A 55,510-nucleotide genomic window follows, 5' to 3' on the forward strand; every position below is an offset into this window, starting at 1 on the left:
CTTCGCGGCAAGTGCGGCTCCGTGATCGGACTCGAGGATCGACAGCACCTGGCACCACCGCCGACCAGTCTCCATCGCCGCCGCAGCTCGCGACAGCGGCTTCCAAGACCAACTCCTCAGCATTTGACCGAGGTAACGGGGATTGATCCGAAGGGTAGTTGGATGCAAGACGCCGAGCCGTTTAGAGGTCGGCCCATGGACAACTAGTGAGCGACACTTGTGGCGCACGAACTACTGCACTCTCAAGAGGCCAAACGTCAGAACTGCGCCGCTGACAGCAATGGAATACCTCATTAGATTTCGGCGTCGTTCTGACAGAGGATCCACGGCTGGGCAGGGGGCCGGAGTGCAACTTGGGGAACCGGAAACAATCCAAAAGTTTGCGAGGAAATAAGCGACGTAGGAGCGCCGAGCGAAGTTTTGGATTGAGGCCGGCGCGAAGCGCCCTGGTTGCGCGGAGGACCCGCCCAGCGATGATCGAGCATCAGAATGACAAGCAGCGAAGATTCCTGTGCTTATTCGCGACCATGATGGCGGCCACGTATTTCCGCGCGGATTTTGACACGAATCCTAAGAGGATACCGCCGTCCCGGCGCTGTCTATGCTTCCAACCGGGAGGACATCCATGAGTTGAAGTCGCTCCGGCTGATCCTCAGATGGCGCCCGATTCGGTTAGGCGCGGGGCCCGATATGCTTCACCGGCCACTGGTAGAACGTTCTGCTCAGGAATCTGCAACTGCGTGCAGACTTCTTTCGGTGTCAACCATTGTTCCTCGGCAGTCTCCGCCGTGCTGCGTGCTGGCGTCGTAGTCAACAGAATCTCTGTCGCGTCCGCGGTTTGATCGGCTGACGTAGATGCCAGCTGTGTTCCTGATTCATGGGAACGGAAGAGCCAAGCGGCATGACGAGGCGGTGGAGCTTACCGTGGCAGGACGACATGGAAGCGGCGATTCTCACACCGTTTACCGCCAGAAACAGCAACGAGTAACGGAAAATGATGTGCACGGGCTCACGAACGGCAACACGGCGCAGGAGGCGGGGTGGCGGTCGCGGACGGGGCGCCGTTCTCCCTTAGCGGGTGTCTCCCGTTCTTGTTGGATGACTGTCAGAGCTTGGAGGAGTTTGTCGTCGGAGACGATCGCTGGTTCTTTGACGTCCAAGCCAAGCTATCTGGGCAGGTTCACCGTGAACTCGAGGAAGGTTTCGTTCCGTGTGACGCCATTTCTCGGGCACGCGGAAGACAAGATACGTCGCGCGACTCTTGGGCTCCCCAGCTCTCGTGACCTCCACTTGACATTTCCGCGGTTCACCCGGGCTCCCTCGTCTCGGATCTAAGGGATCGCAGTCTGAGGGTCCGGCTCTCGCAGAGTCCGTCAAGAATCCCGGCTTCTAGACGCTAGGGATTACCTGGCCCGTCTGAGAGCGTGTCTGTGCGTCGAGCCATGCCTCTACATCGCTGGCGCGATAGCGGACGCCGCTGCCTAATTTCACGAACTTTGGGCCCATCCCTCTATAGCGCCATTGCGCCAATGCGGGCGCCGTCTTGTGAAGCTTGGCTGCCAGCTCCGCCGGGGTCAGCAGTTCCGATTCCATGAAGCCTCATTCCCTCCTGTGAACGCCACGTCATATTAGAAGCAAAGTTGCTAATCGCGCCTGTTGCCTATATAGCGTGTATCGTTTCTTATATGGTACATGGCGGAACGCGGCTGCGAGGACATGACATTGGCCCAACCGGCAAGACCGTCGCCCGGAACCTGAAGCGTTTGCGGGGGAATGTCACCCTGCGGGAGCTTCAGGAAAGGCTTAGGAGCGTCGGGCACGAAATTTCCGCCAGCGGAATACAGAAGATCGAGGCCGGCGTTAGGCGGGTTGATGTTGATGATCTCGTGGCCCTTGCGGTAGTCCTGGGCGTGAACCCAAACGCACTGTTGTTTCCCAAGTCGCTCGACGAGCCGGTGGCCGTGACCGGAGCTGATCCGGCTGACCTGACAAGGGTTTGGGAATGGGCGGATGGCATAACGCCGATCGACGGCGACGTGGGCAGTGATGACTACGTACGGGGGCTGCGCCCCGACTTCATCCCGGCAGGGAATTCGAAAATTGGTCCCGTGACATTCGAGGACCTCAATTTACGAGTGGACGAGCTCAGCGCGATTATCAAGACTCTGGTTGACCAGAACGCAGCGAAAGAACAATCCGGCGATGGCAACGATTGAACCCTATGAGACACGGGCCGGGCGCCGATATCAGGTTCGCTACCGGAAACCTGACCGGGTACAGACCAAGAAACGTGGATTCAGGACAAAGAGGGATGCCGAGCTATTCCTCGCCAGCGTTGAGGTTTCCAAGGCCCGCGGGGAGTTCATAGATGCAGCAGCCGCAAAGGCCCTGATCGGTCCGCTCGGGGAAGCGTGGTTGTCACGGCAGACCCATTTGAAGCCATCTTCATTGCGCCCGGTGGAGTCGGCTTGGCGTAATCATGTGCTGCCAGTGTGGGGCGGTATAGCAGTCTCTGACATCCGAAAGACAGATGTGCAGCAGTGGGTCTCAGCTTTGACGACAGGGGATCAGAGCGCTGTCCCGCCCCGGAAACCGAAGGGGGCAACGCTTGTAATCCGCGCTTACGGAGTCTTGGCGGCCATTCTGGATGACGCTGTGAGCGACCGTCGAACATTGAGTAATCCAGCGCGGGGTGTAACCTTGCCGCGCAAGATCAAGAAGCCGCACGTCTACCTGAGTCACGAGCAAGTGCATGCACTCGCGGCAGCCAGCAAGTATCCGGCACTGGTTCTCGTGCTTGCCTACTGCGGGTTGCGGTGGGGAGAGGCGACTGGACTGCGAGTCAAGCATCTGGACATGTTGCGGCGGCGATTCGTGATTGAGGAAAACGCGGTTCAGGTCGGTTCGGTGATCGAAGTAGGTACGCCAAAGAACCACAAGAAACGAACCGTGCCGTTCCCGCGATTCCTCGCTGAGCCCCTGGCACAGCAGTGTGAGAACAAGGACAGAAATGATCTCGTGTTTCCCGGCGAGAATGGCCATCACCTCCGCCTCGCACGCGTGCACGACGACAACATGAGCTGGTTCGCGGGGGCCGTGAAGAGAGCAGGGGTGCCGCGAATCACGCCTCACGACCTCCGGCATTCAGCCGCGAGCTTTGCTGTATCAGCCGGCGCGAACGTCAAAGCGGTGCAAAGAATGCTCGGTCACAGCTCGGCAGCCATGACCCTTGACATCTATGCGGACCTGTTTGACGGGGACTTGGACAGCGTTTCGGACGCCCTGGACCTTGCAGTGTCTCAGGCGAATGTGCCCAAAATGTGCCCAAAACCCTGATTCCGCCAAAGCGAAAGGCCCCCGATCCCTTGTAAACAAAGGGAAGCAGGGGCCTTTCAATTGGCGGTGACGGTGGGATTTGAACCCACGTTGGCTTTTACACCAAACAACATTTCGAGTGTTGCACCTTCGGCCGCTCGGACACGTCACCAACTGAAATAGGGTACCGGAGTGGAGGCCTGTTCCCCAAAACGGCCCCGCCAGCCTCGCCCGTAAACGGCACCGCCGCCCCCATGCCGTGGCCCTTCCTCGGCAGTATCCCTTCCGCATTCGCAGCTGCGGGGCTAGATTCACAGGCAGGATGACTCTCGCACATGGCGGACCTCAGCGCACGCAGACGGCACTGGCCTACTGGACCGTGGGCCCCTGCCAAGGTGAACTTCGGCGTGAGGACCTTCCGGCGCCGGCAGAGGGACAGGCTCTGGTTCGAGCGTTGTATTCAGGTATCAGCAGGGGCACCGAACTGGTGGTCCACGAAGCGCACGTGCCGGCACGGATTGCGAAGGCAATGCGCGCACCCCATCAAACCGGAGACTTTCCGGGGCCGGTCAAGTTCGGCTATCTGTCGGTTGGCGTCGTGGAAGAAGGCCCGGAAGACTGGATCGGCCGGAACGTCTTTTGCTTGCATCCCCATCAGGACCGCTACATTGTGCCCGTCACTTCGCTCACCCGGATACCCGACGGCGTGCCGCCGCGCCGCGCTGTGCTGACCGGCGTCGCCGAGATTGCCCTCAACGCACTCTGGGACGCCGGGCCCCGCCTTGGTGACCGGATCGCCGTCGTCGGGGCCGGACTGGTGGGTGGCATGACCGCAGCGCTGCTGCGCGGCTTCCCTCTGGGGCGCTTGCAACTGGTGGAGACAGATCCGGGCAAACGCGGGTTCGCGGAATCCCTTGGCGTGGAGTTCGCGCTTCCGGACGAGGCACGGCAGGACTGCGACATCGTGTTCCATTGCTCGGCCACGGATGAAGGATTGGCCCGCAGCCTGCAGCTAGTGGGTGACGAGGGCGAGGTCATCGAACTCTCCTGGTACGGCAACCGGGCTGTTTCCTTGCCGCTGGGGGAGGACTTCCACGCCCGGCGCCTCTCCATCCGCGCCAGCCAAGTTGGCGTGGTGGCGCGTTCACGCCGGCATCGGCGGACGTCGAGCGAGCGGCTGCAGTTGGCGGTCTCCCTGCTGCAAGACCCGGTGTTCGACGCGTTCCTCACCGGAGAGTCGCCGTTCGAGGAACTCCCAGGGGTCTTCGATGGCTTGGAAAACGGCGAACTGGACGATCTCTGCCACGTCATTGCCTACCCCAAAACTGGGAGGAAAGCGTAGCCATGTTCAGCCTCACCGTCCGCCGGCATTTCATGATCGCGCACAGCCTTCCACGGGAATCGTTCGGGCCGGCCCAGGGACTCCATGGAGCCACTTTCGTGGCCGAGGTGACGTTCCGCCGCGCCCAGCTGAACGACGACGCGATCGTGCTGGACATCGGTGCTGCCGGAACCATCCTGGACGAGGTACTGGACGGCCTGAACTACAGGAACCTTGACGAGCACCCCGGCTTCGCCGGGCAGCTCACGACGACGGAGGTACTGGCCCGCTTCATCGCTGAGGCGGTTGCCGCTAAGGTCCGCGAGAGCGACGACGGCGGTGCGCTCGCCGGCGTCGACGTGCTGTTGCGCGAACATCCGGACGCCTGGGCGGGCTTCTCGCTGGATTTCGAGCGGTAGCTCGCGCGGGACTGCCACGGAGGGCAGCCAACGGTGCAGAATGGGGCCATGACGTCCGCCGTGCTTTCCACCCAAACACTCACTCCGGAACTGCTCCGCGCCTGGGCCTGGCATCGGCAGGGGCTCGACGGCTCACTCGCCGGCAGGACCTCCGAGGAGGTCCTGGACCACGCCGGCTGGGCCCGTTCCGTGGGTGGTGCCAACCCCTACCTGACGCTCTTCGCCCGGGCCGGGATCAGGCGCGAACAAGTGGATCGGGACGTCGCGGAACTGAAAATCCACGAGCTTCCCACAGCCCGCGGTTGCACCTATGTCCTGGGCCGGAACGACTTTGCCTGGGGCCTCCAGGTGGGCCGGGACGCCGCTGTGGCGCCGTTCAAGGTCCTGGCCCGGCTCGGCGTCGAACGCGGTGAGATCACCCTGCTCGAAGAGCAGGTGCTGCACGCCCTCACTGAGTCCAGCGACCCCATGGACCCCAAACAACTCAAGGACGAGCTCGGCGAATCCGTCCGCAGCCTCGGCGAAGAAGGCAAGAAGAAGGGCGCGGCCACCACCCTCCCCACGGCACTTGGCCTCCTGCAAGCTGACGGCCGCATCCGCCGCGTCCCCGTCAACGGCCGCCTCGACCAGCAGCGCTACGCCTACACGTCGTGGGTGCTGCCGCCTAGCCCCATCCACGACGACGCCGCCCGCGCGCGCTTGATGGAACGGTACCTGCGCTGGACCGGTGGCGCGACGTTCAAGCAGAGCCAATGGTTCACGGGTTTCACCGTCGCGCAGAGTAAGGCGGTACTCGCCGCCGTCGCCGCCACCGAAGTGACCACCGCGGCGGGCGAGCCGCTGTGGATGCTGCCCGACGACGTCGAACGCCTTTCCGCGTTCAAGGCACCCCAGGAGGAGCAGATCCAGCTTCTGGCCGGGACGGACTCTTTGGTGCTGTTGCGCCGGAATTCAGCGGACATGCTCGCCGACGAGGACCGGGGCCGGAAGGTTCTGGACACCACGCTGGCGTTGCAAGCGGACCTGTCAGATCACCCGATCCTGGACCGGGAAGGATCATCGGGCTGTGGCAGTACGATCCTGGCATGGAACGGATCGCGGCCTGGACGTTCGCCAAGCCAACCCCGGCCGTCACCCAGCGCATCAGTGAGGTGGAGAGCTGGATCCGCGAGGACCTCGGCGATTTCCGTTCGTTCAGCCTGGACTCTCCGGCCTCACGGCAGAGACGCATCGACGCCCTGAACAGTGCCAATTCATAGGGCGAACGCCGCGAACGGATAAGCGGTTCGGTCCGGGGCAGGCTCAGTCCAAGGGTGGGTTCAGTCCACCCAGAATCCAGAGAACTCACCGGTGGCTTGCGTGAAGGTGGCATCCACGTGCTTTACGCGCCCTGGGGCGTCCCGGGATTGCAGCCATTCCACGAGGGAGTCGACGGCGTCGCGATCGCCCTCCGCGATCACCTGCACCGAGCCGTCCATCTGGTTGGCTGCCTCTCCGGTCAGTCCCAGCAATCGGGCTTGATGCATGGTGGAGTAGCGGAAACCGACGCCTTGGACGCGGCCCGTCACCATGGCAATGACGCGTACTTGGGAACTCATGCCGCACCAGATCCATACGGCCGCGTGATCGCTTCGAGGAAATGCCCGTCCGGATCCGCGAAGTAGACGCCGCGGCCGCCGTCGTTATGGTTGATCTGCTGCGCGCGCGACCGCGAAGGGTCTGCCCAGTAGGGGATCCCCTCCGCCTGAATCCGGGCGAGAATTCCGTCGAAATCGTCCTCGCTGACCAGGAAGGCGTAGTGCTGCGGGGAGATTGGCCTGTCCGCCGTGGCGAAATCGAGGGCCACACCATGGTCCAGGGACACGGTCATGAAGGACCACATGGGCTGCGGTTTCGACAGTCCAAACACGTTGGCCAGGAACTCCGCGGAACGGCGCTTGTCCGTTGCGTAGACGATGGTGTGGTTGAAAGAAACCGTCATGGTGATCTCCTCAGGGGTGCAGTCTGAGACCATCTGACGTCCAACACCGGCAGAATTCAAGAGCCTTGGCTACGTCCCTGGACCCTTCACGGCCGTTGGCCCCGGGCGTCCGCTCCAGTTCGGGGTCCGGTCATTGCATGTCGAAACGGGCCGGCGTTCCGAAGAGCGCGCTTACATCGCCGGTGGTTTCCAGGGGTAGCGTGCCTCTGCGGAAAGTGATGGCAGGGCCGAGGCCCGGGGTGACGGCGGTGCCGCCGACCACGGCTGTGAAGTTGGGTTCTCCTGCCGTTCCGGTGACTCGCAGGTGTGTGCCTTCTCTCAGGCCAAGGACGGGAACGTCGTTTTCTTCGAGGAATTCGCTGAGCCTGGTTTCGCGGGTTTCCCCGGCGTGGGTGCTGCCGGGGTCCGCGTCCAGGTAGTGCGGGTTGATTTGGAACGGTACGAGGCCCAGGGTCGAGAAGCTTGGGGGTTCGACGATGGGCATGTCGTTGGTGGTGCGCAGGGTTGGGCCGGCGATGTTCGTTCCGGCGCTTGCCCCCATGTACCTGGTCCCGGACCGGGCCGCGTCTCGCAGGGGATCCATGAGTCCCTGCCGGTGCAGCTGTGAGACGAGCCTGAAGGTGTTTCCGCCTCCCACAAAAACAGCACGAGCATTGGCCAACGCATCCTGGGGTGAGCCAAAGGTGTGCAGCCCGCGGGTACCCATGCCATGCGTAGCCAGCGCTTCAGCTACTTTCGCGGTGTACGCGTCGTGGTCCTGCAGGGCGTATGGCACAAAGATGACTTCGTCGATGCCGTCCAGGAATTGTGCCACCTCGTCGCGGGCGTGGTCGAGGTAGCCGCTGTTGGCGTTGGTCGAGTTGGAAAACAGCAGAAGATCGAGCATGTGTTCAGGCTTTCGTTCGTGGTCGGGTCTGGCTGGCCAGGCCTTTGCCGTGGCGCCAGTTTCGTTGGGGTGCGGTTGTCTTGTTGGATAGCAGATCGGAGAGCTCCTGGGTTGCTGCCAGGAGCTGGGGCAGGAAATCCATCAGGTCTGTGCCGTCCTGTTGGACCTTGCTCTCGGAGATGGACAAGGAACCCACCGGTCGATGCCCCAGAAGCACGGGAACGGCCAGTGCCCTGGTGGAGGGGTCATATTCGCCCTCGGAGAAGGCGTAGCCGTCGGTGACTGTTTGATCAAACAAGGCTTCGAGGCGCTGCTCGTCGACTTCGGTGTGCTCCGAGTACCTTGGGTGCGGCCTGCCGTGGAGTAGGTTCCGTCGCTCGGCGGGACTGAGGAACGCGAAATATGACCTCGAGGTGGCCCCGGCATGGGCCGGGTACAGGTCACCGATCAGGGGGTGCGCCCGCAGGGGTCCGTGGAGGCCGTCGATGGCCGCGATGCACCTGACGTAGGCCCCGTCGGGGATGGCGAACAACGCGGTCTTGGTGGTTTCCTGCGAAAGCCGGGTGAGGACGGTGTCGGCAAGCCGTGCCAGGCCGCCAGTGCGCTCCCATAGGGAAGCCATCCTCCACATCGCAGGTCCCAGGCTGTAACGGCGGGTCCAGGGGTCCGCCCGGAGAAACCCCTGGGCAGCGAGGGAGGCCAGGAGCCGCTGGGCTGAGGACTTGGTCAGCCCGAAGGTCTCGGCAAGTTCAAGAACTCCCCAGTCCGTGCGGAACTCGTTGAAGGACAGGAGTATCCCCAAAGCGCGGTCAACAGTCTGGAGCGGGGACTGCGCATCGGCGCCTGGAAGGGGCTGCGGGGACAAAGTCATGGGAAAAGCATAGGGGCCGCCGGCGCCGCAAACGTCAATTCCGTGAACTTTAGTCCCAAAAAAAGATTTCACCTCCCAGATAGTGGGAATTGATTGTCTGCGGTGAGCTTCCCGTGGGCTAATTGAAGCACCCCAAAAATGTCGGGCACGTCACATCCGGCAGCAAGCTACACGGCGGGATGCCGGGAGAGGATTTAAGATGAGCGACTTGCCACGACCGTCGGCCATGGCCCGCACCCCACGGACCTTGGGCGTCATCACTATCGGACAGACGCCGCGTACGGATCTCACCCCGGAACTCGCGGACCTTCTTCCTGGCGTGGGAATCGTCGAACGAGGCGCCTTGGACGGGCTCTCGGCGTCGGAAATCGCTGAACTTGCTACGGTGCCCGGAGACCATGTCATGACGACGCGGCTGCGGGACGGGACGGCCGCCGTCGTCGGCCAGGAACCTCTGGTGAGGCGCGTCCAGTCGGCCATCCTGGACCTGCAGGGCGAAGCCGACGTGCTCCTGCTGGCTTGCACAGGGACATTCCCGGAGTTCATCCACCACAAACCACTGATTGAACCGGACCATGTCCTGGCCCATGTGCTGGCCGCCGTCGCAGCGCGGAGCCGCCGTGTCGGCATCATCTGTCCCCTGGCCGAACAGGAGGAGGACGCGAAGGCCAAGTACCGGGCCTTGCTGCCCGGGACCGTGGCCCTCTCAACGGCGGCAGCCACCCCTTATTCCACGGACCTGGCCCCCATAAGCGCAGCTGCGAAACAACTGAAAAACGACGGCGCGGAGATCATCGTCCTGGACTGCATCGGCTACTCAGCGCAGATGCGCTCCGAGGTCATCGAGGCCACCGGCCTGCCCGTGTTGCTGGCACGATCCGTCGCTGCCCGCATCGCCGCCGAGCTGCTCGGCTGACCCGACTCGAAGAACAAAATCCGGTGCCGGGGACCCCGGCGCCGCAATGAAACCTGCATTGACCATCTAACAAGGAGCAAAAACAATGTCCTGGAAGCACGTGCTGGAATCCTTTGACCTGCTGGACAGCCCGGCAGCGAACGGCGAGGCAGTCAGGAAGCTATGGCAGGACCACGGAGCCGACGATGTCTTCGTGGAAACCGTCACCGGACACGCCGGAGCCACGGACTTCGTCCGTGTCCTTATTCCGGGGACCAGAGGCAAGAGCGCCGGCGGCACAGCGCCGACCCTCGGAATCATCGGCAGGCTCGGGGGACTCGGAGCCAGGCCGGAAAAGATCGGCTTTGTCTCCGATGGCGACGGCGCCCTGACAGTTGTGGCCGCCGCGGCCAAGCTCCTGGAAATGGCCTGCCGCGGAGACCGGCTCGAGGGCGACGTCATCGTCAGCACCCACATCGACCCCGACGCTCCCACGCAACCCCACGACCCCGTCCCGTTCATGGGTTCCTCGATCGATATGTCGATCAACAACAAATACGAAGTCACCGCTGACATGGACGCGATCGTCTCCGTGGACACCACGAAGGGCAACCGCATCTGCAACCACCGCGGATTCGCCATCACCCCCACCATCAAAGAAGGGTGGATCCTGCGCGTGGCTGAGCCTCTGCTCGACATCGCCGAACACACTTCCGGCATGGCGCCTGTGGTCATGCCGATCACCATGCAGGACATCACCCCTTACGGCAACGACGTCTACCACATGAACTCCATCGTCCAGCCCTGCACCGCGACCACTGCGCCCGTCGTCGGGCTGGCCATTACCACTGTCTCCGCTGTTCCCGGATCAGCCACCGGAGCGACCGATCTGTGCAGCGTCGAATCAGCCGTCAGATTCGTCATCGAAACGGCCAAAGACTTCGGACGCGACAAGCTGGCGTTCTTCGACGACGAAGACTTCGCACAGCTGACTAACCGCTACGGGTCCATGTCGAGGCTCCAGCACCTCGACGGATCACTGGCGACATCCGCCGGCGCGGCCACCATGGCCTAGGCAGCAACCGCCCCACCCCCAACTACCCCTCCCACAGAAATCAGTCCCTCCATGGCACAGCCTCTCAATGTCAAAGACGACACAAAAGCACGCCACCCCAGAGCCTTTGAGCCCGTGACCCTGGTGGTCACCGTTCTCCTGAGCATCCTGGGCGCCATCATCGGCCTGCACATGATCACCACCATCGGCATCTCCGCCAACACCTCCGTCATCGGCGCGCTCATCGCCATGATCATCGGCCGGGTCTCCTTCTTCGGACTTTCCAAGATGCGCGACATCAACCGGCAAAACCTCGCGCAAAGCGCCATCTCCGGCGCAACCTTTGCCGCCGCAAATTCACTGCTCACTCCCATCGCTGTCCCCTTCGCGTTCGGCCGTACCGACCTGGTCGGTCCCATGTTGGTCGGTGCGTCAATGGGCCTGCTCATAGACGCCTGGATCCTGTACAAAAGCTTCGGGTCAAAATTCCTCCCCGCCGACGCAGCATGGCCCCCGGGCGTGGCCGCCGCCGAAACCATCCTCGCCGGCGACAAGGGAGGTAAACGGGCGCTCCTCATGGCCGCCGGAGGTGCCATCGGCGTCGGGGCTTCCTTCTTCGGACTGCCGATGTCCGCGGCCGGAGTGGCGCTCATCGGCAACGTCTGGGCCCTGGGAATGTTCGCCGCTGGACTCCTGGTAAGCCAATACGCTCCCGCGATCCTGCACTTCACCCTCTCCTCGATGTACGTCCCGCACGGAGTCATGATCGGCGCCGGAATCGTCGCCCTGGTCCAGGCAGTCCGCATCCTCCTGGACAAGAAATCCGCCAAAGACCGGCAGAAAGACCAGATCCTGGCCCAGGTCCGCGCCACGGCACCGGAAGACCCCTCCCTCGCCACCACCGTCAGCGCCAGTAAGCTGCGCCGCACCTTCACCTCCGGCTACGTCCTCTACGTCGCCGGCGCGCTGATCCTGGCCACCCTCGGCGGCATCTGGACCCAGATGTCCGTACCCGCCGTGATCGCCTGGATCCTCTTCGCCGCCGTCGCCGCGATCGTCCACGAGCTCATCGTCGGCCTCGCCGCCATGCACGCCGGCTGGTTCCCCGCCTTCGCGGTGACGCTGATCTTCCTCGTCGCCGGCCTGCTGCTCCAGATCCCCGCCGTGCCGCTGGCCCTCCTTGTCGGATACTGCGCCGCCACCGGCCCGGCATTCGCCGACATGGGCTACGACCTCAAAGCAGGCTGGATCCTCCGCCGGGAAAACCGGCCCTACACGGCCTTCGAAATCGAGGGCCGCCGGCAACAACTGCTCTCCGCCATGATCGGCTTCACCGTCGCCATCGGCCTCGTCGCCCTGCTCTGGAACACGTACTTCACCGCCGGACACCTCCCGCCCGCCGCCATGGTCTACGCGGACACCATCAAAGCCGGACTGACAAACCCCGACGTCATCCGCAACCTCATCCTCTGGGCCATCCCCGGAGCCATCATCCAGATCATCGGCGGCGCCAAACGCCAAATGGGTGTCCTGCTCGCAACCGGGCTGCTCATCGGAACCCCCAACGCCGGCTGGCTCGTCCTCGCTGCCCTGCTCTTCCGCTTCATCTGGACGAAATACCGGCCGCACAACGGAGAAACCGAAGTCTCCCTCATCGGCGCAGGCTTGATCGCCGGCGACTCCGTCTACTCCGTAGGCCAGATCTTCAAGGGCTAACCCGCCCACGATCTGTCCCCGCAGTCACTGCGGGGACACTGCCTGCAAGGTCAACGAGGCGGCTGCGGACATGGTTCGCAGCCGTCCTTGCGTGGAGGAGCCGTCGTACCGCGAATGATCAGCTTCGGTGTAACGACCTCAGGTAATTGCGCCGTGCCAGGGTCCGTCATTTGACGCAGCAGATGCTGGAAGGCGCGACTGCCCGTGGCTTCAAAGGACTGGCTTACGGTGGTCAGAGGAGGCGTGGCGTAAGCGGCCAGCTCTATGTCATCGATTCCGACAACGGAGATGTCTTCAGGCACCCGGCGACCAAGCTCGGCGAGCGCACGCATGACGCCGAAGGCCATTTCGTCGCTCGCAACCAATATGGCTGTAACTTCTGCCATGCTGCCAAGCTTGAGACCGCATTGGTAGCCGGATTCAGGGGACCAGTCGCCGTGAAGCTCGGGGGGATCTCACGGCCAGCTTCCTGAAGTGTGGCCCGCCATCCGGCGACACGGGTTGCCGCGTCATTCCATTCCATGGGGCCTGCGACATGCCAGACGGTGCGGTGGCCAAGATCCAGAAGATGCTTCGTTGCCAACCGAACTGCCATGGTTTGATTGACTGCCACGACGTCGGCCGACGACGTACGCGCCCCGTCTAGCGTCAGCGTCGGAACCACCCTTGTCAGTGCTTCGAGAGAGTCATCTGCGTCTAGTAGGGGCACGGCGATGATGATTCCATCGACGCCTTGCTGGATGAGCTGCTGGAGGGACTCGCTGACGGCCGAGGCGTCAAGGGACTCTGTTGTGGTCGCGTTGACGGTGTAGCCCGACTGCCGGGCTGCTCGTTCGATCCCCAGTACAAGCGCGGCTCGTGAGTAGAAGCCTGAGGCAAGTGTCAGGACGCCCACAGTCATGGAGCGGCCAGTCACGAGTGCGCGCGCAGTATTGGTTCTGTGGTAGCCCAACTGCTTTACGGCGTCGAGCACCTTCGCGCGGGTCGATTCCTGAACGTTGGGACGGCCCCCGAGTACACGCGATACCGTCTGTGCCGAGACGCCGGCAGCGATTGCCACGTCACGCATCGCCGTGGTGCGCCTATCTGCAGATAATGCCACCGATCCCCTTAGCTCCTCTAAGTAGACAGTCTACTTAGCCGAGCCTACTCCAGCCGCGAATCGGGACTGCCCCGGAGATGGTGGTCGGTTGACCCTCTTCTTCACCCCCAGGGACGCGGCTTGAACAGCGGTTATTTCCGGTGGGCTGCAAAGAAATCGCGGAGCAAAGCCGAGCATTCGTCCTCGCGCACGCCGGCGTAGACCTCCACCCAGTGGTTAAGGCGGCGCTCCCGCAGGATGTCGAACACGGATCCGGCGGCACCGGCCTTCTCGTCCCACGCGCCGAAGACCACCCGCGGAATCCGGGCCAACACGATGGCTCCAGCACACATTGCGCACGGCTCCAGCGTCACCACAAGGGTGCAGTCCTCGAGTCGCCAACCATCGCCACCTTCGCCGAGTTCAAGGGCGTGGCGCTGCAGGGCGGCGGCCGCCTCGCGGATCGCGACGATTTCGGCGTGCGCCGTTGGATCGCCGTGCGCTTCCCGTTCGTTTCGTCCGGCACCCAGCACACCGCCGTCGGGCCCAAGAACCACCGCGCCGATCGGCACATCGTCCGTATCCAGTGCCAGCCGGGCCTCGTCCAATGCAAGGCCCATCCAGGCCACGTGCTCTGCGTGATAAGGCTCGTTGGTGCTCATGCCTCAATGATAGTTTTGGACTCATGCGCACACTCGTCGTGGACCACCCGCTGGTCGCTCACAAGCTCACCGTTCTGCGGGATAAGAACACTCCTTCACCGGTCTTCCGGCAACTCACCGAAGAACTCGTGACCCTCCTGGCCTACGAAGCCACGCGCGAGGTCCGCACCGAGACCGTGGAGATCGAAACCCCGGTCACCAAGACCACCGGCACGGCCTTCACCAAGCCGACGCCGCTGGTGGTCCCCATCCTGCGCGCAGGCCTCGGCATGCTCGAGGGCATGACCAAGCTGGTCCCCACTGCCGAAGTGGGCTTCCTGGGCATGGCCCGCGACGAAGAAACCCTCGACATCATCACCTACGCCGAGCGCCTCCCCGAGGACCTCACGGGCCGCCAGATCTTCGTGCTGGACCCGATGCTTGCCACCGGCGGCACCCTGCGCGAGGCCATCAAGTTCCTCTTCAAGCGTGGTGCTTCGGACGTCACGTGCATCTGCCTGCTGGCCGCCCCGGAAGGCCTGGCCAAGCTGGAGGAAGAACTTGCCGACGCCAACGTGAAGATCGTTCTCGCCTCGATCGACGAGAAGCTTAATGAGAAGGCCTACATCGTTCCGGGCCTGGGCGACGCCGGAGACCGCCTGTACGGCGTGGCTGGCTAAGTCGGGGTCCGCGAATTCGTGGGTGCGGGCCGCGGGCTGCGTTCCGGAACGTAGCCCGCGGCCCGCACCTGCGGTCTCGGCATATGTACCCTCAGCCCGCCCGGCGCTGCGCCTTGCTTGCCTTGAGCACCATGGGCAGCTTGGACCGCAGGGTGCACTCAAGCAACTCCTCGGCCGTCGAGTCCTGTTCATAGATCTCCGGCAGGCGGATGCCGATCAGGGTGTTCATCAGCATGCCCTGTGCAAGGAAATCGCGCGCGGTCTCAGGAAGCAGGCCGGCTTCATCCCGGATAAGGCGGTAGATATCCAGGAATCCTTCCCTGGCCCGTGCCCCGATGGCGGGCTCGTGACCTGCTACGAAAGCCTGCATCAGCATCATGAGGATCCCGCGGTCCTCCACCAGATCCGCGTAGGCGATGGCCATGAGCTGCTTGAGTTGCTCCGGCCGACCGCTCCCCGCGGCGGGATCCAGGTGCTGCAGTTCTTCGGTGAGTTCTCCGGCGTCGTAGGCCGTGATGACTTCGCGGAACGCCCGCAGCAACTTGCCTTGCGCGCGATCTAGCGCCTCCAGGAAGAGGGTTTCCTTGGTGCCGAACATCCGCACCACGTATGGCTGGCTGATCCCTGCGGCCTTGGCCACTTGGTCCGTAGTGGACCCGGCGTATCCGCGCTCGGCAAAGACACCGGTGGCAGCTTCCAGGATCAGTTCGCGCCGCTGCGCCGCTGGTATGCGTTCGGCAGTTGCCTGGCTGCTTGAGCCTGTTTCGGGGGCGCCTGTGCCCACTGTTTTCTTCGCCACACTTGACATGTTATCAGTCGATAACTAACTTTGCCTTTTTAGTAATCATTCGATTACAACAATCCGAAAACGGCACTCTCAGCCACCCCGTGGAGTCATCATGAAACGCACCATTCCCGTTTGGCTGGCCATTGTGGCGGCCTCCCTTCCCGTCTTCATGGCCACGCTGGACAACCTTGTGGTCACCAACGCACTGCCCGTGATGCACAAGGCCCTCGGCGCGAGCGTTGAGGAACTGCAGTGGATCGTCAACGCCTACTCCCTGAGCTTCGCGGCATTCATGTTGCTGGCCGTCGGCCTGGGGGACCGCTTCGGCCGCCGACACGTGTTCATCGCCGGCCTTGCCATCTTCACCCTGGCTTCCGCCGCAGCCGCCCTTAGCACGGACCCGGCGCAGCTCATCGCTGCGCGCGCAGTCCAAGGCGTGGGCTCCGCGGCGCTCATGCCGCTATCGCTCACCCTGCTGGTGGGCTCGGTCAGCGACAAGCTGCGCCCGCTCGCCATTGGCATCTGGGGCGGAGTGTCCGGCTTGGGTGTGGCCCTGGGACCGCTGATCGGCGGCGCGGTCGTGGAAGGCTGGAGCTGGGAAGCGATCTTCTGGCTCAACGTGCCCATCGGCATCCTGTCGATTCCGCTGGCGCTCTTCGCGCTTCCGAACAGCTTCGGCGCACGCGTCCGCGCCGACGTCGTGGGCTTGCTTCTCTCCGGGCTGGGTCTCCTGGCGCTCGTGTTTGGCATTGTCCGCGGTAACGACGCCGGCTGGTCCAGTGCCGAGGTGCTCGGCGCCTTGATCGGTGGTGGGATCCTGTTGCTTGCCTTTGTACTGTGGGAATCCCGTGTTGCCGCGCCGTTGCTTCCGCTCAGGCTCTTCCGTGACCGCAGCTTCACCGTGGCCAACCTGATCGGCCTGACCTTCAGCTTCGGAATCTTCGGGTCTGTCTTCATCCTCATCCAGTTCCTGCAGGTGGTGCAGGGCCACGGACCCCTCGCGGCCGGTGTCATGACTACGCCCTGGACCTTGGCGCCCATGTTTGTGGCACCGCTCGCAGGCCTATTGGCACCGCGCCTCGGCACCAGGACCTTGATGATCACGGGCCTGGTCTTGCTCACGGCGGGGATGTTCTGGCTGGCTGGAGTCCTTTCCGCGAGCGTCGCGTACGAAACTTTGGTGCCCGGCTTCATTGCGGCGGGAATCGGTATGGGCCTGGTCTTCGCCCCGATGTCGACGTCGGTACTCGCCAACATGCGCGGCGAGGACCACGCGAAAGCGAGCGGCACCAACTCCACGCTCCGGGAGATCGGTGTAGCCCTCGGTGTCGCCGTTCTGACGGCAGTCTTCACCGGAGCTGGCGGCAAACTCACCCCCACGGGCTACGTGGATGCAGCAATTCCCGCCATCTATGTTGGCGCGTCCGTGCTGGTCCTTGCCACCTTGGTGGCGTGGCTCCTTCCGTCCCGCGCCCGCGCCCGCAGCCTGGCGGCTCAAACAGAAGCCGGCGTGGGCACCTGGGGAGGCGCCGCCGTCGAACTCGTCAACGCGGGGTCACTTACGGCCCAATTCGAGCAGCAACATGGGCCGTAAGTGACCCCGCGTTGTGCTCCGCCCCTACCGGTTTTCCAGCTCCGCCGATAGCCTTTGGCGCATGGACTGGAAACTTGAACTTGTGTTTGTCCCTGTGTCCGATGTGGACCGCGCCAAGGATTTCTACGTCAACAAAGTGGGCTTCAACGCCGACTACGACGAGCGGCCCATGGACGGCATCCGCTTCGTCCAACTGACCCCGCCGGGCTCGGCCTGCTCCATCTGCATTGGCGAGGGCCTCAACGACGCCCCTCCCGGCACCGCCCCCAGCTTGCAGATGGTGGTGGGCGACATCCAGGAGGCGCACAGCCAACTGAAGGCCAACGGGGTGGAGGTCAGCGACATCGACATCCAGGATTGGGGCCACTTTGTGTACTTCGCCGATCCGGACGGCAACAAATGGGCCGTTCAGTACATCCCCAGCAGGCCCAACGGCTAGGACTCACGCCGTAAAAGTTAGTCTTCGGCCGGGTCGCGCAGGCAGGATGGATGCATGAACCTGCCTGTTGAATCCGTGAAAACCCTGACCGTTCGGGCTGTCCTCTTCGATATGGACGGTACCTTGGTGGATTCCACCGCGATCGTGGAACAGGTGTGGAGCGAATTCGCCGGCCGCTATGGGCTGGACATCGAGGAGATCCTGAGGACGTCGCACGGGGTGCAAGCCAAGGACACGGTGCGCCGCTTCGCCCCGGCCGGAGCTGACATCGACGCGCTCGCTGAGGAACTCGGTGAGATGGAGCGGACGCGGACTGACGGGATCGTGGCATTGCCCGGAGCCGCGGAACTCCTGCAGTCCTTGCCTTCCGACGCCGTCGCCATGGTCACGTCGGCTGATCGGATCCTCGCCGGGGTGCGCATGCAGGCAGCCGGACTCGGTATGCCGGCGACCACCGTGACTTCCGAGGCCGTGACGCGCGGCAAGCCGGACCCGGAAGGTTACCTGACGGCGGCTGCGCTGCTCGGTGCCGAGCCGGCCGACGTCGTCGTTTTCGAAGACGCTCCGGCTGGCATCGCTGCCGCACTCGCCGCCGGAATGAGGACCGTCGTAGTGGGCGACGCCGGCGGCCAAGTGGCAGATGGGCTGTGGCAGATCGCGGATTACTCCGCCGTCACTGCCACAGCCACTCTGGACGATTCGGGTCGCCGGGTTATCGAACTGCGCTTCTAGCCACCTCGAAGCCAGGCCACTCAGCCGGCCAGCGCGTACACCGTGGTTCCGCCGATGCTTTGCGCCTGGAAGTTCGCAGCCACCCATTGCCCGATCTGGGCCGGAGCGGCCGATCCACTATCCGCCTGCATGGTGCCGCCGGCGATGAAGTAGTGGATCTTGCGCTGTGCCACGAGTTGCTCGAACTGCTCGAGTGTGGGGGACGGGTCCGTTCCGTTGAATCCGCCCACCGCCATGACGGGCAAGCCGGTAGCCAGCTGGTAGCCGGCCGCGTTGTTGGAACCCACGACGGCGGCCGCCCAGGTGTAGCTCGACGCGCCCGTTTTGAGCGCGGCCACCAACTCCGACGACGGCGTGGTGGCGCCAAGCAGGCCGCCCATGCCGCCCTGCCGGTTCCCGCCAAAGCCGCCCTGCGTGCCCTGCTGGATAGTTTGCGGCGGAGTGTTTTGGGCGGTATTTTGACCAGCGCCGGCCTGGCCAGCGCCGGTTTGCCCGAAACCGCCCCGGCCGCCGAAGCCACCTGCGCCGAAGCCGCCGCCCCCGAATCCAGTCGAAGGACCCGCACTGACGATCGCACCGCTGTGCGTCACGGCCGCGGTTGAGATTGAGTAGGCTAACGGCCCGGTGAGCGACGCCAAGAGGGCGAGCGCCGCCGTCGTGCGCTGGACGATGCGGGAGGTGAGGCGTCCCGCGAGCAGCAGTCCGGCCGCGGCTGCCAAGGCGCCCAACAGCACCAGCCAGCGCAGGAATGGGCCGTACGCCGTGGTGGTTCCGAGGAGATCGAAGGCCATGAATCCTGCCGCGGAGACGGCTGCGGCAAGCAGTACCGCGGCGACGAGCTGACCGCGACGCTGCCACAAAAGCACCCCGCCCAGGCCGGCTAGCCCGGCGATGCCCGGAGCCAGCGCTACTGCGTAGTAAGGATGGATGATGCCGGCCATGAAGCTGAAGACCAGACCGGTGACGAGCACCCATCCGCCCCACGCGATCACCGAAGCGCGGACGGCATCCGTGCGCGGGGCGCGTCGACCCAGCCACAACAGCCCCACCCCGAGGATCAGCACGGAGGGCAGCAACCACGCGATCTGGCCGCCGAACTCGGTGTTGAACATCCGGAACAGGCCGGGAACGCCCCAACCGTTGCCGCCGCCAACGCTGCCGGTCTCCTGGCCACTGAGCCTGCCCAGGCCGTTGTAGCCGAGCGTCAGTTCCAGGATGGAGTTGTTCTGGGAGCCGCCGATGTAAGGCCGCATGTTCGCCGGAATGAGTTCGACGACGGCGAGCCACCAACCAGCGGAGACCACCATGGCTGCGCCCGCCGCAAGAAGATGAAGGAGACGGCGCAATCGAAGCAGGCGACGGCCCACTCCGCCTTGCGCCGCGACCACATACGCCATGGCAAATCCAGGAACCACCAGCAGCACCTGGAGTTGTTTGGTGAGGAAGCCGAAGCCCAGGAACACCCCGGCCAGCAGGAGCCAGCGCAGCTTGTTGTCCTGTATGGACCGCAGCGTGGCGTAGCCGGCAGCCGTCATGAGGAGCACCAACAGGGCGTCCGGATTGTTGAAGCGGAACATGAGGGTGGCCACAGGCGTGATGGCCATGACGACGGCGGCCAACAGCCCCGCCCGGTGGGCGAGCCGAGGATCGCCCGTGGCCGGAACGGCGGTTCGCCGTACTGCCAAGTAGAGCAGCCACGCCGTGGCGACGCCCATGAGTGCCTCGGGAACCAGGATGCTCCAGGAGTTCAGCCCGAAGATCCGCACCGAGAGGCCCATGATCCAGAGCGATGCCGGCGGTTTGTCCACGGTGATGGAGTTGGCGGCATCGGAAGATCCGAAGAACCAGGCAGCCCAATCCTGCGAACCGGCTTGGGCTGCCGCGGAATAGAAGGGGTTGGCCCAACCGGAGGCGCCAAGGCCCCAGAGGTACAGGACCGCCGTTGCGACGAGCACTATGGCGAGCTCCACGCGGTGGCGCCGGGCTTGGCGGCTTGGGCCAGTTTGGGCCCGGCCATCCCGGACCTGCGGCGCCGGTGGCCGCGGCAGAAGTACCAAGCGGGGTCGCGAGACCAGCGGCACTGGCGGTGCAGCTTGCCCTGACGTGGGACCGGCGTCCGGCTTCGAACCAGTATCTGTCGAGTATGAAATGGTCATCGGAGGCTACTTCGTCAGCTTGTAGACGGTGGAGTTGCCCACAATCTGGGCTTGGAAGTTCGCCTGGACCCAAGCGGCAACCTCGGAGTTTCCGCCCCGGCCGCCGAATCCGCCGCCGCCCATGCCTCCACCTGCGATGAAGTAGCCGATCTGTCCCTTAGCCACCATGTCCTGGAACTCTGCCAGTGTGGGGTAGGGGTCGCCGCCGTTCCAGCCGCCGAGTGCGATCACGTTGGTGTTCGTGGCGAGCTCAAGGCTGGCGGCCTGGGTAGCGCCAGAGACGATCGCCGACCATTTGGTAGTGGTGGACGTCAGCAGCGCGGTCAGTCCGGCGTCGGCCGTGGCCTCGCCACCCGGACCACCTGCTGCCTGGGTCGGAGCGCCTGTCGCATCTCCTGTGCCCACATCCCGGCCCCCGAACCCGGCCCGGTTTCCGAAACCGCCCATAGCGGAGCTGCTGGGGCCCGACGTCGGGATGGAACCGGAGTGCGCGGTAGCCGCCGTCGCGAGCGTCCACGCCGCCGTGCCGAGGCCGCCGGCCAGGAGGGAAACGGCGACGACGGCCGCCGCCGCCGTGCTGCGGAACCGGCCCGCCGTATTTTGACCGGCAAAGCGCACTGAGTCGAGGCGAAGCAGGATTGCCGCGGCGGCCATGACACCCAGGACGACGATCGCAATCCGCAGCCAGGGGAGCCATGAGGCATCGCGGCCTAGAAGAACCGCGGACCAGACGGAACTACCGAGGACCACCGCGGCCAGGATGGTCCTGGCGGGCCAGTACCCGCGGCCTCGCCACAGTTCCACGCTGCCGATGCCCACTAATGCGGCGATTGCCGGTGCGAGCGCTACCGCGTAGTACGGGTGCACAATGCCGCTCATGAAACTGAAGACTCCCGCGGTAACCAGGAGCCAGCCACCCCACAGGATCAGCGAGGCCCGGGTACGCGAGGCACGCGCTTCCCGGCGGGTGAACCACAGGCCGGCACCCAGCAAGATCAAGGCCGCGGGCAGAAGCCAGGAGACTTCAGCGCCGAAGCTCGAGCCGAACATACGGGTGATGCCCGCGGCTCCACCGAAGCCGGCGTTCCCGCCACCGCCACCGAAGCCGCCGAGACCACCCGCTGGAGCACCGGCCGCGCCACCTCCGCCGCCGGGCATTCCTTCGCCCGAGCCCGTAATGCGGGACAGCCCGTTGTAGCCGAACGTCAGCTCGAGGAAGCTGTTGGTTGTCGACCCTGCCATGTATGGCCGTGCCGACGCAGGAGTCAGTTGGAAGAGAGCGATGTAGCTGCCCGCCACCACCCCGATACCGGCCAAGGCGCCGAGCAGGTGCAGCAGCCTCCGCCGCAACGTGGTGGGCGCGGCCCAGAGGTACGCGAGTCCCAGGCCCGGAACAATCAGAAAGCCCTGCAACATTTTGCTCAGGAACGCGAGGCCCACCACTGCTCCGGCCGCGGCGAGCCACTTCCAGCCTGCCCGTTCGATAGCGCGGGTGGTGAAGTACGCCGCCAGCACCAGGCACAGGGTCAGCATGGCGTCGGGGTTGTTGAAGCGGAACATGAGCGCCGCCACCGGGGTCAATGCCAAAGCACCACCCGCCAACAAGCCAGCGCCTGGTCCGGAGACCCGCTTGACCGTCAAATAGAGGAAGCCGACGGCGGCCACACCCATCAGTGCCTCGGGAACCAGCATGCTCAAGGGCGAGAAGCCGAAGATCCGGCCCACCAAGGCCGGGATCCACGACGCGGCGGGCGGCTTGTCCACGGTGATGGCATTGCCGGCGTCGAGCGAACCGAACAGCAATGCCGTCCAGTCCTTAGTGCCGGCCTGGATGGCTGCAGCGTAGAAGGAGTTTCCGTAGCCGGTGGCCGCGAGGTTCCAGAGGTACAGGAACGCGGTGGCTACGAGGAGCCCGGCGGCGGACGGCCGTACCCAGCGGGCCTGCAGGCCAAAGACGAAACGGCTCCAGCGGGGAATTGCGCCAGGAGTTGATGGCTCGGTCGAGCGACGGCCGTGGGCTGCGTCGTCAGAGCCAGAACTGTCGGTTCCGGCGGCAGACTCAGTGCCTGCGTGAGAGATCGTGGAGGTCATGATGCTGCCGTTTCTGTGAGCGGGCTGTCTGGTGAGGTTGATTCGATCACTGGCTCCGGCTGGGCCGGTTGGGTCGACGGAACCGGCGCCGATGGGACCGGCAGTGCCGACCGCGCTCCGGGCTGCCGGAAGACCCACAGGCGGAACAACAGGAAGCGGACCGCGGTGGCGGCGAGGTTTGCCCCGACCACGGTGAGGAGCTCGCCCCAGCGGTCCGGCGTCGTCGTACTGTGTACCAAGGCGAGCGCCCCGGAAGTGAGCGCGAGGCCAATGCCGAAGACGATCAATCCCTCGAAGTGGTGCCTGACGGGGTTGCCGCCCTGGATGCCGAAGGTGAAGCGCCGGTTGGCGCCGGTGTTGGCGATGGCCGTGATGAGCAGGGCCAGGAAGTTGGCTAGCTGCGGGTCCATGAATCCGCGGCAGAACAAGAAGATGAGCACATAGGCGAGGGTCGACGCAGCGCCGATCGCGGCGAACCGGACCAGCTGCCCGAAGAGGCTGCTGCGCGGGCTCTGTTCTGCGGTACGGGACGACGCCGGGAGCGGGCCGCGGGCAAGGGCTGCGCGCAGTTCCGGGATGGGGATGCGCCCCGAGACGAGGTCCCGCGTGAGCCGGGCCATGCCGCGGATGTCGGCCAGGGCGGTGCGCACCACGTCGACGCTGGAATTCGGATCGTCGATCCAGTCCACGGGCACTTCGTGGACCCTGAGGCCGCAGCGTTCCGCGAGGACCAAAAGTTCCGTGTCGAAGAACCAGGAGTTGTCCGTGGTGTGCGGGAGGATCTGCTGGGCAACGTCGGCCCGGATCGCTTTGAAGCCGCACTGGGCATCACTGAAGCGGGCGCCCATCAACGAGTGCAGCATCAGGTTGTAGCTGCGCGAGATGAATTCCCGCTTGGGGCCGCGGACAACCCGGGAGTTGCGCGTCAACCGTGTGCCGATGGCGAGGTCCGAATGGCCGGAGATCAGGGGTGCCAAAAGGGGCGCCAATGCGGCGAGATCCGTGGACAGATCCACGTCCATGTAGGCCAGAACCGGCGACGGCGATGCAAGCCACACCTTTCGCAGGGCGTTGCCGCGTCCCTTCTCGTCAAGATGGACCACCACAAGCTCCGGCAGTTCCCTGGCCACGCGTTCGGCGATTTTCAAGGTGCTGTCCGTGCTGGCGTTGTCGGCAACGGTGATGCGGAAGCCGTGGGGGAAAGAGTCGCGCAAATGGCCATGAAGCCTGCGCAGGCACTCCTCGAGGTCGCGTTCCTCGTTGAAGACGGGGATCGTGACATCGAGGACGGGGACGGTGGTGTGGATGTCCACGGGGGCGCGCCGCACTGAGCTGTATTGAACGGCGGGGCTGCGTTGAACGGGGGTTTTGGGTTGAATCGGGGGGCCCGGCGGCACCACCGCGGGGTCCTTCAGGGTTCCTGTGGTGGATTCGATGAGCGTCATGTATTCAGAGTGCCGCCGCCGATTATGAGTGCTTTAGGCGCAACCTGTGACGTGGCTGTGCATGTGGGAGAGGCCTGGTTAACGCCGTAGAGGTCCGCCCCCGAAGGGACGGACCTCTACGAACTTTGTGGGTTCAGTACCAGTTGTGCGCCAAGTGGAAGGCCCAAGCCGCAGACGGTGAGCCGTAGCGTTCCTTGATGTAGTTCAGGCCCCAGCGGATCTGGGTCTGGTAGTTGGTCTGCCAATCGGCGCCTTCGGAGGCCATTTTTTCGCCCGGCAGCGACTGCACAATGCCGTAAGCGCCGCTCGAGGCGTTCGTGGCAGTGGTCCGCCAATCGGATTCCTTGTTCCACAAGGTGATCAAGGAGGACATTTCGCCCTGGCCCCACCCGTAGGAGGAAAGCATGCTTGCAGCGTAGGCCTGGGCGCCGGCGGGGTCATCGACGGCGACTGGCGCAGCCGGGGCTGCGGGAGCGGGGGGTGCCACGGGAGCGGCAGGTGCGGCAGCCTGGGGCGCGACGGCGGCCGGAGCGGGAGCGGGTGCCTGCGTCGGAGCGGCGCTCGGCTTGGCGCTTGCGCTCGCTGACGGCGTGGCGGTGGCGGACGGGGCGGCGCTATGCTCTGCAACCGTGCGCGATTCGGACGTGCGGCTCAACTCTTGGGCACTGATGGCTTGTCCGGCGGCCTGGGTGGCTGCGCCTGCCCCGAGGAACACAGCAACAACGCCGGCAAAAACGGCCATGCGCTGGCTGGGGCCGAGGTTTGCGGCGGCTCGCCTCAGGGTGGAACGTGACTTGTTTTTCCGGGCAGGTTCGCCGCGGTGGCGCGCAACAGGGCGCGACTGATTCTTGGAATCAGACATGGTGATTGCCTCTCAACGCCTGCGGAGTTAGCTGTCGGATTCGGATGAGGTCATCCGGCCGTGGCCACTGAGAATCGTGGCGGTACGGCTTCACCCCTAGGGCTGGCTCAACATGAGCGCTTGCCCGGAGACCTGGGTCCCCCGTCTCTGCCTGGAGTGTTGGGCACCGGGGAGTGGCAGAGCTCGGCGCCTACCCGGCGGTGGCCGGAACAATCCTGCGCACCCATTCGACGGTACAGGAGGATGCCGCTTAAGTCACATTTAGGTAACGGAGATCACGACGCCGGTGCGCCGACTTGCGCTCGCCGCGCTCCGGCGTCGTGATCTTCTGGGCGGGCCCTCAGGCCGTGGCAGTCCAGAGCGCCGGAAGCCGCACCGCAAACTCCGTCCGGCCGGGACGCGAGGCCACTTCAACAGTGCCTCCATGGGCCTGGACAATGGACTCAACAATCGACAAGCCGAGCCCGGACGTGCCCTCGGAACCGGAACGGGCTGCGTCGGCACGGGCAAAGCGGGAGAAGATCCTGCCTTGGAATTCAGGCGGAATGCCGGGCCCGTTGTCGGTCACGGTGACCACGGCGCTGCCATCGGCCGAGCGCATGACTCCCGTGACCACGGTGGTTCCCGCCTCCGTGTGCTTGCGGGCATTGGAGAGCAGATTGGCCAAGACCTGGTGGAGCTGCGTGGTGTCGCCGCGGACCGTCAGGGGTTCATCCGGGAGCCTGAGCTGCCAGATGTGCTCCGGGGCCATGACTTTCTCGTCGCTGACGGTCTCGATCACCAACTGCGTGAGGTCCACGTCGGTGAACTCGGGTGCCTTGCCTTCGTCCAGCCGCGCCAAGAGAAGGAGGTCCTCCACGAGGGTGGTCATACGTTCGGACTGGCTCTGAACCCGGCCCAGCGACTTGCGGCCGTCCTCGGTGAACGACTCCGTCATGCGCAACAGCTCGGTGTAGCCGCGGATGGCCGTCAGTGGCGTCCGCAGCTCGTGCGAGGCATCGGCCACGAACTGGCGCACCTTGGTTTCGCTCTGCTGCCTTGCCTCCAACGCGCTGGAGACATTGTCCAGCATGAGGTTCAAAGCATGACCGACGCTGCCCACCTCCGTGCCGGGATGGGCAGCCGACGCCGGGACGCGCACCGCGAGGGCCACCTCGCCGGCGTCGAGCGGAAGTTTCGATACTTTCGTGGCGACGTCGGAGAGTTGCTCCAGGGGACGCATGGTGCGGCGGATCAGCACGGTCCCGGCGAGTCCAATCAGCACCAGGCCGCCCAAGGACACGAACACCATGGTCCACACGAGCGAGGCTTCGGTGTCCTGTTTCGAGGCGAGCGGCAGGCCCGTGATGACAACATCGCCGTAGGGGGTTTCGGTGGCTACCAGCCGGTAGCCACCATTGGACAGGGTTCGATCAACAGGGCGGCCATCGTGGGGGAGCGCCAAGAGGATTCCCGCGTCGCTGGGCGACAAGTTTGTGCGGGTCGCGTCCGAGGACAGGAACCCAGCGCTGCTCACTTGCCCGCCAAGAATGCGTGCATTCAGGGTGCCGATGCTCTGGCCGCGGGCATCCAAAGGATCTGGCCGTCCATTCGGATCACCTATGGGCGGGCGGCCATGGGAGGCCTGCATCAATTGCTGGTCGAGCTGTTTCGTGAGGAACACGTCCATGGAGGCGTAGCTGACCACGCCCACTGCTCCGCAGATGGCCACGAGAAGTGCCATGGAGACAAGGATCAGGCGTGTGCGCAGGTGCCAGGTTGAAGGATTGAACCACTGATGGTCGGTCTGGCGGGGGATACCCGAGAGTGCGGACATTCGGCGCGCCCCGGGCTATTCGGCAGGCTTGATGACGTACCCGGCCCCGCGCACAGTGTGGATCATGGGCGGGTGGTTGGCCTCGATCTTTTTGCGCAGGTACGAGATGTAGAGCTCCACGATGTTGGCTTGCCCGCCAAAGTCGTAGTCCCACACGCGGTCCAGGATCTGGGCCTTGCTGACCACGCGCTTGGGATTCTCCATGAGGTAGCGCAGGAGCTCGAATTGGGTTGCCGTGAGCTGGATGTCTTCGCCCCCGCGGGTGACCTCGCGGGTGTCCACGTTCAAGGTCAAGTCACCCACTACCAGCTCGGCCGTGTCCATCGCGGCCACCCCCGAGCGCTGGACCAGGCGGTGCAGGCGCAGCAGGACTTCCTCCATGCTGAACGGCTTGGTGACGTAGTCGTCCCCGCCGGCGGCCAACCCGACAATGCGGTCTTGAACGTCGTCCTTCGCGGTGAGGAAGAGCGCGGGCACCTCAGGCGCAAAGGCGCGGATCCTGCCCAGAAGCTCAACGCCGTCGAACCCTGGCAGCATCACATCCAGCACCAGGACATCGGGCCGGAAGTCCTTGGCGAGCTTTACCGCAGTGGGTCCGTCGCCGGCAACGGCTACGGACCAACCCGCCATACGGAGGCCCATGCTCATGAGCTCGGCGAGGCTGGGTTCGTCGTCCACCACAAGGGCGCGGATGGGGGAACCGTCCGGGTGGCTGAGCTGGGGAAGGTTGTTTGTCATGGAGTGCGAGGATGCCATGAGACAACTCTCCAATCTGCCGGTTTGCCGGTGCTTTGCCGATGCTGTGAGCACCCTGTGAGTCTCAGCCTAGCCACCTGTCCAAAGGCACGGTACGCCCAGCGCGCTGCGGCGGGTCTGTTGGCACTGTCCGACGCAACTGCCGCAGGTCACAGGAAGGCCTGCAGTTCGGCACAGCCCGCACACAGCAAAGAGGCTGACGCTGTTTGGGACAAGGACAACGACCGACCCAAACAGTCTCGACTTCGATGGAGAACACCATGGATCAGCAAAACAACCCCTCCGTACCTGGGTCCGTGCCGGGGGCCGTACCGGGGAATGAGCAGCCGCAGCCGGTGATCCGGCCCCTTGAAGATTCCGAGCAGCCGGTGGCCGGGGAGCCCGCCGCTGGGTGGGGTGCGCCGGGGTCGGCGTACCAGCAGCCCGGACAGCCTGCCGTCGGTCAGCCCGCCGCTGGTTGGGGTGCGCCGCAGCAATACACCGCAGGGCAGCCCCGACCGTCGTTCTTCAAGAACTGGACGCTGAAGAAGGGGCTCATTGTCGGAGGCGTCGCCGTCGTCGTCGCTGCGGCGGCCGGCGCAGGTGCATATGCCGCTGGAAATGGAACTGCTGCCGATACAAGTAATGCGCTTGGGCCTGGTGCCGGGGGACAGGCTGGACAGAACGGCCAAGGCGGATTCGGTGGCCCAGGTGGTACGAACGCCGGCCCGGGCGGCCTCGGTGTAGGCATGGGCGGCCTGAACGCCGCCATCCATTCTGAGTACGTGGTTCTCCAAAACGGTAGCTACGTCACCATGGCCGGCCAGCTGGGCACGGTCACTGACATCTCGGCGAGCTCCATGACCGTCAAGAGCGAGGATGGATTCACCCGCACCTATGTCCTCGGAACGGACGTTGTAGTGGAGCAGGGTATGCGGCAACGGGGAAGCACAACCGGCGGCACCACGCTGACCCTTGCCGATGTGAAATCCGGATCCAGCGTGAGGGTTACCGCGCTCAAGGAATCTGACAAATACACGGCGCAGTCCATCCAGATCGTGACTGCCACGACCTCGACCACTACCCAGGGGACCGGCACCACCAACTAGCGGTGGGTGCTTCAGGTGTCCGTCGTGACCCTCTTTGCCGCGCTTTGGCCTCAGAACGGCGCAACTCGCCGTGTCTCAAGCGCTTTCCGAAGGCAAAGAGGGTCACGACGGCGTCCCAACCGGCCTTCAAACCGTGCCGGCCCGGCCATCAAACTGCCGCCGCCCGGCCATCCACAAGGGTCCTAGCAGACGATTTGCCGAAAGATTTTCATGAGACGCAGATTCGGGATTGGACAAGAGTTGTTTCATATCTCGAGATTCAAAGGCAAGCGCATGACGTGACTTAAGATTCAAAAATTGGCACTTTCATCAAATTATCTTCGAATATTGCGCCCCAGATGGCCATTGTGACGAACGAGAATGGGTCACATTTGGACATGCTTGAATTGTGACATGCGGCACAATAGTGTGATTCGTCTCAAAATGTGGACGGTTTGGCTCTTTGTTACTTGCAAGTTCCCTTTGTTACGTTGCACACTTCAAATGTGAACAAGAACTCAACAGCATCTGCAGCCGCAGCGATCGAACCCAGTGCACCCGCTGGTTTTTCGATGAGCTGTTGTCGAATGCATGCCTAACTTAAGACCCCTAAAAGTTTCAGGCATTCGCCCCCTGCCCAGCGTCGGGCGCCCCTCCCCATCTCATTGCGGGGACCAGACCAGCATTCGAAGCCGCGATGACGGCTATTCACTTTGAGGTAAGCAATCCATGTCAGTTGCATCCGGATACGTCCACATCTCCGTCCGTAACGCCAACAAGGCCGCGTCGAACGCCGGCCTGCGGCCCGGCTTTGGAAACCGCCCGGCCTACGCCCAGCCTGCGCCGCAGGGCGGCAGCCAGGCGCCCGGTTACGTGCCCCAGGGCTACAACCCCAACTCGTACGGTCAGCTCCGCGCTGTTCCCGCCAACGAGGCCTCGCCGATGACTGCACCCACGCCTGTCCTGGCCCCAGCCGACCGCTCCATCCGCCCCGTTGCCAACGACAATGTGGCCCGCGGGTTCGTGCTCTACATGGGCATCGACGAAGATACCGCTGCGGCCGCCGGAACGTCCATCGCCAAGCTTGCCCAGGAAATCCGGGCCTACGCACAGTCCCTCGTGTCCGGCGCTGAGAGCTATGCCGCCGTCGCGGTGGCCCCGGCCACCGCGCCCGGTTCCGCGCTCGACGTCGTCCGCTCGACTTTCGGTGACCCGACCGTTGGCAGCCGCCAGCGTTCCGATGCGCTCCGCCCGCAGCCGCCACAGGAAGCCCGCCCGTCCGGCGTCTTGATCGACCTCGCCCGCCGCGAAGTGCACCTCGATGGCGAATCCCTGAACCTCACGTTCAAGGAATTCGAGCTCCTCAACTACCTCGTCGAAAACGGCACCCGCACCGTGGGCCGCGATGAACTTCTTGAGGGCCTGTGGCGCAATGCCGAAGAGGTCCCCAACGAGCGCACCATCGACGTCCACATCCGGCGCCTCCGCTCCAAGCTCGGCCGCCTCGCGAATACCGTCCGCACCGTGCGCGGCCAGGGCTACCGCTTCTACGAGCACCCCGAGGTCATCGTCTGGGCCGCTCCGGAATACTCGATCTAGTCTCGACGCGCTCAAAGCGCCCGCTCCTGTCTAGGGAGCGGGCGCTTTCGCTTCCGCGGGACGATCCCTCGGCGCCTGCGCTCGTACCTCACGCAACAACGGCGCTTTCGGGATGTCCCGCTCACGCTACAGCGCCCGCGCCAAAGGGCCGGTCGCATTCCTGCGCCCAGGACCAGTGAGCATGTGCCTCCGCGGCGATAGGGTGGGGGGATGAGCGAGCATCACATCAAGCGGCTGGTGATCATGCGGCATGCGAAGTCGGACTGGCCTGTCGGGGTGCCGGATCATGAGCGGCCCCTTGCAGAGCGTGGCCACCGCGAAGCGCCCCTTGCCGGGAAGTGGCTCCTGAAGCACCATGTGGTTCCGGACTTTATCCTGTGTTCGTCCGCACTGCGGACTCGCCAGACATGCACTTGGGTGTGCAGCGAACTGGGGGACAAGGCACCGACGCCGAAACTCGAGGACGGCCTGTATGCCGCCTCTGCGCAGCGCATGTTGACAGTCATCAACCATGTACCGGAAACCGTCACGACTCTCATGATCTTCTCGCACATGCCCGGTGTGCAGGACCTCGCCATGCATTTGGCTTCCCGCGACTCGGACCACGACGCCTACATGGACGCTGCTACCCGCTATCCGACCAGTGCCATGACAGTGATGGAACTGGAGAAGCCTTGGGCTGAACTCGATGGGCAGGATGCCCGACTGACCCACTTCGCTGTTCCTCGCCCAAAGTAAGTTCGCGACCGGCGCGGCTATTCCACGTCGAGTTTGGCGGCAACATCCTGCAGCAGGCGGACAACGTGGCGGATGCTGGGGCTCGCCGTCATGGTCTTCCTGTACACGATTCCCACTTGGCGTTGCTGCGTCGGGTTGGCCACGGGTATCGCGACCACTCCGGCGGGGAGCTCGGGCCGGCCAAGCCGGGGGACCAGCGCTACCGCAACACCCTGCTGGACCATGGCGATATGCGTGGAAAAGTCGGGGTCGAAGATGCGGATGTCCGGTACCCGACCCAGGCCCGCGAGGATCGCCAGTAGCGCCTCATTGCAGATGGCGCCAGCCGGGGTGCTGATCCAGCGTTCGTCCACTAGGTCGGAAGGCTCGACGGCGGTCCTCCCGGCCAGCGGGTGCGCTGAGTTCAGCAGGACGTCGGCGGTGTCCAGGCAGAGGTTCTCGTGGACCATGTTCTCCGGAATGACCAACGGTACCGAGTGCCAGTTGTGCACGACGCCGAGATCGGCCTCCCCGGTTGCGACCCTCTGGACCGCCTCCCGTGGGTCCTCGGCCACCACTCGGATTTCAAGCCCGGAACTCGTCCCGGCCGCAGCCCCGGCCGCCCCGCCGGCGGCTGCCGAGCCTGCCCCATCCAGTTTCCCCAGCATCGGCCCCACCAACCCGCGGCAGGCCGTGGAGAATGCCACGAGCCGCAGCACGCCGCTCGGTTTCGCCGGGTCGGCAAGCAGGGTAGCCTGCAGTTCTTCCAATTCGCCCAGGATGCGCCGACCGTACTCGGCCAACGCCATGCCCCGGTCCGTCAAAAGCACGCCGCGGCCGTGGCGCTCCAGGACGGCCACGCCGCTTTGCTTCTCGAGCTTCTTGATCTGTTGGGACACCGCCGAGGGGCTGAACCCCATGGCTTCCGAGGCGGCCACCACCGAGCCTTGCTGTTCCACTGCTACGAGGGCCCGTAGCGCCGCGATTTCAATCATGAAGCAAACGTACATGATTTGATGCAGAATTCAACGCTGGTGCTTCATCCCTTTGGCTGTCAGAGTTGAAATCGTGAATATCCGCCACTCAGCACTCGCCGTCCTTGTCGCCGTCCTTTGGGGCCTGAATTTCGTCGCGATCGACTTCGGCCTCCACCCAGGTAACGGGAGCGGAGGCGCGGCGGATGTGCCGCCTCTGCTGTTCGTGGCCATCCGCTTCGTACTAGTGGTGTTCCCCTGCATTTTCTTCGTCCGCAAACCGGACGTCAGCTGGAAGGCAATCATCGGCGTCGGGCTCTTCATGAGCGCCGGGCAGTTTGGCTTGCTCTACCTGGGCATGGCCCTCGGCATGCCGGCCGGACTCGCGTCGTTGGTGTTGCAGGCGCAAGTGCTCCTGACAGTGCTGTTGGCGGCGCGGTTCCTCGGGGAGCGGCCCAGCAAACGCCAACTGACAGGGGTGGTGTTGGGTGTCGCCGGGCTTGCCCTGGTGGCGGTGGGTCGAAGCTTGGTGGCCCCCGTGGTTCCGCTCATGATTGTGCTCGCCGCCGCACTATCCTGGGCTGCCGGCAACATCATCGCCCGCAAGGCCAAGGCGGCCTCGGGGCTAGGGCTCGTGGTCTGGTCCGGGGCCGTGGTCCCGTTGCCGCTCGCGGCCTTGTCGCTGGTCGTGGACGGTCCGGAAGCCGTCGTCGGGACCCTCACGAACCTTCAGCCGGCGACCATCCTCAGCGCCCTCTACACCGCCGTCTTCGCCTCGCTGGTGGGCTACGGTATCTGGAACCGGCTCCTCAGCCTGTACCCGAGTTCGGCGGTGGTGCCGTTCACGTTGTTGGTTCCGGTGGTCGGAATGACCGCGGCCTGGTTGCTCATCGCAGAGGTCCCGACGACGGCGGAACTCGCAGGCGGCCTGCTCCTGCTGGGCGGCGTGGCGACGGCGGTGCTTCAGCAGCGCGCCAAGCCTGGGGATTTGGCGGCGCCCCAAGTACGTCAGCGCTTGGGTGCGGGCTTGCGCTGAGGGGCGGATCCCGGATGAGGGGATCCCGACGTCGGGCGCTTGGCAGGGGTTGCCGGCTTCCGGGGAGCGGGGCGCTTCACGGCCCCCGAAGCCGGTCGAGCGGCCGGCCTTTGGGCGGGCCGGGGCGCTGAGGCAGGGCGCTGGGCCGTGCGGGGTGCTTGCCGGGCGACCGGGCGGGATGCCGTCGTGGGGCGTTTCCTGCCGGACGCCCGGGATGGCCACACCGCCCCCACGAACAGGACCAGCAGGGAACCGCAGCCGGCTACGGCGGCAAGGTAGAAGTAGATGTCCGAGTCCTTGGTGCTCACCGCGCTGCCCAGGGCATTCTCGTCCTGGTTGAAGGCGAGGCCCCACATGCGTAGGAAGGCGATTCCGAACGCGATGAACAGGATCGACGAGATGGTTCCGAGAACCAGCATGAAGTACCGGCGCCGCGCGAAGACTTCGGCGACGGACGCCAGGTAGCCGATCGCCAAGACCCCAAGGAAGGCGTACATCACGGTTTCTTCAAGGGTGATGGCGAGCAGCACCAGCAAGCCTGCGGACACCACGGCAGAGATGATCGCAAGCTTTCCGCTGTTCCCCATGTGACGCATGGGACTAATCATCCCTGACAGCCCGGCAAGCCACGACTGCAAGGCGCCGCAGTTGCCATACCGTTACCGCAGAACGTAGCCGCGCATGATGGTCATGATGGCCGCTATGCTCTGCTCCCGGGTGCGCTCCGGGTTGTACGTCTGCCGGTCCAGGCCCACCACGAAGATCGCTCCGAACATTGCCGCTTCGAGGCTGCCGCGGGCAATGCCGGTATCCACGGTGTACGTGGCGGCGACCTTTTCGATGGCCGCGCCAATCACGGCCAACAGCTCGCTGCGGAGCTCGACGAAGAGCTTGCCCCACTCGCTGGGAGTCCGCCAGTTCTCGCTGACCCAGAGTCGCGCGAAGGAGGGGTAGTCGTCCATGAAGTCCATTGCTTGGCCGAGCATGGCTTCCATGGCTTCGAGCGGATCGGCGTGCAAGCCTTCGATGGCCTGGAGCCGGCCGAGCATGATGTCGACGCCGTGGCGCAGCAGCTGGGCGATCAGATCGGCTTTGCTCCCGAAGTTGTAGTAGACCGTTCCCTTGGATACCCCGGCCGCGGCCGCAATCTCGTCCACGGTGACGCCTGCTGCGCCGCGCTCGCCGATCAGTTCCATGGAGGCGTCGAAGAGCCGCTGTTTGGTGGCGTTGGTGCGGGCCGGGCGGAGCTTCTTTTCAGGAATCTCCGGCTCTTGCATGCTCATACCGCGATCTCCGGCTTCAGGGTCTTGAGGGTCCATGTCTTGTGCTTACCGACGGCCAGCGTGGACAGCGCGGCTCCCAGCACAGTGTAGCCAAGCAGCCCCAGGACAATCGGCCAGATCATGGACAAGTCGCCACCGTAGATCAGGTGCCGCATGCCGGTCACCACATAGCCCATCGGCATGATCTCGTGCACCACATGCAGCGGCATGGGGGTGGTTTGCCACGGGAATGTTCCGCCGGAAGACACCAACTGCAGGACCAGAAGGATCAACACCACAAACTTTCCAGGAGTCCCCAGCAAAGCCACGATGCCTTGGATGAGGGCCGTGAACGCCATGACCGCGGCCAGCATGAACAACCACATCCACACCGGGTGTGCCGCGTTGAGTCCCAGCCCCAGGTCCACCACGAGGGTGAGGATGCTGGCCTGCAGCACGGAGACCACGAAGAAGGGGAGCCAGCCACCGACGGCGATTTTCCACGACGGAGCGTTCGACGCCAAGGCCCGCTGCGTGATGGGACGCATCGCCTGGACCAGCATGAACACGCCGATCCAGAGGGACAACGTCAGGAAGAACGGGGCGAGGCCCGCGCCGTAGGATCCCGCCTTGGCTTGGGAAACGTTGTTGACAGCGACCGGGTCCGCGATCACCTTGGACACTTCGCTCTTTTGGGCGTCGTTCGGGTTGGGGACCTTGCCCGCGCCCTTGGCCAATTCGCTGGCCAGGGTGCGCGATCCGTCCGCGGCCGTGGCGGCGCCGCTTGCAAGTTGCGCCGCGCCGTCGTCGAGCTTTGCCGCACCATCGGCGAGAGCCGCAGTGCCGTCCACAGCAGACTGTTCGCCTGCCGCCAAGGCGGCAGCGCCCGAGCTGAGCCGGTCCGCGCCGGCCGAAGCCTGGCCGATGGCGCCTGTCAGGGCAGGCGTGGCCCCCGCGATCTTGGCGGCGCCTGCGCTGACCGCGGCCGATCCGTTGGAGAGTTGCTGGATCTGGGCGGCATCCGCCGAGATCTTGGCCTTGGCGTCCGTCACGGGGGTGGATGCGGCGGCGGTGTCGAAGTCGGCCAGGATCTTGTTGGCCTGGTCCTGGGTGATGACACCGGCGGATACGAGCCGCGCGTTTGAGGCTACAACGCGGTCCCGCGCCCCGGCGTCGAACGCTGAAAGCTGCCCGACGACGTCCTGGACCTTTGCGTTCAACTGGGCGTTTCCGGCGGCTACTTGGGCGGCGCCGTCGGCGAGCTTCTGGGAGTCGGCCGGGAGGGACGCGGTCTTGTTCTTCAGTTCGGTGAGACCGGCGCTGAGCTGGCCCGCGCCGTCGTTCAGCTGATTCGCGCCGTCGCGCAGCTTGTTTTGGCCCGCCAGGAGTTCGGACGCACCGCTGCTGAGCTTGCTGGTGCCGTCATGGAGGGTTGCCGCGCCATCGCTGAGCTTCCCGACGCCGTCGGCCAGCTGGGAGGCGCCGTCGGACGCCTTGACGATCGAAGCGTGGATGGTGCCGAAGCCTGTGAGGAGTTGGTTGGCGGTTTCCTCGCCTACTTCCTTGGCGACAGTGGAGTGCACCGCAGTGGTGAGTTTGTCCACGATGGTGCTGAGGAGGTAGTTGTTCGCATCGTTGGTGGTGACGTTGAGCATCGCTTGGTTGGCGGCGTCGAAGCTGCCCGGGGAGACCAGGTTGGCTGAGAAGTCCTTCGGGATCTTCAGGGCGAAGGCGTACTTCCCCGATTCAACACCAGCGTCGGCTTCCGCCGTGGTGGCCACCCGCTGCCAATTGAAGACGTGGCTCTCCACGAGGCTGTCAGCAACCTTCTTGCCCGCCTGCAGTTCGGGGCCGTCGGCCGGTTTGGCACCCGCGTCCTCGACGACGAGTGCGGCGTCGATCTGGTTGAGGTTGCCGTAAGGATCCCAGTTCGCGTACAGGTACACGGCTCCGTAGAGGAGGGGCACCATGGTCAGGGCGAGGATGGTCAGCTTGGGCAGGAGCCCGCCGGTCATGCGCTTGAGTTCGGACCGGGCCAGCCGCAGAACAGTCACTTTGCGATCCTTTGCAGGGTTTCGGGTATTTCTTCGGGATCTTCCGGCAGGCTGTCGAGCGGTTCGGCGGGTTCTGCAGGTGCCGTATGCGTGACCGAGTTGCCGATCACCGCGGCGGGGCCGTCCCAGCTGTCCGGGAGGGCAGAGACGACGGCGACGACGGCGAGCGGCCGCCCGGCGTCGTACGCCAACTGCTCAAGCCGCGGAAGCCAGTCCGCAGGGTTCGCGCTGTGTCGGTCCGGGGAGTCGAGCACCAGGAGATCGAGGGCAGGGTCCGCGAGGGCCAGGGCCGTCAGGAGCTCGAGGCGCCGGTCCGCAGGGAGCTGCTCAATCCACAGCCCGGCGATGTCCTCGAAGCGGTTGACCTTGAGCCAGGGCTTGCTGAGGAGGGCGCCACGGTAGCGGCGGGGGATGAGGGAGAGGTCTTCGGTGACGAGGTCGCGGACGCTCAAGTGCTGCTCGGGTTCGTTGACGCCGGGGGAGTCAATCAGGGCGCTCGCGGCCCGGACTCTCTTGGTCTTTGCTGAGTTGTCCCAGCTCAGGACACCATTGCTGGGTTTCATCCGGCCGCTCAGCGCGAGAGCCAAAGCCGTGCGCTGGTCCTGGCCGTCGCCATTGACGAGGACGAGCTCCCCGCGCCGGGCTTCGAGGGACGTGGGAGGCAGGAGATCGTCCCGGCGGCCGTCGATCTGGAGTTGCTGTACGGACAGCACAATTGGACCTTTCGCAGAACCTGTTATCTGCTCCAATCGTAACTGAACTGACCGGTCAGTCCAAATAGACTTCTCGGCCCCCCGGAAAGCTAGCCGCCGGTAGGCTTTGCGCGGCGGACGGGCATGAACGTACGGGGCGGCTCTGCCGCGGCCAGGAAATTGGTGATCAAGCCGGCGACGGCTTCCGGCTGTTCCAGTGGAAGCCCGTGGGATGCTCCCGGGACGACCGCCAGTTGGCCTTGGGGGAGGGCGTCGTACAACGAGAGGGTGTGGGGCAAGGTGACCACGTCGTCGTCGCCGACGATGACGAGCACCGGCTGGGCAATTTGCGCGATGTCGGTGGTGGTGAGTGTCGGCTCTGTAGTGAACATCGCGACGCTCTTGCCAAAGACGGCATTGAGGTGTTCTGCCCCGTCGGGAGATCGCTCGATGTAGGCCTTGCCTAGTTCCTGCGCAATGGGCGATTGCGGGTCCATGTCGAAGGGGACAGTGCCGTTGTAGTGGTAATTGGTACCAATGACCACTAGCTTTTGCACGAGTTCAGGCCGTCGGAGCGCGACAAGGAGGGCAACGATCCCGCCGTCACTCCACCCCACCAGATGGGCGGGGCCGCCAACGACGTCCTCGAGCACCCGGACAGTCTCGGTGGCCATGTCCGCGTAGTGGAACTCGGCATCTGTGTCCGCCGTGTAGCCATGGCCTCGACGATCGAACGCGACCACGCGGAATCGCTCCGACAAACCTGGTCCAATGCTCCTGAGCAGATCGTCGCTGTTACTCAAGCCGCCATGCAACAGCAAGAGGGGTGCGCCTGGGCCGCCCAGGTCTTCCACCCAGGTTGGGTGTCCGTCAATGTCGAGGTGCTTGGCCATGCGGCCATTGTCCTCCCGCCTCGGCGACGCCACAACGGCCCGCCGACGCCACAACGGATATCAGGGTTACAGCCCGTACTTCTCCAGCAGCCTCAGCCACACCTCGCTGATAGTAGGGAAGGAAGGCACCGCATGCCACAGCCTGTCGAGCGGGACTTCACCCACAATCGCGATCGTGGCGCCGTGCAAGAGCTCAGCCACTCCGGGCCCGGCAAACGTGGCACCCACCACCACCTTCCGGTCCTCGTCCACCACCAGTTGCGCCCAGCCCTTGTATTTCTCAGAGTGCAGTTGGGAACCGGATACGTCGATGGGCAGCTCCACCGAGCTCGCATTGATACCCTTCTGTAGCGCCTGCTTGAGGCTGGGTCCCACGGATGCCACTTCCGGATCCGTGAACACCACGCTGGGGATCGCGTATTCGTCGGCCGTTTTCGCCACGGCAGTCCAAGGTTTCGGGGTGCCGTGCAGCGTTCCGTTAGCGCGGGCCACGATGGCGTCGCCTGTGGCCCGGGCCTCGTACTTGCCCTGATGGGTGAGGAAGACCGATCCCGCGGCATCGCCGGCCGCGTAGAGCCAGAGTCCGCTGGTGCCGTCGCTCGCCGGACCCTCGACCAAGCCGCTCGCATCCGTGGTGAGGCGCAAGGGTTTGCCGTCTTCGGCGTCGAGCCCTACGTTCTCAAGTCCCAAGTTGTCCAAGGCTGGCCGCCGGCCGGTGGCTACCAGCAATTGATCGCAGGCCAGGACGGTCCCGTCACCGAGCGTGACACTGAAGGAACGGTCCTGGTTTTGTTCTACGTGCGTGGTGTCCGTCCCAAGACGAAGATCGATACCGTCGGCACGGAGCCCTGCCGCAACCAGATCGGCGGCTTCCTCGGGGAACGCGCTCAGCAACCGGCCTCGGGCAACGATCGAAACCGACGAGCCCAAACGGGCGAACGCCTGGGCGAGTTCGACGCTGGCAACCCCGCCGCCCAGGACCACGAACCGTTCGGGGATGTGTTGGACGGAGGTCGCACCACGAGTAGTCCAATAGGGGACTTCCTGCAGGCCTTCGATTTTCGGGATGACGGGTGTGGATCCGGTGGCCACCACCACGGCGTGGTGGGCCTTGAGCGAATAGCTGTTGCCGTCCTTGCCATCCACCTGGACTTCGCGGGGGCCGGTGATGCGCGCTCGGCCCCGGACGAGTTCGATGCCAGTGTCCACGAGCCATTGCACGGCGCCGTCGTCCTGCCACTTGTTGGTGAAGTAGTCGCGGTACTTCAGGACAGGAGCGGCATCCAGGACCTTCGTGATGGAGTCCGATGCTCCGGGCACAGATTGGGCCGTGTGCAGGGCGGTTCCGGGCCGAAGGAGCGCCTTGGACGGTATGCAGGCCCAATAGGAGCACTCCCCGCCGACGAGTTCAGCCTCCACAATGGCCGCGGTAAGGCCGCCCCGGACCACTCGGTCTGCGACGTTTTCACCCACCGCTCCGGCGCCAATCACAATGACATCGAATTCCCGGATATTCTCCTCAGCCATGGGAGAAGCCTACGCCCGGACGCAGACCGGGATCAGGGACGCGGCGACGGATTCTGCTGGACTAGGCGTCCATCGCGCCCTTGAACCAGCCGGTGATGCTGGCCGGATGGGTGATGGCAGTACCGACGACGACGGCGAACGCCCCGGCGTCGAGGGCCTGGCGGGCTTGCGCGGGGGTATGGATACGGCCCTCGGCGATGAGTGGCTTGCCGAGCCCGGCCCCGGCGATCTGCTCGAGGAGTTCGAGGTCCGGGCCGTCGGTTTTGGGGCGTTCGCCGGTGTAACCGGCCAGCGTGGTGCCAATTAGGTCAACACCAGCCTCGACGGCGGCCACGGCATCGGCGTGGGAACCGCAATCAGCCATGACAAGTGCATGAGATTCGGCGTGGATTCCATCGACCGTTTGCTTGAGGCTCAAGCCGTCGGGCCGGGGGCGCAGCGTGCCATCGATAGCCACCACGTGGGCGCCGGCATTCGCGACGGCGAGGGCGTGCCGGAGCGTCGGGGTGATGAAGACGCCGTCGTACCCGTCCTTCCAGAGCCCGATCACCGGGACCTCCACGGCTGTGCGGGTAAACTGCACGTCCGCGAGGCCCTGGACGCGGATTGCCGCAGCACCACCGATCACCGCAGACGCCGCCACCTGGCCGGTCGTTCGGGGATCCCGCATGGGCTCGCCCGGGTAGGCCTGGCAGGACACGATCAACTGCGAACGGAGGGCTTCGAGGCCATCGGGGGTCAGGATCATGGGGTGTCTCCTTGCGAGGATGTTTGGGTGTTTTCGTGTTTTCGTGTTTGGGCGTTTGGGCGTCAGTTCAGGACAAGCTTGGCCGCACCAACAATGGCCGCGGTATTGCCTAGGGCCGCCCGAAGCACGGGAATGTCAGCGAGCGGGGCCATGAGTTCCGTGCGCAGAGCGCGTTCCATGGGTTTCCACCAGAAGTCTCCGGCATCTGCGAGACCGCCGGAAACCACTACCATCTCCGGGTCGAAGATGTTCACGAGCCCACCGATCGCCTGCCCGGCGGCACCTGCACCGACCCCGATGGCCTTGACCGCGGCAAGGGCGCCGGTGCTGTCAGCGGAAGCGGCCTGCGCGAGGGAAAATACGGCTCGTGTATCAGGGACGTCGGGAGAACCGCCGAAACGAACGAAGGATTCGCGGATGGCCGGACCGGAGGCGATCGCCTCGACGTGGCCCGAACCGCCACACACGCAGGGGAGCGCCGTGCCCTCGTGATAGGCGTACGGCGAAGCAAAATGACCCACGTGCCCACCCACATAGTGGTGCCCCAAAACAGGCGAGCCATCCAGCACAAAACTGCCGCCGACCCCCGTCCCGAAAGCCACCATGAGCGAACTCGAAGACCCCGCAGCCGCCCCACGCCACGCCTCACCAAGAGCATGCGCGTGCACATCGTTGACGGCCCTCACCGCGTCCCGAGCCAACCCGAGGCTATCCGCCAAGCCAGCAGCCAACCTGGTCCCGGCCCACCCCAGAATCGCATCAGTCGCCGAAACCACGGTCCCGCTCGCGGCATCGATGACCCCGGCAGAACCCACGCCAACACGCGCGACGTCGATTCCCTCACCCGCGGCCCGCCGCATGAGCCGCCCCACGAGCACCGCAGTTGCCTCCAAAATAGCGTCACTCCCACCCCGATTCAGCGTAGGAATCTGCTCCGAAAACAACACCTCCCCATCGGCCCCCACAACCCCGGCGGCAGTCTTCGTCCCGCCAAGATCAACCCCGATCACGTACATCATTTTTGTCCTCCGGATCGTTCGATTGCTGGGTTCATCGTTGTTGGGTCACGTGTTGCTGCGGTCTGTCTGTGGTCGGGTTAGCTGTGGCCGGGACAGCGCGGACCCATCATTTCGCCGGCGCTTAGACACCTCCCGCCGTTCCGCTACGGTCGCTGAGCGACCTCCGCAGAACTCTGGTCGGCGATGCGCGCCTACACGAAACAATGCGCCCGCGCTTTGCGCTGACATCCCACCTGACGCTGCAACCTGTCGCCTCACCGACCGCCTGCCGCGCCGAACGGGACCTTGCCGCCTGCAGTGGGCACGGTGCGGATCCCTGCCCAGTCACAAAGGTTCCGCATTCGCCCGAGTGCCGGAGGGACGGTTTTGTGTAGTCCCGCATCGCCGACCAGAACGCTGCGCAGGTCGCTCAGCGACCGGAGCGGCATGGCGGGAGGAAGAGAAGCCCCAGGGGCCCGAGCCGAGCTTGCGAGGCTTGGGGAGGGGCTGAACGCTAAGGGACGGCAAAACTGGTCCGCCGGCACGACCCGACCACGGCAACCCGCAAAAGGTGGCGTGACGGCTATCCACAAAAGGTGTCCTCCGGAAGCCCGCCTAGGTGAGAACGGCGCCGCCCCTTAGACCAGGCCGTTGCGCTCGAGGATCGTCCGGATCGCGGCGGTTTCTTCGGCGTTCAGGGGGAGCATTGGGGCGCTCATGGTGTTGGATTCGATGATGCCCATGATTTGGAGGGCCGTCTTGAACGCGCCTAGTCCTGCTGCGCCGCCGGAGACTCGGCCGTTGGGGGTGTAGACGATGTCGAAGAGGTCGGCCAGGCGGTCTTGTTCGGCGGCGGCTGCGGTCCAGTTTCCGGTTTGGGCGGCGTCGAACAGGCGGCGGTAACCGGCGGGGTCGACGTTGCCGAGGCCGGGGACTACGCCTTGGGCGCCGGCGAGGAGGGCGCCGTCCACTACTATTTCGTGGCCCGTGAAGATGTCGAAGTTGGGGATGTCCTTGGCTGCGAGGAGCAGTTGGCGGAAGGACACGTCGTCGCCGGAGGAATCCTTGACGCCTGCGATCACGCCGTCGCGGCCGAGGCGGACCAGGAGGTCGGTGGGCAGTTTGAAGTGGGTGCGGACGGGGACGTCGTAGGCGAAGATCGGCTTGTCCACGGCAGCGTGGATGCTGCGGAAGTGGGTTTCGGTCTCCTGGGCGTTGCCGATGGCGTAGTACATGGAGGTGACCACGATCGCGTCGGCTCCGAGGTCTACAACCTTGCGCGCTTCTTCGATGACGCGGTTGGTGGTTTGTTCGTTGGCGCCCACGATGAGGGGCACGGCACCGGCGTTCGCGTCGGCGATCGTGGAGACCACCAGTTCGCGCTCTTCGTTGGTCATGTAGGGGACCTCGCCCGAGGAGCCCAACACGAAAAGGCCGGACACGCCGCCGTCGAGCAGGTGCTTGGTGACGTTCTTCAGGGACGCGGTGTCAACGCGGCCGTCAGCGTGGCGGGGGGTGATGACCGGGGGGATGACGCCCTGGAACTGAGTAGACACAAAAATCTCCGTTGTTTGGATCTGAAAGGGAAAAACTTAGGTGTGGAGCAGGCTTGGCGCAGCGCCGAGCAGCTTCTTGGTGTAGTCGTTGCTCGGGTTGTCGAAGACCTGGGCGGCCGGGCCTTCCTCCACGATCTGTCCGAAGTACATGACGCAGATGCGGTCGGAGACGTAGCGGACGGTCTGGATGTCGTGCGAAATGAAGACCATGCCGAGGTTCAGCTGGGATTTCAGGTCGGACAGCAGGTTCAGGACTTGCGCGCGGACGGAAACGTCGAGGGCCGACGTCGGTTCGTCCGCCACGATGATGTCCGGATCCAAGGCGAGGGCGCGGGCGATCGCCACGCGCTGGCGCTGCCCGCCGGAGACTTGCGACGGCGTGACCTCGCCGGCCGATTGTGGCAAGCCGACGAGGGCCAGCAGTTCCTTGACCTTGTCCGAGCGGGACGCGGCGTTGCCGATGCCGTGCACCTGCAGGGGGTCGGTGAGGATGTCCTGGATGGTCATGCGCGGATTGAGGGCCGTGGCCGGGTCCTGGAAGACCACGGATACGGCGCGTCCGAATTCCTTGCGCATCCGGGCGTTGCGTTTGATGGCCGGCCTGCCGTGGAAGAGCACCTGACCCGACGTCGGCGCCTGGAGTCCGACGAGCACCGAAGCGAGCGTGGACTTGCCGCAGCCGGACTCACCGACGATGCCGACGGTCTCACCGCGGCTGATGCTGAAGTCCACGCCGTTGACGGCCTTGACGATGTTGGGCCGGAAGAGGCCGCCCGTGCGGGCCCGGTGGTGGACCTTGACGTCCTTGAGCTCGATGACCGGCTTGCCGGTTGAAACGCTCACTTTGCGTCCTCCTTCAAGTGGCTGGCCCAGTAGTGATCGCGATCTGTTCCGCCAGCGGCGGGTTGAACAACCGCGAGCACCAATTGCTGGTTCGGATCGGCGTCGGGCCTCAACGAGCGTGCCGCAAAGCGGTCGCCGGGAGCGAAATCGCGAGGCGACGGGACCGTGCCGGGAATCTGGTGGAGGCGGACGGCGTCGGCCTCGATCGAAAGGACGGCGCCCAACAAACCGCGCGTGTACTCGTGGCGGGGGTTCTGCAGGAGCTCCGAAGCCTGCGCGGATTCCACCACCTGGCCGGCGTACATGACCGTGATGCGGTGGGCCAAGGAGGCAACCAGGGCGAGGTCGTGGCTGACGAAGACCATGGCGAAGCCGAGTTTTTCGCGCAGTTCGTTGAGCAGTTCCACAACCTGCTTCTGGACGGTGACGTCCAGGGCAGTGGTGGGTTCGTCTGCCACCACGATTTTCGGTGAGCGGGAGAGCGCCATGGCGATCAGCACACGTTGGCGCTGGCCGCCGGAGAGCTCGTGCGGGTAGCTGGCGAGCGTGCGGACGGGATCGAGCTTCACCATCTCCAACAACTCAGCGGGAGTCTTGCGGCCGCCGCGCCTGGTCAGCTGGGTCATTTGCTCCTTGATCTTCATGGATGGGTTGAGCGAGCTCAGCGCATCCTGGTAGATCATGGCGATCTGTTCGCCGCGCAGGCCCTGGTAGGCCTTGGCGTTGCTGTGCTTCGAGCCGGAATCCAGGAGCTCCTTGCCATCGAAGGTGATGGAACCGGTGATCTCGGCAGTTTTGGGCAGCAGACCCATGATCGCGAGGGACGTGATGGACTTGCCGCAACCGGATTCGCCCACCAGGCCCATGGTTTCCCCTTCGCGGACGGTGAAGGAGACGTTGTCCACGATCGCGGTTTCGCCGAAGCGGCCGGGGAAGCGGATGGATAGGTTCTTGACCTCCAGCACGTTCCGGGCGTCGGCGGGGACCTGGGGAAGCCGGTCGGTGCGCTTGGATTCGATCGACGCGAGGAGCTCGAGTTCCCTATCTAACGCCGACTTGGGGTCCAGCAGGGCGTGGGGGTTCTCTGCTGCAAGTCTTGGATCGTTTAGAACCGACGCCGCGTAGTCCTCTTCGGAGAGGGGATCACCGTTGGCGGCGCGCACGCCGTCGAGCTCGTGCTGTTCCACGACGGAAGGCTGGGCTACCGACGTCGCGATCTCGGTATCGACGGCGGCGCCCGCTACAACAGCGGCCGATCCGTCGTCGTCCTTCACCACCGGTGCCTTGCGCAGCTTCGGGTTCACCATGGCGTCGGTGAGGCCCTCGGCAAGGATGTTCAGGGCGAGCACGGTAAGCAGGATCGTGAGACCGGCGAAGGTGGTTGCCCACCAGCCACCGGACAGGACCAGGTTGCGTCCGTAGGAGATCACGTTGCCCCACGACGGTGCAGGATCCTGGACGCCGGCGCCGAGGAAGGACAGTGAGGCTTCGAGGATGATGGCATCGGCCACCATTACGGTGGCGAAAACAAGTACCGGGGCCGCGGTGTTTCGGACAATGTGCTTGAGCAGGATGTAGGCGCGGCCGGCACCCATCACGCGTTCGGCGCGCACGTAGTCTTCACCGTATTGGGAGAGCACATTGGCGCGGACCACGCGGGCAAGTTGGGGGGTGTAGATGATGGCGATCGCAATGATGATGGTGGGTACCGAGTTGCCGAACGCGGCGAGGAGTACGGCTGCGAGGGCGATGCCCGGGAACGCCATGAGGATGTCCATGAGGCGCATGATGGTCTCGTTGACGGCCTTGCTGGACGTCGCTGCGAGGGAACCAAGCACGGCGCCGACGACGATCGCGAGGGCCACCGCGCCGAGGCCGATCATGAGGGAAGACTGCGACCCGTAGAGCAGCCGGGAGAAGACGTCGCGGCCCAGGCGGTCGGTACCGAAGAAGTGGTCGGCGTCCGGCGCTTGCGCTGGTATGAACGTTTCCAAGGGATCGTGCGGCGCGATGACCGGCGCGAAGATGGCGGCCATCGCGATGATCACGAGGAACAACAGGGCTAAACGCGATCCCCAGGGGAGGGACTTGAAGCGGACGCCCGGGGCGCTGAGCCGTTCAGCAAGTTTGCTGCGCATGGCTATACCGTCCTGATTCGGGGGTTGATGAGCAGGTACAGGAGATCCACCACGATGTTCACCAAAACGAAGGTGACGGAGATGGTGAGGACCACGCCCTGGACCAGATTGACGTCCAGGTTGGTGATGCCGTTGAGGATCAGCTGTCCCATGCCCGGGAGGGCGAAGATCATTTCAATCACGACGGCGCCGCCCAGGAGATAGCCCACGCGCAGTCCCAGCACGGTCACCGGAGTGACGAGGGCGTTGCGGAGGACGTTCCGGGAAACCACCTCGCGGTAGGGGACGCCGTTGCCAATTGCCGTGCGCACGTAGTCGCGGTCCAGTTCTTCCACCATGGACGTGCGGACCACGCGGATCAAGGAAGCTGAGACCGGGATGCCGAGCGCGAGGGCCGGGAGCGCCATCGAGTTGAGCCAACCGCCGAAGCCGGACTCCGGCGTCGCTATTCCACCCGAGGGAAACAGCGGATTGTTGCCGAGCGCGAACCACTGGATGAGCAGGATGCCGAGCCAGAAGGACGGCGTGGCGATGGCGGCAATGGAGAAGACCCGGACCAGCTGGTCTTGCCACTTGTCACGGTAGAGGGCACCGATGATGCCGAAAACCAAGGACAGGACGACGGCGATGATCACCCCGAGGAAGGTCAGCTGGAGCGTCAGCGGGAAGGCCGAGGCGATCATGGCTGCCACCGACTTGGAGGGCGGGGTGGTCACGCCAAGATCGAGCTGAAGGAGCCTGCCCAGGAAACGGAAGTACTGGACGAACAGGGGATCGTTCAGGCCGTTCTCCTGGCGGTACTGCTGCTTGGCTTCCTCGCTGGCGGCTTCGCCGAGGGCCGAGCTGGCCTGGTCGCCTGGGGCTGCTTGAAGGACGAGGAAGACCAGCAGCGTGATGCCCAGGATCATTAGGGGCAATGCTGCGAGCCTGCGTCCAAGCAGGCGCAATATGATGACCAATGTGTTCTCCGGTTGCTTTGGTGCGGGGACTGCGTGGCGGTCTCGCGGGGTAGGCCCAACTAAATCGCAGTAGGTGTCGTTTTGAGCCGTCTAAACGACAACAAATGCGAGCTAGTTGGGGGCAGCTGGCTGGGACGTGTGGCTACGAGGTGCGGCCGACGCCGATGAAGGAGAGTCCCGTGGTGGGCAGCGGCTTGAAGCCCGAGAGCTTCTTTTCGTCCCAGGCGCTGGGGAGCTGGCGGTGGAAGAGCGGGTACAGCGGGACTTCATCGGAGACGAGGTCCACAATTTGGCCCGTGATCTTCTTGGCATCAGCGGGCGCGGCTTGCGAGCCCTTGTCCATCAGTTCCTGCAGCGTCGCACTTTCCGGAGTGGTCCAGTAGGCGCGCTTGGTCATCCAGGTGGCGCCCGAGTAGAACCAGCTCAGGAGCAGGTCTGCGTCGTTGCCGAAGACGGAAGGATCTCCCGGGGCCGCCACCACGGAGAAGTCGGCCTTGCCGACCCTGTCGGAGTACAGCGCGCCGGACTGCAGGTTCTTTGCGGTGACCTTGACGCCCGGGATCTTGTTCCAGGACTCCAGCATCAGTGGGGCAACGTCCTTGACCCACGCGGTGTCCGTGGTGAGCAGTTCGAATTCGAGGTTGCTCACGCCGGCCTGCTTGAGGAGGTCAGCGGCCTTCTGGGGATCGTAGCCGTAGACGTTCTTGGCCTTGACGTAGTCCGGGTGGCCCTCCTGGAAGTACGACGAAGCGGCCTTGGCATTGCCGAACAGGGCCTTCTTGATGATGGCGTCCTTGTCCAGTCCGTAGTGGAGTGCCTGGCGGACCAGCTTGTTGTTGAAGGGCGCCTTCGCGCAGTTGAACATCAGGAACAGGAGCCCGAAGGACTGCACGGATTCAACCCGAGCCTTGGACTTGAGTCCGTCCATGTCCAAATAGGGGACGTCTTCGATCGCCTGGACTCGGCCCGACTGTACCGCGGTGACGCGGGCGGCGGCGTCCGAGAGCAACAGCCAGGTCATGCCCTTGGCGAGTGCCGGCTTGGGGCCGTTGTAGTCGGCGAATGCTTCGAAGACGATTTTGTCGTCCTTGACGGCCGAGATCAGCTTGTAGGGGCCGGAGCCGACCGGCTTGGCATCGAAGCCCTTCTGATCAGTAGAAGCCAGTGCCTTCGGAACCACCTTCACCACGGAGATTCGCGGTCCGAAACCCGGGAAGGGGTACTTCAGGGAGAACTCGACCGTCTTGGCATCAAGAGCCTTGACGTCCTTGATGAATGGAATGAACTGGGAGAACAAGGACTTGTTGGCCGGGTCCATCACGCGGGTGAAGGAATAGGCCACATCTTCCGTGGTGACGGGGGAGCCGTTGTGGAACTTGGCTCCGTCGCGGATGGTCACCTGGTACGTGGTGTCGTTGATCTTCTTAGGGTCGCTGGCGGCGAGTGCGTTGTAGGGCTCGCGGGTGGCCGGGTGGAGTTCCACGAGGCCTTCGAAGACGTGCAGGTTGGCGGCCAGGGGCGTGGCACCGGAGGAGGTCAGCGGGTCGAAACCCGTGGACAGGGCATAGGAGATGCCCGCCTCGATGGTGAGGTCCTTGTTGACGGCGGCGGTGTTGCTCGCTCCGCCCGTGGTGGTGGCGGCGGGACCACCACATGCCGACAGGGTTGCGGTGAACGCTGCCGCAGCGCCCACCGCTCCGCTCAGCTTGAGGAAGTTGCGTCGGCTGGCATCGTTGGCCAGCGGCAGTTTGTTAATCGTGTTGCGCATAGGATGCCTCACCATTCAAGTTTTCTGGTTATCGGATGTAGGACATCCGATGCTCGTAAAGAAACTGTAAGGGCGGTCACATGGAGTCGTCAAGCGAGATGTGGATCACTGGTGGCCGCGTCGGCGGCTGAGGTGCTGTCGGCGGAGGGCTGCGGCGCCGTCTACCTTGGGGCCGCAGTCAAAAATCGAGGGCAAACATCTATCAAGGAGATGGGACATCCGATATTGTATGTTGCGAAGCACCGCATTCTCGGTGGGCGCTAGGCTCACCTCAACGTTAACACCGCACTGATTCCTTGTCCCGGTTCCTGAAAGGGGGCCGGCCAGGGATGAGTACTTTTTTGCAAGGAGAGCCATGACCACTTCCGGTGTCGTTCCGCAGGCGCGGTTCAGCGCACAGGCCCGGCTCAGGGCACTGCAAGCGGACATTATGGAATTGATCCTCGAACGCGAGCTCGAGGCGGGCGATCCTTTGCCCACGGAAAACGAACTCTCCGTGGCGTTGGGGGTAGGACGAAACACCCTGCGCGAATCCCTGAAAGTGCTGCAAGCACTGGGCGTCATTGAGATTCGCCACGGCTTTGGCATGTTCGTCGCCCCCAGCAACTTCGAGGCGCTCGCTGACGGCCTGACGTTCCGGGGCCGCTTATCGCTGCGCCACCAGGGCCTTGAGGCGCTGCAGCTCGTCGATGTACGCCAGGCCCTCGAATCAGGGCTGATCGGCTCGTCCATGGACGTGATGACCACCGAACAGCTCGCCTTGATCGAAGAAGCCGTCAAGCAGATGGAAGAGCTCGCGCAAGCCGGGGAGAATTTCGTAGCCGCCGACGCCGAGTTCCACCGCCGACTGTTCGAACCGCTGAACAACGAGCTCCTGATCAACCTTATGGGCGTCTTCTGGAAGGTCTACCGGAAGATCCACGTGGAAATCGGCTCCGCCAACGAAGACCTTGTGGCCACCGCGGCGATGCACCGAAACATCTATGCCGCCGTCGCGACGGGAGACAAGACCGCTGCCGCCGAACTACTCAACCGCCACTTCGACGGGATCCGTCGCCGCATCAGCGAGGCCGTCGCCGCCTAAGGCTGAGCGTCCAACGCAAGGGCCGCCGTCGTACTTTTTCATGAAGTACGACGGCGGCCCTTGGCTTTTGTGTGCGTTTCGCTGGAGGCCTGCTCCTTCCTGACCTTCTTTGGTTTGGGAAAGCGTTTGCGACACGGCGAGTCGCGTCATTTGGTGGCCGTGGCGCGGCAAAGAGGGTCAGGAAGGCGCGCGCAACCGCGGAGCAGAAAGCCGCAACTGAAACACGCCCGGAATTTAACAAAAAAGACCCGCACCGGAGTCGGTGCGGGTCTTCATTTTGTGCGCCCAAAGGGATTCGAACCCCTGACCTTCTGTTCCGTAGACAGACGCTCTATCCAGCTGAGCTATGGGCGCATCTTGGTGATTCTCGGGAGTTTCAAACTCGTTCCCCCCTCGAACCTCAATAAACTTTACGCGAGAACCCCGCCCGTGCCAAATCGACGCGATGTAATCTACCTAACTAGACCGGTCTATGTGACCTTAGTCACTAAATTTGGCGAATCGCTGACGCGAATCCTTGATTTTTAGCGGTTTTGCTCCGAAATGGTCAAGAGATCCCATGTCCGAACCCAGATTGGTCTACTCCGCGACCCCTAGCATTTAGGACACACCACTGAACCCGAGGAAGGGAACCACGATGGGCGATCTGGCGCGACTGCCGCTGCTTGAGAAGGCACCTACTACGCATGCACGCCTGTTGGCCTGGGTCGAGGAAGTAGCCGAGCTGACACAGCCGGACCGCATCCACTGGGTTGACGGCAGCGAAGCGGAAAACAAGAAGCTGACCGACGAACTCGTCGCGGCCGGCACACTGAAGAGGCTGAACCAGGAGACATTCCCCAACTCCTTCGCCGCATTCTCCGATCCTGCGGATGTTGCCCGTGTCGAAGAGCAGACCTTCATCTGCTCCGAGAACGAGCGCGATGCCGGCTTCACCAACAACTGGATGGCCCCGGCCGAGATGAAGCAGAAGCTGCGCGGACTGTTCGCCGGCTCGATGCGTGGCCGCACAATGTACGTCATTCCGTTCGTCATGGGCCACCTGGATGCCGAGGACCCCAAGTTCGGCGTCGAGATCACCGACTCCGCCTACGTTGTTGCCTCGATGCGCATCATGGCCCGCATCGGCACCGACGTCCTGGAACGCATCACCCAGACCGACGCGTTCTTCGTCCCCGCACTCCACTCCCTGGGCGCGCCGCTGGAAGCCGGCCAGGCAGATGTTGCGTGGCCTTGCAACCCGGACAAGTGGATCGTGCACTTCCCGGAAGAGCGCTCCATCTGGTCCTTCGGCTCCGGCTACGGCGGCAATGCCCTCCTCGGCAAGAAGTGCTACGCCTTGCGCATCGCGTCCGTCATGGCCCGCGACGAAGGCTGGCTGGCCGAGCACATGCTCATCCTGAAGCTGACTTCGCCTGAGCAGAAGACCTACTACATCTCTGCAGCGTTCCCTTCTGCCTGCGGCAAGACCAACCTGGCCCTTCTGGACCCCACCATCAAGGGCTGGAAGGTCGAGACCCTCGGCGACGACATCACCTGGATGCGCTTTGGCAAGGAAGGCGAGCTCCGCGCCGTCAACCCCGAGGCCGGCCTGTTCGGCGTCGCTCCCGGCACTGGCTGGGGCACCAACCCCAACGCCATGCGCGCCATCGCCAAGGGCAACAGCATCTTCACCAACGTTGCGCTGACCGACGACGGCGGAGTCTGGTGGGAGGGCATGACGGAAGAAACTCCGGCGCACCTGACCGACTGGCAGGGAAACTCCTGGACACCTGACTCCGACAAGCCCGCGGCACACCCGAACTCCCGCTTCTGCACCCCGATCGACCAGATCGACATGCTGGCCGAAGAATACTTCAGCCCCGACGGCGTGGAACTCTCCGCGATCCTGTTCGGCGGACGCCGCAAGACCACCATCCCGCTGGTCACCGAGGCCCGCGACTGGTCCAACGGTATCTTCATGGGTTCCACCTTGTCCTCCGAGACCACCGCTGCTGCGGCCGGTGCCGTCGGCGTCGTACGTCGCGACCCCATGGCCATGCTGCCGTTCATCGGCTACGACGCAGGTGACTACCTGAACCACTGGGTGAACCTTTCCGCCAAGGCGAACCCGGAGCGACTGCCCAAGATCTTCCTGGTCAACTGGTTCCGCCGCACCGCCGAGGGTGGCTTCGCATGGCCCGGCTTCGGTGACAATGCCCGCGTCCTGAAGTGGGCCATCGAGCGACTTGAAGGCAAGGCCGACGCTGTCGAGACTCCCATCGGATTCGTGCCGACCGGTGAGTCCATCGATCTCGAAGGCCTGGACATGACTCCTGCCGAGGTGGAAGCCGCAGTCCGCGTCGACCCCGCCGAGTGGGAAACCGAACTGGCATCGATCGAGGAATGGTACGCAAAGTTCGGCGGTTCCCTGCCGGCTGCGCTGTTGTCCGAACTCGCAGGCCTTAAGGCCCGCCTGGCCTAGACCACCAGGTCCCGCTTACGTACGACGGCGGTCCGGCACCTTGCGCTCCTTGCGCTCAAGGTGCGGGACCGCCGTCGTCGTTTCCTCGGCATTGTGCCGGGCATAAGGCGAGAGTAGGTTTTAGAGAACCAGCAGTTCTCTAACTTTCCGGGACCGGGCCATGGACGATGCCCAGCAGCACACCAAAAGAGTCCACTCTGCCATCAGGACGGCGCTGCCCGGCATCCTGTTGGTGATGTTCCTCGGAGCGCTGGACCAAACTGTCATGGCCTCGGCCCTGCCGACCGTCGCGGGGGACTTGGGCGGCCTGGATCAGATGTCCACGATCATCACTGGCTATCTTGTCGCCGCGACGGCGGCCATGCCCCTTACTGGCAAACTCGGCGACGCTTTCGGGCGCAAACGCATCCTGCAGGCCTCGCTCATTTTCTTCATCATCGGCGCGGGACTGTGCTCGCTAGCGCAGTCCGTGCCGCAGCTCATCGCTTTCCGCGCGATTCAGGGTATCGGTGGCGGAGGGCTCATGATCGGTGCGCAGTCGGTCATCGGCGAGCTTGTCAGTCCCCGCGAGCGCGGCAGGCTTCTGGGCATCATCGGCGCAGCCTTCGTCATGGCCGCGGTGGCCGGACCTTTGGCAGGCGGAGCGGTGGTGGACCATTTTTCCTGGCGCTGGATTTTCTACTTCTATGTTCCGCTCGGCTTGGCTGCCCTTGCCGTGGTGACACTGACGTTGCGTCTTCCGCCTACTCCGCGCGGACGACGCGTGGACTACGGAGGCGCGGCCTTACTGGGCCTTGCCATCGTCTCGGTGATCTTCCTCTCCAGCGGCGGAAGCTACGCCGAGCCGGTTTGGGTGGCGCCGGTCCTCGGGGCTGTGGCTCTAGTGGCACTGGCCGCTTGGCTGCTCAGGGCGCGCCGCACGGCTGATCCGATCATCCCCTTGTCCCTGTTCCGGGACCCTGCCTTTGCCATACCGACCGCGGTGAGTTTCCTGGTCGGCTTTGCGATGTTCGCCACGCTGAATTACCTTCCGGCCTTCTTGCAAGTGGGGATGGGCATGTCAGCAACGGCTTCGGGCGGCATGCTGATTGCGTTGATGGTTGGATTTCTGCTCACGACGTCGGGATCCGGGGCGCTGATCACCCTCACCGGACGCTACAAGCTGTATCCGGTGGCCGGGACGCTGCTTGCGGTTCCCGGAGTCTGGCTTTTCAGCACCATGGACTCGGGTAGCAGCCCTTGGCTCGTCCTGCTCTCAATGCTGCTTCTTGGGCTGGGAATTGGGCTCGTCATGCAGGTCATGGTGCTGGTGGTGCAGAATTCCGTGGAGCGCCGGGACCTTGGTGCTGCGACGTCCACGGTGACCTTTCTTCGCCAGGTGGGTGCCGCCGTCGGCGTTGCTGTTTTGGGTTCCCTGATCACGGCGCGATTTGCCGCGGGGGTCCCGGCCCCGCTGGCCGCCGCTTTGGGCGACCGGATTAATCCTTGACGCCCAAGGCCCTGGAAGCGCTGCCAGCCGCGGACCGCATCGCGGTTGCCCAAGCGTTCGGCCATGCGCTTCCGCCGGTTTTCGGTTTTGCCGCCGTGGTGCTGGCCGTGGCCTTCGTTTTGACGCTCTTCCTCCCAGCGCGGGAGCTGCGGACCACCGCGCACTCCGATACCGCGCACTCGGACGTCGCGCCCTCCGACGTCGCGATCCCTCAAGCTTCCGACCCTGCCGACAGCACCGCCCGAGGAGCCCAAGATGACTGAGAAAACCGCAGCCCCTCTGGCCGATTTCGGCGCGGGAGACATCGCCGTGGCGGGCGGCAAGGGCGCCGCTTTGGGGGAGCTTGTGCGCCAAGGGTTTCCGGTACCGCCGGGCTTCATCATCACCACGGGCGCGTATTTGTCCTTCCTGGCGGAAATGAAAGTGGGGGTGGAACTGGATAGCCTGCTGTCCAGGGAGCCCGGTGGAGCGCCCGACGGTGAAGCGCCCGACGCCGGTGATGGAACCGGCGGCGCCGCTATCCGGGCCCTCTTTGCCGGGGCGGAAATGCCCGGTTCGCTGCGGCAGGAGATCCTCGACGCCTATGCGAAGCTGGGCGGCGGAGCTGTCGCAGTCCGGTCCAGTGCCACGGCGGAGGACCTGCCGGATGCCGCGTTCGCCGGCCAACAGGATACTTACCTCAACGTGCTCGGCGAGGACGACGTGGTCCAGGCGGTCGTCGGCTGTTGGGCGTCGTTGTGGACGGACCGGGCCATGGCCTACCGCCTCCGGCAGGGGATCGACCCGCACGATGTGGCCATCGCCGTCGTCGTACAAAAAATGGTGCCAGCCGCCACGGCGGGTGTCATGTTTACCGCGAACCCGGTCACGGGCGAGCGCGATGAAATGGTGGTGGACGCAAACCCCGGGCTGGGGGAGGCCGTGGTTTCGGGGCGGGTGACGCCGGAGCACTACGTCCTGGACCGTTGGGGAAAGGTTCTTGGCTTCACACCGGGAGGCCGCGAAGTGGTGATCAGCGCGGCAGCGGGCGGCGGTACGCGGGAAAGGGCCGGTACACCGGGTGCCAAGCCTGGGCTCGTCGCGGGGCAATTGGCGGAGCTGGCCCGGCTGGGACAGGAAGCCCAGCAGCATTTCGGCCGGCCACAGGACATCGAGTGGGCGGTGGCCGGGGGCTTGCTGTACGTGCTGCAGTCGCGGCCGATCACCGCCCTTCCGCCGCAACCGCCTGGCCTCAATGCGGTCCAACGGCGGGTGGGGCCGTTCTTCATCGAGATGTTCCAGGAACGGCCGTATCCGTTGGACGTCTCGGGGTGGATGAGCAGGGGAATCCTGGCCATGTTGCAGGGGATGGCCGGGAGCGTGGGCGTGGTCTTCCCGAAGGTTGAGGAGCTGTTGCCGGAAGAGGACGGCGTGGTGGTGCAGCTCATCCCGCCGGTGCCGCGCCCGACCCTCCGGACGCTTGCCGCACCCGTGTCTTTGTTGCGCCGCTCGAGGCAATTCAAGCCCGGCGCGTGGACCCGGGATCCGCGCTTCGCCCTGTTCCTTGGCGATGTCGAACGACTCAACGGCAAGGATCTCGCTCCGCTGCGATGGCGCGAAGTCATCGCATTTGTGGAGGAATGCTTCGCGACGATGCGGGGTATCACGGACTTGCGGGTCTCCTACCTGCCGGAATTCTCGTCCCGGTGCTGAAGATGCGCCTTATGCTTGTGTTCCTCGGCAAGCTCAGGCTTGCACCTGCGTTGATCGCGGGGGCGGAAACCCGGACAAGCCAAGCGAATCGGGCACTTGAACGGCTCGCTTCCCTTGCGGCACAGGACCCCGGCTTGTCTCGTGCCTTTCTCGAAGCAGACCCGCGCCGGCTGCTGGACCTCGTGGAAAAGGATCCCGAGCATCGTGCTTTCAGGGAGGCCTTCGAGGCGTTTCAACTCGAATATGGCCACCGGGAAACCACCAGCGTTGTCCTGAGCAGTTCGCCCACCTGGTCCGATGCCCCCGAAGTGGTTCTGGGGCTGGTGAAGGCCCTGTCCGGAGAGCGGCGTCAAACGGCCGACCAGACCGGGACGGCGCTTGCAGAATTGAAACGTCACCCTGCACTCAGGTT

Annotated in this window: 52 protein-coding genes, 2 tRNA genes, 1 pseudogene and 1 riboswitch (2 of these 56 cut by a window edge); of the genes and pseudogenes, 23 read left to right on the plus strand and 32 right to left on the minus strand. The window is 64.4% G+C overall.

From position 1 onward, the window contains the following. Positions 1 to 48: the start of a GlxA family transcriptional regulator gene (locus ACX5I4_RS02385; RefSeq protein WP_306972606.1), read on the minus strand. It extends 399 nt beyond the left edge of the window; the window shows 48 of its 447 coding nt (coding positions 1-48); its start codon is at positions 46 to 48; its stop codon lies off the left edge, out of view. A 1,341-nt stretch (positions 49 to 1,389) separates the two neighbouring features. Beyond that, positions 1,390 to 1,593 (minus strand): helix-turn-helix transcriptional regulator, encoded by a 204-nt coding sequence (locus tag ACX5I4_RS02390; protein WP_028265857.1) that lies wholly within the window; start codon positions 1,591 to 1,593, stop codon positions 1,390 to 1,392. Positions 1,594 to 1,640: 47 nt separating this feature from the next. Between ACX5I4_RS02390 and ACX5I4_RS02395 the strand changes: the two genes are divergently transcribed. The 3 genes and pseudogenes from ACX5I4_RS02395 (at position 1,641) to ACX5I4_RS02405 (ending at position 3,336) form a co-directional block, all read left to right on the plus strand. Beyond that, entirely contained in the window at positions 1,641 to 2,216 is a 576-nt protein-coding gene (locus ACX5I4_RS02395; RefSeq protein WP_306962585.1) for a helix-turn-helix domain-containing protein, read from the plus strand. Next, positions 2,203 to 2,544: pseudogene (locus tag ACX5I4_RS02400) on the plus strand (Arm DNA-binding domain-containing protein); the annotation flags it as partial. The gene ACX5I4_RS02395 and the pseudogene ACX5I4_RS02400, both read left to right, overlap by 14 nt. A gap of 129 nt (positions 2,545 to 2,673) precedes the next feature. Further along, complete coding sequence (locus tag ACX5I4_RS02405; RefSeq protein WP_461838628.1) at positions 2,674 to 3,336, plus strand: tyrosine-type recombinase/integrase; 663 nt, start codon at positions 2,674 to 2,676, stop codon at positions 3,334 to 3,336. 61 nt (positions 3,337 to 3,397) lie between these two features. Here the strand turns inward: ACX5I4_RS02405 and ACX5I4_RS02410 are convergent. Continuing rightward, a tRNA-Ser gene (locus tag ACX5I4_RS02410) sits at positions 3,398 to 3,487 on the minus strand. A gap of 150 nt (positions 3,488 to 3,637) precedes the next feature. On the opposite strand from ACX5I4_RS02410, the gene ACX5I4_RS02415 reads away from it, so the two are divergent. The 3 genes from ACX5I4_RS02415 to ACX5I4_RS02425 are packed head-to-tail and all read left to right on the plus strand — an operon-like array spanning position 3,638 to position 6,297. After that, a complete protein-coding gene (locus ACX5I4_RS02415) occupies positions 3,638 to 4,657 on the plus strand; it encodes a zinc-dependent alcohol dehydrogenase (RefSeq protein ID WP_461835236.1) in 1,020 nt (339 codons plus the stop codon). Positions 4,658 to 4,659: 2 nt separating this feature from the next. After that, the gene (locus ACX5I4_RS02420) at positions 4,660 to 5,055 is read left to right on the plus strand and encodes a 6-pyruvoyl trahydropterin synthase family protein (protein ID WP_461835237.1); all 396 of its coding nucleotides are present in this window, start codon (positions 4,660 to 4,662) and stop codon (positions 5,053 to 5,055) included. Between the two features lie 48 nt (positions 5,056 to 5,103). Next, positions 5,104 to 6,297 carry a DNA glycosylase AlkZ-like family protein gene (locus ACX5I4_RS02425; RefSeq protein ID WP_461835238.1) on the plus strand — a complete coding sequence of 398 codons (1,194 nt, stop codon included), beginning with the start codon at positions 5,104 to 5,106 and terminating at the stop codon, positions 6,295 to 6,297. A 77-nt stretch (positions 6,298 to 6,374) separates the two neighbouring features. Here ACX5I4_RS02425 and ACX5I4_RS02430 read toward each other — a convergent pair whose 3' ends face one another. The 4 genes from ACX5I4_RS02430 to ACX5I4_RS02445 all read right to left on the minus strand — a co-directional run bounded on the left by ACX5I4_RS02430 (position 6,375) and on the right by ACX5I4_RS02445 (position 8,793). Continuing rightward, a complete protein-coding gene (locus ACX5I4_RS02430; RefSeq protein WP_461835239.1) occupies positions 6,375 to 6,653 on the minus strand; it encodes an acylphosphatase in 279 nt (92 codons plus the stop codon). Then, positions 6,650 to 7,036, minus strand: coding sequence for a VOC family protein (locus ACX5I4_RS02435; protein WP_461835240.1), 387 nt, complete (start codon positions 7,034 to 7,036; stop codon positions 6,650 to 6,652). Before ACX5I4_RS02435 ends, ACX5I4_RS02430 begins: the two co-directional genes overlap by 4 nt. A 130-nt stretch (positions 7,037 to 7,166) precedes the next feature. Continuing rightward, entirely contained in the window at positions 7,167 to 7,922 is a 756-nt protein-coding gene (gene pepE / locus ACX5I4_RS02440) for a dipeptidase PepE (protein WP_461835241.1), read from the minus strand. A 4-nt stretch (positions 7,923 to 7,926) separates the two neighbouring features. Next, the gene (locus ACX5I4_RS02445; protein ID WP_461835242.1) at positions 7,927 to 8,793 is read right to left on the minus strand and encodes an IclR family transcriptional regulator; all 867 of its coding nucleotides are present in this window, start codon (positions 8,791 to 8,793) and stop codon (positions 7,927 to 7,929) included. 199 nt (positions 8,794 to 8,992) lie between these two features. Between ACX5I4_RS02445 and ACX5I4_RS02450 the strand changes: the two genes are divergently transcribed. The 3 genes from ACX5I4_RS02450 to ACX5I4_RS02460 all read left to right on the plus strand — a co-directional run bounded on the left by ACX5I4_RS02450 (position 8,993) and on the right by ACX5I4_RS02460 (position 12,458). Beyond that, a complete protein-coding gene (locus ACX5I4_RS02450; RefSeq protein WP_461835243.1) occupies positions 8,993 to 9,709 on the plus strand; it encodes an AroM family protein in 717 nt (238 codons plus the stop codon). Between the two features lie 85 nt (positions 9,710 to 9,794). Further along, on the plus strand, positions 9,795 to 10,763 hold the full coding sequence (locus ACX5I4_RS02455) for a DUF1177 domain-containing protein (RefSeq protein ID WP_461835244.1): 969 nt from the start codon (positions 9,795 to 9,797) through the stop codon (positions 10,761 to 10,763). A gap of 51 nt (positions 10,764 to 10,814) precedes the next feature. Beyond that, positions 10,815 to 12,458, plus strand: a complete 1,644-nt coding sequence (locus tag ACX5I4_RS02460; RefSeq protein ID WP_461835245.1) for an OPT/YSL family transporter — start codon at positions 10,815 to 10,817, stop codon at positions 12,456 to 12,458. Positions 12,459 to 12,508: 50 nt separating this feature from the next. Here the strand turns inward: ACX5I4_RS02460 and ACX5I4_RS02465 are convergent, their stop codons facing one another. From ACX5I4_RS02465 to ACX5I4_RS02475, 3 genes are all read right to left on the minus strand, one after another. Continuing rightward, positions 12,509 to 12,805 carry a substrate-binding domain-containing protein gene (locus ACX5I4_RS02465; RefSeq protein ID WP_461835246.1) on the minus strand — a complete coding sequence of 99 codons (297 nt, stop codon included), beginning with the start codon at positions 12,803 to 12,805 and terminating at the stop codon, positions 12,509 to 12,511. Beyond that, entirely contained in the window at positions 12,721 to 13,527 is an 807-nt protein-coding gene (locus ACX5I4_RS02470; protein WP_461835247.1) for a LacI family DNA-binding transcriptional regulator, read from the minus strand. Before ACX5I4_RS02470 ends, ACX5I4_RS02465 begins: the two co-directional genes overlap by 85 nt. A gap of 164 nt (positions 13,528 to 13,691) precedes the next feature. Further along, positions 13,692 to 14,201, minus strand: a complete 510-nt coding sequence (locus ACX5I4_RS02475) for a nucleoside deaminase (protein ID WP_461835248.1) — start codon at positions 14,199 to 14,201, stop codon at positions 13,692 to 13,694. A gap of 23 nt (positions 14,202 to 14,224) precedes the next feature. Between ACX5I4_RS02475 and upp the strand changes: the two genes are divergently transcribed. Beyond that, positions 14,225 to 14,860, plus strand: a complete 636-nt coding sequence (gene upp, locus ACX5I4_RS02480) for a uracil phosphoribosyltransferase (protein WP_461835249.1) — start codon at positions 14,225 to 14,227, stop codon at positions 14,858 to 14,860. Between the two features lie 91 nt (positions 14,861 to 14,951). Here upp and ACX5I4_RS02485 read toward each other — a convergent pair whose 3' ends face one another. Continuing rightward, on the minus strand, positions 14,952 to 15,659 hold the full coding sequence (locus ACX5I4_RS02485; protein ID WP_461835250.1) for a TetR/AcrR family transcriptional regulator: 708 nt from the start codon (positions 15,657 to 15,659) through the stop codon (positions 14,952 to 14,954). A gap of 100 nt (positions 15,660 to 15,759) precedes the next feature. Between ACX5I4_RS02485 and ACX5I4_RS02490 the strand changes: the two genes are divergently transcribed. The 3 genes from ACX5I4_RS02490 (at position 15,760) to ACX5I4_RS02500 (ending at position 18,412) form a co-directional block, all read left to right on the plus strand. After that, a complete protein-coding gene (locus ACX5I4_RS02490) occupies positions 15,760 to 17,241 on the plus strand; it encodes an MFS transporter (RefSeq protein WP_461835251.1) in 1,482 nt (493 codons plus the stop codon). A gap of 61 nt (positions 17,242 to 17,302) precedes the next feature. Beyond that, positions 17,303 to 17,680 carry a VOC family protein gene (locus ACX5I4_RS02495; RefSeq protein ID WP_184740905.1) on the plus strand — a complete coding sequence of 126 codons (378 nt, stop codon included), beginning with the start codon at positions 17,303 to 17,305 and terminating at the stop codon, positions 17,678 to 17,680. Between the two features lie 54 nt (positions 17,681 to 17,734). Continuing rightward, a complete protein-coding gene (locus tag ACX5I4_RS02500) occupies positions 17,735 to 18,412 on the plus strand; it encodes an HAD-IA family hydrolase (protein WP_461835252.1) in 678 nt (225 codons plus the stop codon). Between the two features lie 20 nt (positions 18,413 to 18,432). On the opposite strand, the gene ACX5I4_RS02505 is transcribed toward ACX5I4_RS02500, so the two are convergent. The 6 genes from ACX5I4_RS02505 to ACX5I4_RS02530 all read right to left on the minus strand — a co-directional run bounded on the left by ACX5I4_RS02505 (position 18,433) and on the right by ACX5I4_RS02530 (position 27,538). Then, positions 18,433 to 20,568: an ArnT family glycosyltransferase gene (locus tag ACX5I4_RS02505; RefSeq protein ID WP_461835253.1), complete on the minus strand. Its 2,136-nt coding sequence runs from the start codon at positions 20,566 to 20,568 to the stop codon at positions 18,433 to 18,435. A 6-nt stretch (positions 20,569 to 20,574) separates the two neighbouring features. Next, complete coding sequence (locus ACX5I4_RS02510; RefSeq protein ID WP_461835254.1) at positions 20,575 to 22,659, minus strand: glycosyltransferase family 39 protein; 2,085 nt, start codon at positions 22,657 to 22,659, stop codon at positions 20,575 to 20,577. Continuing rightward, positions 22,656 to 24,104 (minus strand): bifunctional glycosyltransferase family 2/GtrA family protein, encoded by a 1,449-nt coding sequence (locus ACX5I4_RS02515; protein ID WP_461835255.1) that lies wholly within the window; start codon positions 24,102 to 24,104, stop codon positions 22,656 to 22,658. Before ACX5I4_RS02515 ends, ACX5I4_RS02510 begins: the two co-directional genes overlap by 4 nt. A gap of 133 nt (positions 24,105 to 24,237) precedes the next feature. Continuing rightward, a complete protein-coding gene (locus ACX5I4_RS02520) occupies positions 24,238 to 24,966 on the minus strand; it encodes an aggregation-promoting factor C-terminal-like domain-containing protein (RefSeq protein WP_461835256.1) in 729 nt (242 codons plus the stop codon). 2 nt (positions 24,967 to 24,968) lie between these two features. Next, positions 24,969 to 25,142, minus strand: a riboswitch (cyclic di-AMP (ydaO/yuaA leader). A gap of 164 nt (positions 25,143 to 25,306) precedes the next feature. Beyond that, positions 25,307 to 26,782 carry a sensor histidine kinase gene (locus ACX5I4_RS02525; RefSeq protein WP_461835257.1) on the minus strand — a complete coding sequence of 492 codons (1,476 nt, stop codon included), beginning with the start codon at positions 26,780 to 26,782 and terminating at the stop codon, positions 25,307 to 25,309. A 15-nt stretch (positions 26,783 to 26,797) separates the two neighbouring features. After that, positions 26,798 to 27,538, minus strand: coding sequence for a response regulator transcription factor (locus ACX5I4_RS02530; RefSeq protein ID WP_395800968.1), 741 nt, complete (start codon positions 27,536 to 27,538; stop codon positions 26,798 to 26,800). Between the two features lie 260 nt (positions 27,539 to 27,798). On the opposite strand from ACX5I4_RS02530, the gene ACX5I4_RS02535 reads away from it, so the two are divergent. The 3 genes from ACX5I4_RS02535 to ACX5I4_RS02545 all read left to right on the plus strand — a co-directional run bounded on the left by ACX5I4_RS02535 (position 27,799) and on the right by ACX5I4_RS02545 (position 30,942). Continuing rightward, positions 27,799 to 28,626, plus strand: coding sequence for a hypothetical protein (locus ACX5I4_RS02535; RefSeq protein ID WP_461835258.1), 828 nt, complete (start codon positions 27,799 to 27,801; stop codon positions 28,624 to 28,626). A 708-nt stretch (positions 28,627 to 29,334) separates the two neighbouring features. Next, positions 29,335 to 30,204: a winged helix-turn-helix domain-containing protein gene (locus ACX5I4_RS02540; protein ID WP_461835259.1), complete on the plus strand. Its 870-nt coding sequence runs from the start codon at positions 29,335 to 29,337 to the stop codon at positions 30,202 to 30,204. A gap of 210 nt (positions 30,205 to 30,414) precedes the next feature. Beyond that, a complete protein-coding gene (locus ACX5I4_RS02545; protein ID WP_265979651.1) occupies positions 30,415 to 30,942 on the plus strand; it encodes a SixA phosphatase family protein in 528 nt (175 codons plus the stop codon). A 17-nt stretch (positions 30,943 to 30,959) separates the two neighbouring features. Here the strand turns inward: ACX5I4_RS02545 and ACX5I4_RS02550 are convergent, their stop codons facing one another. Further along, positions 30,960 to 31,916: a LysR family transcriptional regulator gene (locus ACX5I4_RS02550; RefSeq protein WP_461835260.1), complete on the minus strand. Its 957-nt coding sequence runs from the start codon at positions 31,914 to 31,916 to the stop codon at positions 30,960 to 30,962. Positions 31,917 to 31,989: 73 nt separating this feature from the next. Between ACX5I4_RS02550 and ACX5I4_RS02555 the strand changes: the two genes are divergently transcribed. After that, positions 31,990 to 32,931 (plus strand): EamA family transporter, encoded by a 942-nt coding sequence (locus ACX5I4_RS02555; protein ID WP_461835261.1) that lies wholly within the window; start codon positions 31,990 to 31,992, stop codon positions 32,929 to 32,931. Here the strand turns inward: ACX5I4_RS02555 and ACX5I4_RS02560 are convergent. The 13 genes from ACX5I4_RS02560 to ACX5I4_RS02620 all read right to left on the minus strand — a co-directional run bounded on the left by ACX5I4_RS02560 (position 32,904) and on the right by ACX5I4_RS02620 (position 48,384). Then, the gene (locus tag ACX5I4_RS02560) at positions 32,904 to 33,527 is read right to left on the minus strand and encodes a hypothetical protein (protein ID WP_461835262.1); all 624 of its coding nucleotides are present in this window, start codon (positions 33,525 to 33,527) and stop codon (positions 32,904 to 32,906) included. The two genes, ACX5I4_RS02555 and ACX5I4_RS02560, sit on opposite strands and share 28 nt — an antisense overlap. A 63-nt stretch (positions 33,528 to 33,590) precedes the next feature. After that, a complete protein-coding gene (locus ACX5I4_RS02565; RefSeq protein WP_461835263.1) occupies positions 33,591 to 34,214 on the minus strand; it encodes a TetR/AcrR family transcriptional regulator in 624 nt (207 codons plus the stop codon). Then, positions 34,211 to 36,247 (minus strand): YhgE/Pip family protein, encoded by a 2,037-nt coding sequence (locus ACX5I4_RS02570; protein ID WP_461835264.1) that lies wholly within the window; start codon positions 36,245 to 36,247, stop codon positions 34,211 to 34,213. The genes ACX5I4_RS02565 and ACX5I4_RS02570 overlap by 4 nt, the downstream gene beginning before the upstream one ends. Beyond that, on the minus strand, positions 36,244 to 36,960 hold the full coding sequence (locus tag ACX5I4_RS02575; RefSeq protein ID WP_461835265.1) for an ABC transporter ATP-binding protein: 717 nt from the start codon (positions 36,958 to 36,960) through the stop codon (positions 36,244 to 36,246). Before ACX5I4_RS02575 ends, ACX5I4_RS02570 begins: the two co-directional genes overlap by 4 nt. A gap of 89 nt (positions 36,961 to 37,049) precedes the next feature. Next, the gene (locus ACX5I4_RS02580) at positions 37,050 to 37,832 is read right to left on the minus strand and encodes an alpha/beta fold hydrolase (RefSeq protein WP_461835266.1); all 783 of its coding nucleotides are present in this window, start codon (positions 37,830 to 37,832) and stop codon (positions 37,050 to 37,052) included. Positions 37,833 to 37,898: 66 nt separating this feature from the next. Beyond that, the gene (locus ACX5I4_RS02585; protein WP_461835267.1) at positions 37,899 to 39,359 is read right to left on the minus strand and encodes a dihydrolipoyl dehydrogenase family protein; all 1,461 of its coding nucleotides are present in this window, start codon (positions 39,357 to 39,359) and stop codon (positions 37,899 to 37,901) included. Positions 39,360 to 39,420: 61 nt separating this feature from the next. Next, complete coding sequence (locus ACX5I4_RS02590; RefSeq protein WP_461835268.1) at positions 39,421 to 40,107, minus strand: N-acetylmannosamine-6-phosphate 2-epimerase; 687 nt, start codon at positions 40,105 to 40,107, stop codon at positions 39,421 to 39,423. Between the two features lie 62 nt (positions 40,108 to 40,169). Then, positions 40,170 to 41,126 carry an ROK family protein gene (locus ACX5I4_RS02595; RefSeq protein WP_461835269.1) on the minus strand — a complete coding sequence of 319 codons (957 nt, stop codon included), beginning with the start codon at positions 41,124 to 41,126 and terminating at the stop codon, positions 40,170 to 40,172. Between the two features lie 617 nt (positions 41,127 to 41,743). Further along, positions 41,744 to 42,661 (minus strand): dihydrodipicolinate synthase family protein, encoded by a 918-nt coding sequence (locus ACX5I4_RS02600; RefSeq protein ID WP_461835270.1) that lies wholly within the window; start codon positions 42,659 to 42,661, stop codon positions 41,744 to 41,746. Positions 42,662 to 42,697: 36 nt separating this feature from the next. After that, complete coding sequence (locus ACX5I4_RS02605) at positions 42,698 to 43,504, minus strand: ATP-binding cassette domain-containing protein (protein ID WP_461835271.1); 807 nt, start codon at positions 43,502 to 43,504, stop codon at positions 42,698 to 42,700. Continuing rightward, positions 43,501 to 45,642, minus strand: coding sequence for a dipeptide/oligopeptide/nickel ABC transporter permease/ATP-binding protein (locus ACX5I4_RS02610; RefSeq protein ID WP_461835272.1), 2,142 nt, complete (start codon positions 45,640 to 45,642; stop codon positions 43,501 to 43,503). The genes ACX5I4_RS02605 and ACX5I4_RS02610 overlap by 4 nt, the downstream gene beginning before the upstream one ends. A gap of 2 nt (positions 45,643 to 45,644) precedes the next feature. Continuing rightward, positions 45,645 to 46,601, minus strand: a complete 957-nt coding sequence (locus ACX5I4_RS02615) for an ABC transporter permease (protein ID WP_461835273.1) — start codon at positions 46,599 to 46,601, stop codon at positions 45,645 to 45,647. Positions 46,602 to 46,743: 142 nt separating this feature from the next. Beyond that, the gene (locus tag ACX5I4_RS02620; protein WP_461835274.1) at positions 46,744 to 48,384 is read right to left on the minus strand and encodes an ABC transporter substrate-binding protein; all 1,641 of its coding nucleotides are present in this window, start codon (positions 48,382 to 48,384) and stop codon (positions 46,744 to 46,746) included. A 340-nt stretch (positions 48,385 to 48,724) separates the two neighbouring features. On the opposite strand from ACX5I4_RS02620, the gene ACX5I4_RS02625 reads away from it, so the two are divergent. Beyond that, positions 48,725 to 49,453 (plus strand): FadR/GntR family transcriptional regulator, encoded by a 729-nt coding sequence (locus ACX5I4_RS02625; protein ID WP_461835275.1) that lies wholly within the window; start codon positions 48,725 to 48,727, stop codon positions 49,451 to 49,453. Between the two features lie 280 nt (positions 49,454 to 49,733). Here ACX5I4_RS02625 and ACX5I4_RS02630 read toward each other — a convergent pair. After that, a tRNA-Arg gene (locus ACX5I4_RS02630) sits at positions 49,734 to 49,807 on the minus strand. A 283-nt stretch (positions 49,808 to 50,090) separates the two neighbouring features. Between ACX5I4_RS02630 and ACX5I4_RS02635 the strand changes: the two genes are divergently transcribed. The 5 genes from ACX5I4_RS02635 to ACX5I4_RS02655 all read left to right on the plus strand — a co-directional run. Continuing rightward, the gene (locus ACX5I4_RS02635) at positions 50,091 to 51,917 is read left to right on the plus strand and encodes a phosphoenolpyruvate carboxykinase (GTP) (protein WP_461835276.1); all 1,827 of its coding nucleotides are present in this window, start codon (positions 50,091 to 50,093) and stop codon (positions 51,915 to 51,917) included. Between the two features lie 160 nt (positions 51,918 to 52,077). Next, positions 52,078 to 53,406, plus strand: a complete 1,329-nt coding sequence (locus ACX5I4_RS02640) for an MFS transporter (RefSeq protein ID WP_461835277.1) — start codon at positions 52,078 to 52,080, stop codon at positions 53,404 to 53,406. Further along, positions 53,403 to 53,669: a hypothetical protein gene (locus tag ACX5I4_RS02645; protein ID WP_461835278.1), complete on the plus strand. Its 267-nt coding sequence runs from the start codon at positions 53,403 to 53,405 to the stop codon at positions 53,667 to 53,669. The genes ACX5I4_RS02640 and ACX5I4_RS02645 overlap by 4 nt, the downstream gene beginning before the upstream one ends. Further along, the gene (locus ACX5I4_RS02650; protein ID WP_461835279.1) at positions 53,662 to 55,098 is read left to right on the plus strand and encodes a PEP/pyruvate-binding domain-containing protein; all 1,437 of its coding nucleotides are present in this window, start codon (positions 53,662 to 53,664) and stop codon (positions 55,096 to 55,098) included. The genes ACX5I4_RS02645 and ACX5I4_RS02650 overlap by 8 nt, the downstream gene beginning before the upstream one ends. Positions 55,099 to 55,100: 2 nt before the next feature. Further along, on the plus strand, positions 55,101 to 55,510 hold the 5' portion of the coding sequence (locus tag ACX5I4_RS02655) for a PEP-utilizing enzyme (protein ID WP_461838629.1). It continues 742 nt past the right edge of the window; 410 of the gene's 1,152 nt are visible here — the first part of the coding sequence; it begins with the start codon at positions 55,101 to 55,103; its stop codon lies beyond the right edge, outside the window.

It is taken from the genome of Arthrobacter sp. MMS24-S77 (assembly GCF_054888235.1).

What these genes read in the sequence shown, in the direction of transcription:
- ACX5I4_RS02390 (WP_028265857.1), bottom strand. Translation starts at nt 1,593, where the DNA reads ATGGAATCGGAACTGCTGACCCCGGCGGAGCTGGCAGCCAAGCTTCAC.
- ACX5I4_RS02415 (WP_461835236.1), top strand. Translation starts at nt 3,638, where the DNA reads ATGACTCTCGCACATGGCGGACCTCAGCGCACGCAGACGGCACTGGCC.
- ACX5I4_RS02420 (WP_461835237.1), top strand. Translation starts at nt 4,660, where the DNA reads ATGTTCAGCCTCACCGTCCGCCGGCATTTCATGATCGCGCACAGCCTT.
- ACX5I4_RS02425 (WP_461835238.1), top strand. Translation starts at nt 5,104, where the DNA reads ATGACGTCCGCCGTGCTTTCCACCCAAACACTCACTCCGGAACTGCTC.
- ACX5I4_RS02430 (WP_461835239.1), bottom strand. Translation starts at nt 6,653, where the DNA reads ATGAGTTCCCAAGTACGCGTCATTGCCATGGTGACGGGCCGCGTCCAA.
- ACX5I4_RS02435 (WP_461835240.1), bottom strand. Translation starts at nt 7,036, where the DNA reads ATGACGGTTTCTTTCAACCACACCATCGTCTACGCAACGGACAAGCGC.
- pepE (WP_461835241.1), bottom strand. Translation starts at nt 7,922, where the DNA reads ATGCTCGATCTTCTGCTGTTTTCCAACTCGACCAACGCCAACAGCGGC.
- ACX5I4_RS02445 (WP_461835242.1), bottom strand. Translation starts at nt 8,793, where the DNA reads ATGACTTTGTCCCCGCAGCCCCTTCCAGGCGCCGATGCGCAGTCCCCG.
- ACX5I4_RS02450 (WP_461835243.1), top strand. Translation starts at nt 8,993, where the DNA reads ATGAGCGACTTGCCACGACCGTCGGCCATGGCCCGCACCCCACGGACC.
- ACX5I4_RS02455 (WP_461835244.1), top strand. Translation starts at nt 9,795, where the DNA reads ATGTCCTGGAAGCACGTGCTGGAATCCTTTGACCTGCTGGACAGCCCG.
- ACX5I4_RS02460 (WP_461835245.1), top strand. Translation starts at nt 10,815, where the DNA reads ATGGCACAGCCTCTCAATGTCAAAGACGACACAAAAGCACGCCACCCC.
- ACX5I4_RS02465 (WP_461835246.1), bottom strand. Translation starts at nt 12,805, where the DNA reads ATGGCCTTCGGCGTCATGCGTGCGCTCGCCGAGCTTGGTCGCCGGGTG.
- ACX5I4_RS02470 (WP_461835247.1), bottom strand. Translation starts at nt 13,527, where the DNA reads ATGCGTGACGTGGCAATCGCTGCCGGCGTCTCGGCACAGACGGTATCG.
- ACX5I4_RS02475 (WP_461835248.1), bottom strand. Translation starts at nt 14,201, where the DNA reads ATGAGCACCAACGAGCCTTATCACGCAGAGCACGTGGCCTGGATGGGC.
- upp (WP_461835249.1), top strand. Translation starts at nt 14,225, where the DNA reads ATGCGCACACTCGTCGTGGACCACCCGCTGGTCGCTCACAAGCTCACC.
- ACX5I4_RS02490 (WP_461835251.1), top strand. Translation starts at nt 15,760, where the DNA reads ATGAAACGCACCATTCCCGTTTGGCTGGCCATTGTGGCGGCCTCCCTT.
- ACX5I4_RS02495 (WP_184740905.1), top strand. Translation starts at nt 17,303, where the DNA reads ATGGACTGGAAACTTGAACTTGTGTTTGTCCCTGTGTCCGATGTGGAC.
- ACX5I4_RS02500 (WP_461835252.1), top strand. Translation starts at nt 17,735, where the DNA reads ATGAACCTGCCTGTTGAATCCGTGAAAACCCTGACCGTTCGGGCTGTC.
- ACX5I4_RS02505 (WP_461835253.1), bottom strand. Translation starts at nt 20,568, where the DNA reads ATGACCATTTCATACTCGACAGATACTGGTTCGAAGCCGGACGCCGGT.
- ACX5I4_RS02510 (WP_461835254.1), bottom strand. Translation starts at nt 22,659, where the DNA reads ATGACCTCCACGATCTCTCACGCAGGCACTGAGTCTGCCGCCGGAACC.
- ACX5I4_RS02515 (WP_461835255.1), bottom strand. Translation starts at nt 24,104, where the DNA reads ATGACGCTCATCGAATCCACCACAGGAACCCTGAAGGACCCCGCGGTG.
- ACX5I4_RS02520 (WP_461835256.1), bottom strand. Translation starts at nt 24,966, where the DNA reads ATGTCTGATTCCAAGAATCAGTCGCGCCCTGTTGCGCGCCACCGCGGC.
- ACX5I4_RS02525 (WP_461835257.1), bottom strand. Translation starts at nt 26,782, where the DNA reads ATGTCCGCACTCTCGGGTATCCCCCGCCAGACCGACCATCAGTGGTTC.
- ACX5I4_RS02530 (WP_395800968.1), bottom strand. Translation starts at nt 27,538, where the DNA reads ATGGCATCCTCGCACTCCATGACAAACAACCTTCCCCAGCTCAGCCAC.
- ACX5I4_RS02535 (WP_461835258.1), top strand. Translation starts at nt 27,799, where the DNA reads ATGGATCAGCAAAACAACCCCTCCGTACCTGGGTCCGTGCCGGGGGCC.
- ACX5I4_RS02540 (WP_461835259.1), top strand. Translation starts at nt 29,335, where the DNA reads ATGTCAGTTGCATCCGGATACGTCCACATCTCCGTCCGTAACGCCAAC.
- ACX5I4_RS02545 (WP_265979651.1), top strand. Translation starts at nt 30,415, where the DNA reads ATGAGCGAGCATCACATCAAGCGGCTGGTGATCATGCGGCATGCGAAG.
- ACX5I4_RS02550 (WP_461835260.1), bottom strand. Translation starts at nt 31,916, where the DNA reads ATGATTGAAATCGCGGCGCTACGGGCCCTCGTAGCAGTGGAACAGCAA.
- ACX5I4_RS02560 (WP_461835262.1), bottom strand. Translation starts at nt 33,527, where the DNA reads ATGCGTCACATGGGGAACAGCGGAAAGCTTGCGATCATCTCTGCCGTG.
- ACX5I4_RS02565 (WP_461835263.1), bottom strand. Translation starts at nt 34,214, where the DNA reads ATGAGCATGCAAGAGCCGGAGATTCCTGAAAAGAAGCTCCGCCCGGCC.
- ACX5I4_RS02580 (WP_461835266.1), bottom strand. Translation starts at nt 37,832, where the DNA reads ATGGCCAAGCACCTCGACATTGACGGACACCCAACCTGGGTGGAAGAC.
- ACX5I4_RS02585 (WP_461835267.1), bottom strand. Translation starts at nt 39,359, where the DNA reads ATGGCTGAGGAGAATATCCGGGAATTCGATGTCATTGTGATTGGCGCC.
- ACX5I4_RS02590 (WP_461835268.1), bottom strand. Translation starts at nt 40,107, where the DNA reads ATGATCCTGACCCCCGATGGCCTCGAAGCCCTCCGTTCGCAGTTGATC.
- ACX5I4_RS02595 (WP_461835269.1), bottom strand. Translation starts at nt 41,126, where the DNA reads ATGATGTACGTGATCGGGGTTGATCTTGGCGGGACGAAGACTGCCGCC.
- ACX5I4_RS02610 (WP_461835272.1), bottom strand. Translation starts at nt 45,642, where the DNA reads ATGCGCAGCAAACTTGCTGAACGGCTCAGCGCCCCGGGCGTCCGCTTC.
- ACX5I4_RS02620 (WP_461835274.1), bottom strand. Translation starts at nt 48,384, where the DNA reads ATGGTGAGGCATCCTATGCGCAACACGATTAACAAACTGCCGCTGGCC.
- ACX5I4_RS02625 (WP_461835275.1), top strand. Translation starts at nt 48,725, where the DNA reads ATGACCACTTCCGGTGTCGTTCCGCAGGCGCGGTTCAGCGCACAGGCC.
- ACX5I4_RS02635 (WP_461835276.1), top strand. Translation starts at nt 50,091, where the DNA reads ATGGGCGATCTGGCGCGACTGCCGCTGCTTGAGAAGGCACCTACTACG.
- ACX5I4_RS02640 (WP_461835277.1), top strand. Translation starts at nt 52,078, where the DNA reads ATGGACGATGCCCAGCAGCACACCAAAAGAGTCCACTCTGCCATCAGG.
- ACX5I4_RS02650 (WP_461835279.1), top strand. Translation starts at nt 53,662, where the DNA reads ATGACTGAGAAAACCGCAGCCCCTCTGGCCGATTTCGGCGCGGGAGAC.